This is a genomic window from Hydrogenophaga sp. FW305-3-2-15-A-LB1 (assembly GCF_058787875.1).
Window position 1 is genome coordinate 56,093 of sequence record NZ_JBYTAE010000003.1, and the last position, 54,883, is coordinate 110,975.

A 54,883-nucleotide genomic window follows, 5' to 3' on the forward strand; every position below is an offset into this window, starting at 1 on the left:
CTGCGCCGCCTCAAGACCGACGTGATCGACCTCTACTACCTGCACCGCTGGGACAAGCAGGTGCCGGTGGAGGACAGCGTGGGCGCGATGAGCGACCTGGTGCGCGCGGGCAAGGTGCGCGCGCTGGGCCTGTCCGAGGTGTCGGCCGCCACCCTCCGCAAGGCGCAGGCGGTGCACCCCATCACCGCGGTGCAGACCGAGTACTCGCTGTGGACGCGCAACCCCGAGATCGCGGTGCTCGACACCTGCCGCGAGTTCGGCATCGCCTTCGTGGCCTTCAGCCCGGTGGCGCGCGGCTTCCTGTGCGGCCCCGACCTGGACGTGAGCGCCTTCGACGCCAAGGACATCCGCCGCGCCATGCCGCGCTTCGCGCCCGAGCACTTCGCCGCCAACCTCAAGCTGCTGCCCGCCTACCGCGCGATCGCGAACGACGTGGGCTGCACGCCGGCCCAGCTCGCGCTGGCCTGGCTGCTGCACCAGGGGCCGGACGTGCTGCCCATCCCCGGCACCTCGCGCGAAGACCACCTGCGCGACAACCTGGGCGCGGTGGACGTGGCGCTGGACGCGGCCACGCTGGCCCGGCTGGACGAACTCATCAACCAGCGCACGGTGAGCGGCAGCCGCTACAACGAGCAGTCGAACCGCGAAGTCGACACCGAAACGTATTGAACCTGAGTCGCGCGACGGCGTTTCAGGCGCCGCCGCGAAAGAGCGAGAAGCCCCAGGCCGTGAACTTGAACGGCAGGTGGTAGTGCTGCGAGGTGTCGGCGATGTGGAAGCGGTAGGGCACCGTTTCCAGGAACGCCGGCTCGGGCACGGGGGTGCCCTGGTCGCGGTAGAAGTCGCCCACCGCGAAGCGCACCTCGTAGCCGCCGGCGGTGATGGCTTCGCTCATCAGCACCGGGTGCTGCAGCAGACCGTTGGCGCCCACGCGGCCTTCGGCGAGCACCGTGCCGTGCGGCAGGCCGTCCGGCCCCAGCCGCACCACGGTCACCTGCAGGCCGACGGCGACGCGGCCACTGGCCACGTCCACACAATGAATGGAGAGTCCACCGTTCATGGCGTTCAATTCAACCGTGCGCCGGACGCTTTGACCGCGGGCGCCCATTCGTTCACCTGGTCGGTGACGAATCGGGTGAACTGCGCGGCGCTCATGGGCTCCGACTCCACCCCCAGGTCGCTCAGTCGCCTGGCCACGTCGGGCCGCGCCACGACGTCGGTCACCGCCTTGTTGACCTTGTCGACCACGTCCGCCGGCGTGCCGGCGGGCCCGGAGATGCCGAGGAAGTTCTCTGCCACCAGCTTGGGGTAACCCGCTTCACCCACCGTGGGCACGGTGGGCGACATGGGCGCGCGGGCGCGCGACGTGACCGCGATGCCGACCAGCTTGCCCTCCTTCATGAAAGGCACGTTCTGCGTCAGCGTGTCCACCGCGAATTGCAGGGAGCCGCCGAGCAGGTCGTTGTGCATGGGAGAAGAACCCTTGTACGGCACGTGTTCCATCTTCAGTTGGTACTGCTGCTTGAACATCTCGCCCACGATGTGGCCGATGGAGCCGACGCCACCCGAGCCGTAGTTGACGGGTTTGGCCTGCGCGTTGATCCACTTCACCAGCTCGGGCATGGTCTTGGCGGGCACCGAAGGATGCACCACGAACACATTGGGCACCGAGCCGATGTAGGCGATGTGCGTGAAACCCTTCACCGGGTCGTAGGGCGCCTTGTCCATCATGAAGGGCGAGATGCTCATGGGCGCGGTGTTGGACAGCAGCAGCGTGTAGCCGTCGGGCGCGGCGCGCGCCACCTCGTTGGCGCCGATGGTGCTGCCCGCGCCGGGCTTGTTCTCCACGATCACGGTCTGGCCCAGCTTCTCCTGCAGGCCGGGCTGCAGCAGGCGCGCCACGATGTCCGACGAGCCGCCGGGCGAGAAGGTCACGATGATCCGGATCGGCTTCTGTTGCGGCCAGGCCTGTGCGTGGACCAGCGGCGAGGCCAGCATCGACAAGGCACTGACGGCCAGAAGAAGGCGGCGTGGGGTGTTCATGACGGGGTTCCTGCGAGGGTGTTGACGGACGGGGAGGACGGAGGGGAGGGCTCGGGTGACACGGTCTGCGCCAGCCGTCCGCGCATGACTTCGCAGACCTGTTGCAGGGCGTTTCGGCGCTCGGTGCGCGCGTCGTTCGCCAGGCGCGCTTCACCGGCCTGCAGCACCGTGGCCAGCGAGCCGTGCAGCCGCAGCGCGACGATGAAGGGAAAGCCGAAGCGCTCGCGGTAGCGCCGGTTGAGCGATTCGATGCGCTGCACGGTGGCGGCGTCCAGCGCCAGCAGGCGCAGGCGGCCTTGTTCGCTCTGCGAATCCGCCGTCATGGTGCCGGCCCGCGCCTCCTGGCCGGCGAGTTCCGGATGGCTGCGCAGCAGGGCCAGCTGGCGGGCCTCGTCGGCGCCATGGATCACCCGCGACAAGCTGTCGTACAGCGACGCCCAGTCGGCGAACGGGCGGGCGGCCCAGGCCTCTCGGGCGACCCAGGGCGAATGCTCGACCACCGGCCCCAGGCGCGCGCAGAAAGTGGCTTCGTCCAGGGAGGCCAGGGCATGCCAGGCCAGGGGTGAGAGTGTCGGGGTGTTCATGCGGTCGCAGTTTGCGGCGCCATTGCATTGCTGTCCATCGCATAATTGGGCATGTTGCATTCGAATTTTCAGTACGCATGAGTTCACTGAACCAGCTTCTGCATCCGAAGGCCCTGCGCTACCTGGCGGCTGTCGCGCAGCTCGGTTCGGTGCAGGCGGCCGCGCGCGAGGTGTCCATTTCCGCCTCCGCGATCGACCGCCACATCCTGCTGATGGAAGAAGACCTCGGGCTGCCGCTGTTCGAGCGCCAGCCGCGCGGCATGCGGTTGACGGCCGCGGGCGAACTGCTGCTGGCGCTCTCGCAGCGATGGAAGACCGACCTCAACCGCACGCTGTCCGACATCAAGCACCTGCAGGGCGTGAGCCAGGGCCAGCTGCGCCTGGCCGCGATGGACAGCCACGTCAACGGCTTCCTGCCCGAGTTCGTGGCGGTGGTGGCGCGGGAACACCCGGGCATCGTGCTGGAGGTGGACATCGTCAGCACCGACGACGCCGTGCAGCGCCTGCGCGCGGGCGAGGTCGATCTGGCGGTGGCCTTCAACCTCAAGCCCGGGCGCGACCTGCACATCGTGGCCAGCGCCGAGCTGCCGCTGGGCTGCGTGGTGGCGCCGGGCCATCCGCTGGCCGCGCAGGCCCAGGTGACGTTCAAGGACGTGGCGGCCTGGCCGATGGCCGCGCAAAGCCGGGTGCTGGCGATCCGCCGCTACCTGGAGCGGCGCCACAACTGGCTGCTGGAGGAAGCCCGGCCACCGCTGGTGACGAACTCGCTGCAGCTCGTCAAGAGCCTGGTGCGCAGCGGCAGCCACGTGGCGCTCACCTCCGAGCTCGATGCCGGTCCCGAGATCCTCGCGGGCAGTCTGTGCTTCGTGCCCCTCAAGGACAAGAGTGCCCAGCCGCAGACCGTGGGCGTGGCGATCAGCGCGAGCCGCTCGCTGCCGCGCATCGCGCGCATGGTCGCCGAGCGCCTGGGCGCGCATGTGAACGACTACCTGGCCCAGGTGCGTGCGGCCGGCGTCGATACAAAACGAAAAAAACCGAAACTGCGCTGAGACCCCGAGGCGCACCGCTGCCGGCACCATGGCGGTCATGTTCAACAGTCCCTTTGAAAGGACACCGTCATGAAACCCTGGATCAAGCGCTCGCTCATGGCCTTCACCGGCATCTCCATCGCCATCGGCGGCCTGGCCGCCTGCGGCACGCGCGGTCACCACGAGCGCGCGCCCATGAGCGCCGAGAAGATCGCCGAAGTGCGCGGCAAGGTGGTCAACCGCATCACGAGCAAGCTCGACCTCAACGCCGAACAGCAGCAGAAGCTCAACGTGCTGGCCGACAAGGTGCAGGCCCAGCGCACGGCCCTGATCGGCCAGACCACGAACCCGCGCGGCGAGATGCAGGCGCTGATCGCCGGCGAGAAGTTCGACCGCGCCCGCGCGCTGAACCTGCTCGACGAGAAGACCCGCGTGGTGCAGGTCAGCAGCCCCGAGGTGATCAACGCCCTGGCCGACTTCTACGACAGCCTGAGCCCGACGCAACAGGCCGAGGTGCGCGAGCGCATGGGCAAGCGCCGCGGCTGGTTCTCGCGCGGCTGAGCGGGGTGAACCCCATGTCGCCCGTGCTGCAACCGATCGCCCAGCGCCTGCGCGACCACGGTCCGGCGCTGCTGGCCGGGGTGGACGACCCGCACGACGAGCTGCTGGCCCTGGTGTGGGGCCCGCGCTTCGACCGCGAGCACGCGCTGGGGCTGTGGGCGCGGCTCTCGCGCCGCCAGCCGAACGACGCCGTGCCCGCGCTGCCGGCCATCCTCTCGGTGGCCGACCGTTTCGACGGGCTGGACCGTGGCGCGCAGCAACGGCTTCGCCGCCTCATCGTGCGCCACCGCAGCCTGACGGGCGCAATGTGACAATGCCGCATGCACCGCGTTCTGCTCATTGACGACGACGAACAGCTCGGCCCGCCGCTGGCGACCTACTTCCAGCGCTTCGAGCTGGCGCTGGCGCACGCGCTGCGGCCCAGCGAGGGCTTGGCGCGCCTGCGCGCCGAAGCCTTCGACGCCGCCATCCTCGACGTGATGCTGCCCGAGATGGACGGCTTCGAACTCTGCCGCACCATCCGCAAGGAAAGCGACATTCCCATCGTGATGCTCACCGCGCGCGGCGACGTGATGGACCGCGTGGTCGGCCTCGAACTCGGCGCCGACGCCTACCTGCCCAAGCCCTTCGAGCCGCGCGAGCTGGTGGCGCACATCCAGACCGTGCTGCGGCGCCGCCATGGCGGCAACGGCCCGCCGGCCGCGCCCGCCAGCGCGGTGGAGCCCGGCACCCTGGTGTTCGACGGCCTCACCATCGACCCGACGCGCCGCAGCGTGCTGCGCGAGGGCCAGGCGGTGGAGCTCACCAGCACCGAGTTCGACCTGCTGCACCTGCTCGCGCGCGAGGCCGGGCGCGTGCTCAGCCGCGACGACATCCTCAACCAACTGCGCGGCCACGAGGCCGACCTCTACACGCGCGCGGTCGACATCGTGGTGAGCCGCCTGCGCAAGAAGCTCGAGCCGCTGGACTGCATCAAGACCCTGCGCAACGCGGGCTACTCGCTGGCGCTGCGCCGCATCGCGCCATGACCCAGGCGCTGCCCTGGTACCGCCGGGCTTTCCTGGCCTTGCGCTGCTCCCTCAAGCTGCGCATGGTGATGGTGTTCCTGCTGCTGGCCATGGCCATGTCGTTCACCTTCATCAGCGGGGCGCAGAAGGCTTTTTCGGTCGGCTGGCGCGAGGCCGCGCGCCCGGTGCTCATGGACTATGTGGACCGCCTGACGGCCGATGTGGCCGCTGGCGGCAGCCCCAGCATCGAGCGCGCGCAAGCCCTCACGCAGCGCCTGCCGCTCACCATCGACATCGTCGGCCCGCGGGTCAACTGGCGTTCGCACCCCGACCAGCAGCGCCCGCACTGGCTGCGCGAGCGGGCCCGGGACCGGGGCGCGGACGACGACGCCGGCTGGGGCGACGACAAGGACTGGCAACAGCTGCTGCAACGCACCACGGCCGATGGCCACCGCCTGGAATTCGGCCTGAACGAAGCGGTGTTCGACCGCCGGCCCAAAATCGTGGGCTACACGCTGGTGGCCTTGCTCATCCTCACGCTGCTCGCCTTCCTGTACGTGCGCCGCCTGCTGCGACCGCTCGACGACATCCGGCAGGGCGCCCTGCGCTTCGGCGCGGGCCGGTTCGACCAGCCCATTCCTGTGCGCCACCCCCGGGGGCCCGACGAACTGGGCGAACTGGCCGCGACCATCAACACCATGGGCCAGGACATCCAGCAGATGCTCGACGCCCAGCGCTCCCTGCTGCTGGCTATCAGCCACGAGCTGCGCAGCCCGCTGACCCGCGCGCGGCTCAACACCGAGCTGCTGCCCGAGGGCGCCGACGTCGCCCCGCAGCGCGAGGCCCTGTTGCGCGACCTCAGCGAAATGGCCCGCCTCATCAGCGACCTGCTGGAAAGCGAGAGACTGGCCGGGCGCCACCAGGCGCTGAGCCGCGAGCCCACCGACCCGGCCGCGCTGGTGCGCGAGGTGATCGCCGAACTCGCCCGCACCCAGCCCGCCGCGCGCGGCATCGCGCTGCACGTCACCGGCGAGCCGGCCGAGTTGCCGCTGGACCGCATCCGCGTGCGCCTGCTGCTGCGCAACCTGCTGGACAACGCGCTGCGCCACAGCGCTGGCGCGCCGGTGCCCGTGACGCTGTATGTGCGCCCGCTGGCCACGGGGCCGGGCATCGAGCTGGAAGTGCGCGACCACGGCCCCGGCGTGCCCGAGGACCAGTTGGCTCACCTCGGCCAGCCCTTCTTCCGCCCCGACACCGCGCGCACGCGCAGCGCGGGCGGTGTGGGCCTGGGCCTGTACCTGTGCCGGCTGGTGGCGCAGGCGCATGGCGGCGGCCTGGTGGTGCGCAACGCGCAGCCCGGCCTGTCGGTGGTGGTGAGCCTGCCGCGCGTTGAGGCCACGCCGTGAAGACGTTTCCCGTCCGCCTCGGCCCCGGTCAGGACCTGCGCTCGGCGCTGGAGGCGGCGGTGCGCGAACAGGGCGGCCAGGCCGCGTTCGTGATCGCCGGCATCGGCAGCCTGAGCGATGCGCGCCTGCGCTTCGCGGGCGTGGACCAGGCGCAGACATTGGCCGGTGACAGCGAGATCCTGAGCCTGTCGGGCACGGTGGGGGTGGACGGTGAGGGCCGCAGTCACTCGCACCTGCACATGGCCGTGTCCACCGCCAGCGGTGCCGTGTTTGGCGGCCACGTGGTGCCGGGCTGCCGCGTGCGCACCACGGCCGAGGTGCTGCTGGGCCTGCTGCCCGAATGGCGTTTCTCGCGCGAGGCCGACCCGGCCACCGGCTTTCCGGAACTGGTGGTGCGGCCGCGCGACGCCTGAGGCGTGCGCCACCCAGAAAAAAGGGAGCCAGTGGCTCCCTTTTTTTGTGACCGACCGCTGCTTACAGCGTGTCGATGAAGCTGCGCAGCTTGTCCGAGCGGCTCGGGTGCTTGAGCTTGCGCACCGCCTTGCTTTCGATCTGGCGGATGCGTTCGCGCGTCACGTCGAACTGCTTGCCCACTTCTTCCAGCGTGTGGTCGGTGGACATCTCGATGCCGAAGCGCATGCGCAGCACCTTGGCTTCGCGCGGCGTGAGGCTGTCGAGGATCTCCTTGACCACTTCGCGCAGGCCGGCCTGCATCGCGGCCTCGATGGGCGCGGTGTTGGCCTGGTCTTCGATGAAGTCGCCCAGGTGCGAATCGTCGTCGTCGCCGATGGGGGTTTCCATCGAGATCGGCTCTTTCGCGATCTTCATGATCTTGCGGATCTTGTCCTCGGGCATCTCCATCTTCTCGGCCAGGATGGACGCATCGGGCTCGAAGCCGAACTCCTGCAAGTGCTGGCGGCTGATGCGGTTCATCTTGTTGATGGTCTCGATCATGTGCACCGGGATGCGGATGGTGCGCGCCTGGTCGGCGATCGAGCGGGTGATGGCCTGGCGGATCCACCACGTGGCGTAGGTCGAGAACTTGTAGCCGCGGCGGTATTCGAACTTGTCCACCGCCTTCATCAGGCCGATGTTGCCTTCCTGGATCAGGTCCAGGAACTGCAGGCCGCGGTTGGTGTACTTCTTCGCGATCGAGATCACCAGGCGCAGGTTGGCCTCGATCATTTCCTTCTTCGCGTCGCGCGAGGTGGACTCGCCCTGGTTCATCCGCTTGTGGATGTCTTTCAGGTGCGCCAGCGGCACGACCACGCTGCTCTGGATGTTGATCAGGCCCTGCTGCAGCTCCTGCACGGGCGGGATGTTGCGCTCGATGATCACGCTCCAGGGCTTGCCGGCGGCGGCCTGCTTCTCGACCCACTTGAGGTTGAGCAGGTTGGGCGGGAATTCCTTGATGAAGGTTTCCTGCGGCATGCCGCACTTGTCCACGATGATGCGGCGCAGCTCGCGCTCTTTCTTGCGCACGTCGTCGACCTGGCTGCGCATGGTGCCGCAGAGCTTCTCGATCGCCTTGGCGGTGAAGCGGATGGACATCAGCGTTTCGGTGATGGCCGTCTGCGTCTTGAGGTAGCTCGGCGTGCCGTAGCCTTCCTTGTCGTAGGTCTTGTGCAGCTTCTCGAACAGCGCGCGCATGTTGTCGAAGCGGGTGAGGGCTTCGCGCTTGAGTTCTTCGAGCTTGCGGGTCAGGGCCTTGGAGCCGCCCTTGCCGTCGTCGTCGTCGGCTTCGTCGTAATCGTCGAAGTCTTCTTCGGCCACGTAGTCATCGGCCTCGTCGGCGTCGGCGAAGCCGTCCACCACGGTGGAGATGACGACCTTGCCTTCGCGGATGTCCTCGGCCATCACCAGGATCTCGGCGATGGTGGCCGGGCTCTCGCTGATGGCGGCCATCATGTCGTTGAGGCCACCCTCGATGCGCTTGGCGATCTCGATTTCGCCTTCGCGCGTGAGCAGCTCCACCGTGCCCATTTCGCGCATGTACATGCGGACGGGGTCGGTGGTGCGGCCGAATTCGCTGTCCACCGTGGACAGGGCGGCTTCGGCTTCTTCCTCGGCTTCCTCTTCGGTGGCGGCGGTCGGGCCGGTGTTGTTCAGCAGCAGGGTCTCGGCGTCGGGCGTCTGTTCGTAGACGGCCACGCCCATGTCGTTGAGCAGCGAGACCACCACTTCCAGGGTCTCGGCTTCCACCAGCTTGTCGGGCAGGTGGTCGTTGATTTCGCCGTGCGTGAGGTAGCCGCGCGTCTTGCCCAGCTTGATCAGGGTCTTGAGGCGTTCGCGGCGGTTGCGGGCTTCCTCTTCGGACAGGACGGTTTCGTCCAGGCCGAATTCCTTCATCAGCGCGCGCTCCTTCGCCTTGCTGATCTTCATGCGCAGGGGTTTGACCTTCTCGGTCGTCTGCGCGGCGGTGGTGTCCACCGCCTCGACTTCGGTCTCGTCACCCGTCAGGTCGTCCTCGATGTCGCTGAGGTCGGCATCGTCCAGGTCGGCATCGCCTCCCTTGCCCTTGGCGTCCGCCTTGGGCTTGCGGCCGCGCTTGGCCGCGGGCTTGTCGCCCGCATCGGCCTTGGCCGGGCGACCGGCCTTCTTCTTCGCGGGTTCTTCGAGCAGTTCGGCCTCGGACTTGGCCTTCACGGCGGTCTTCTTGGCGGGCGCGGCCTTGGCGGCGGCTTTGACGGGGGGCTTCTGGGTCACAGCGGGGGCTTTCTTCGGGGGAGAAACCGGGGCGGCCGCGCGCGGGCTGGCCTTCTTGGCGGTTTTGGTGCTGGACGCAACGGACGTACTGGATTTCTTCGCGGGCATGGGGACCTCAAAAAAATGTCGAACTGGAGCCGGCAGAACACACAAAAAACGCCTGAAAGGCCGCGCGACGCGGTCCGTTCCGGTGATTTTGTTGGGCACAACGCCTGCCTTTCGCCGGAAAGGGCTGGCCTGCAAGCTGTGGGGCGAACATTTGGTGTGCAGTCCTTGCGGGGTTCCGTCGGGCCGGGGAGGTCGCCGAGGTGGCCAGGAAGGTGTTCCATCTAGCCCCTTGCTGGGGCCGGGCCGGTGCCGGAGGTGCTGCTGTCGCGCTTGCGGTGCAAAACCTTGGATTATACCGCTGACAAAGTTTTTTTGTCAGGCGGGCGTGTCGCTTTGGAGGGCCTGCAGCTGGGCGTTGACCCGTTTGTAGTCCTCCATGGCGCTGGCATCTCCCGCGGCCACGCGCTCGGCCAGCTGGCGAGCCTGTTCCACCAGCCCGTCGCGGCGCAGGCGGTGCATCACGTCGTTCAGCTCGGACAGCTCGGCGCTCGGGTCGCCGCCCAGGGTCGCCTGCTCGACCTGGACGCAGGCAAAGGTCTCGTGTTCGTGGCCGCGCAGGGCCTCGCGCACCGCAGCCCAGGGCTGGTGCCCGTGTTCGTGCAGCTGGGCTTCCAGCCAGACGAACACCGGGCCGTGGGGCGCGGGCAGGTGGGCCAGCAGGGCGTGGTCGTCGGCCGAGAGCGTGTCCCAGGCCTGCGGGCTGGCCAGCAGCAGACCCACCGCGCGGTCGGCCCGGCTGCCCCCCGCGCGGCGCGTGCCCAGCATGCGGGGCGGGGGCGGCGGGCCTTTGCGCCACTTGCCGAAGCCCTTGCCGCCGCCGCCGTAGGTTTTGCCACCACCGCCGTAGCCGCCACCGCCGCTGCTGTAACCGCCGCCGGCGCCGCTGTCGTAGCCCGGGTCCGAGGTGTAGGCCGCGCTGGCCCCGCCGCCGTCGTAACCGGCGTCGTGCCCCGGCTGCGCGGGCGCCGGGCTGGCGGCCCGGGGCTTGCGCGGGCCGCCGCCGGTCTGCTGCCAGAGCTGCAGCAGGTCCGGGCTGCCGATGCCGATGCCGGCGGCCAGTTCGCCGATGAGCTGGCGCTTGAGCGCGCCATCGGGCAGGGCGCTCCAGAGTGGGCGCGCCTGGCTGGCCATGCGCGCGCGGCCTTCAGCGGTGCTGAGGTCGCAGTCGGCACCGGCGGATTCGACCAGGAAGCGCGACAGCGGCACGGCCTCCTTCACGCACTGCGCGAAAGCCGCCTCGCCGTTGGCGCGGATGAAGCTGTCCGGGTCGTGTTCGGCCGGCAGGAACAGGAACTTGACGCTGCGCGTGTCGGTGGCCAGGGGCAGGGCGGCATCGAGCGCCTTGCGCGCGGCGCGCCGGCCGGCGCCGTCGCCGTCGAAGCTGAAGACCACGGCGTCGGTGAAGCGGAACAGCTTTTGCACGTGGTCGGGCGTGCAGGCCGTGCCCAGCGTGGCCACGGCGTTGGCGAAGCCGAGCTGGGCCAGCGCGACCACGTCCATGTAGCCTTCGGTGACGAGGGCGTAGCCGGCCACGCGGATGGCGGTGCGGCCCTCGAACAGGCCGTAGAGCTCGCGGCCCTTGCTGAACACCGGCGTTTCGGGCGAGTTGAGGTACTTGGGCTCGCCCTTGTCGAGCACGCGCCCGCCAAAGCCGATGCACTCGCCCTTGACGTTGCGGATCGGGAACATGATCCGGTCGCGGAAGCGGTCGTAGCGCTTGGCCTGGCCGTCGGCGCCTTTTTCGTCCTCGTGCTCGATCACCATGCCCGACTCGACCAGCAGGGGCGCCTGGTAGTCGGGGAACACGCTGGCCAGGGCGCGCCAGCCCTCGGGCGCGTAGCCCAGGCCGAAGGTCTTGGCGATCTGGCCCGAGAGGCCGCGGCCCTTGAGGTAGTCGATGGCGCGCGGCGAGACCTTGAGCTGCTTGGCATAGGCCTGCGCGGCCTTCTCGAGCACGTCGGTGAGCGTGGCCTGCTTCTGGCGCTGCTGGGCGGCGCGCTCGCGGTCCTGCGGCGAGGCCTCGTCTTCCGGCACCTGCATGCCGGCCTGCTGGGCGAGGTCTTTCACCGCCTCGATGAAGCTCATGCCGGCGTGTTCCATCAGGAAACCGATGGCGTTGCCGTTGGCCCCGCAGCCGAAGCAGTGGTAGAACTGTTTGCTCGGGCTGACGCTGAACGAGGGCGATTTTTCGCCGTGGAACGGGCACAGGCCCATCAGGTTGGCGCCGCCCTTCTTGAGCTGCACGTAGCGGCCGACCACGTCAACCACGTCCACGCGGTTGAGCAGTTCCTGGATGAAGGTCTGGGGGATGGCCACCGGGGTATTCTGACCGATGCACCCCGGTTGCTCAGTCCCCGGCGACGATGCCCTCGCGGCGGGGATCGGCTCCGCCCAGCCACACCCGCTGGCCGCGCTGCGTGCCCCGCATCAGGGCCTGCAGGCCGCTGGTCATGTCCGCTTCCTCCACCGTGTGGCCGCGCTGGCGCAGGGCCTCCACGGTGGCGGGCGCAAACCGTTTCTGTTCCAGCAGCAAGGGCCCACCGGTGGTGCCGAAGTTGGGCAGGTTGATCGCGTCCTGCGGCGACAGGCCCCATTGCAGCGTGCCGTGCAGGGTCTTGGCGGTGAAGTGGATGATGAGCGCGCCGCCCGGGCTGCCCGCGCTCATCAGCAGCTCGCCGCTGGCCTTGTCGAACACCAGGGTGGGCGACATCGAGGAGCGCGGCCGCTTGCCCGGTTCGACGCGGTTGGCGATGGCTTGGCCCTGGGCGTTGCGGGGCGCGAAGCTGAAGTCGGTGAGCTCGTTGTTGAGCAGGAAACCACCCGGGCGGCTCGGATCGGTGGTGACCATGAGGCGCGAGCCGAAGACGGCCTCGATGGTGGTGGTCATGGCCAGCGCATTGCCGTAGGCGTCCACGATGCTGATGTGGCTGGTGCCGTACTCGGGCTGCTCGGGCATGGGCGCCCAGCCCACCTGCACGCCGCCCGGCACGCCGGCGGGCGCCTGCGGCATGCGGGCGTTCGGGCTGATGAGGCGGGCGCGCTCGTCCAGGTAGCGCGCATCGAGCAAGCTGCTCCAGCGGCCACCAGGGGCGGCGACGAAATCCGGGTCGGCCACGTACTGCGCGCGGTCGGCGAACGCCAGGCGCGAGGCCTCGGTGTAGCTGTGCAGCCAGTCGGCCGAGGGCAGGGCGGTGCCCATCGCGGGTTTCACCAGCGGCTCCTGGGCCTGCGGCGTGCGCGCGAGCAGACCGAGGATCTGGCCGACCGCGATGGCGCCCGAGCTGGGTGGCGGGAAGCCGCAGACGCGCAAGGCGCGCTGCGCGGCCGTGTGGTCGTGGCACAGGGCTTCGCGCTCGCGCGGCTGGTAGCGCTGGAGGTCTTCGAGGCTGAGGCTGCCGGGTCGCACCGGGTGCTGCCGCACCTTGTTGACGATGGCCTGGGCCACCGGGCCTTCGTGCAGGGCGATCGGGCCCTGGGCCGCGATGTTCCTGAGCACCTGCGCGAGTTCGGGGTTGCGCAGCACATGGCCCACCGGGTGCGGCTGGCCGTCGGGCCGGTAGAAGTAGGCGGCCGCGACCGGGTCGTTCTTCAGCGCGGTCTCGGCCAGCAGCAGGGTGTGCAGCCGGGGGCTGACGGCGAAGCCCTGGTCGGCCAGCGCGATGGCGGGTTCGAACAGGCGCGCCCAGGGCAGCTTGCCGTGTTGGCGGTGGGCCTGCGCGAGCATCGCCACCGCGCCGGGGGTGCCCACCGAGCGGCCGCTGGCCACGGCCACCATGAAGGGCAGGGGCTTGCCTTGTTCGTCGAGGAAGAGTTGCTCGTTGGCCCCGGCGGGCGCGGTCTCGCGGCCATCGAAGGCCTGGACGCGGCGCCCGTCGTGGTGCAGCAGGAAGGCGCCGCCGCCGATGCCGCTGGACTGCGGCTCCACCAGCGTGAGCACCATCTGCACGGCGATGGCCGCGTCCACCGCGCTGCCGCCGGCGCGCAGGATGCGGGCGCCGGCCTCGGTGGCCAGCGGGTTGGCCGCGGCCACGGCCTGGCGCGGGAAGGCCCAGCCCGGTTTGACCGTGAGGCCCGAGGCACCCTCGGGCTGCTGGATGGAAGAGGAGGAAGGGGTGGTGGGTGTGCCGCAGGCGCTGAGCAGGCTCAGCGAGGCGATCAGGCAGGCAAGGCGTGTCATGGCAATGGCTCCTTGAAGATCGTTGTCGAGACGGCCACCGTATCCCAGAAACGCGCATGGACCGCGCTGGCGGTCCATGGAGGCGTAAGAAACCGTTTCGGGATTACTTCGGTGCCAGGCGGATCGCGCCATCCAGGCGGATCACCTCGCCGTTGAGCATGTCGTTCTCGAAGATGTGTTTGGCCAGCTTGGCGTAGTCCTCCGGGGTGCCCAGGCGGCTCGGGAAGGGCACGCCGGCGGCAAGCGCGTCCTGCACTTCCTTGGGCATGCCGAAGAGCATGGGTGTGCCGAAGATGCCGGGGGCGATGGTCATGTTGCGGACGCCGTTGCGCGCCAGGTCGCGCGCGATCGGCAGCGTCATGCCGACGATGCCGCCCTTGGACGCCGCGTAGGCCGCCTGGCCGATCTGGCCGTCGTAGGCCGCCACGCTGGCGGTGGAGATCATCACGCCGCGCTCGCCGGTGGCCTCGGGCTCGTTCTTGCACATGGCCTCGGCGGCCAGGCGGATCATGTTGAAGCTGCCCACCAGGTTGACCATGATGGTCTTGGTGTACACGCCCAGGTTGTGCGCGCCGTTCTTGCCCACGGTCTTCTCGGCCGGGGCGATGCCGGCACAGTTCACCAGGCCCATGAGCTTGCCCAGGGACAGGGCCTTGGCCACCACCGCCTGGCCGTCGGCCTCGTTGCTCACGTCGCACTTCACGAACGCGCCGCCAATCTCCTTGGCCACGGCTTCGCCCTTGTCGGCCTGCATGTCGGCGATCACGACTTTGCCGCCGTTGGCCGCCAGCATGCGCGCCGTGCCTTCGCCCAGCCCCGATGCGCCGCCGGTGACGATGAATACCTTGCCTTGAATGTCCATGGGTGTGCTCCTGTGTGATGAGAGGGGATGTGACGTTGACGTAAACGTCAATTCGACCCGGATTATGCGACATGCCCGTGTCACGCCCTTGTCACGCGGGTGCCCTAGTCTGGGCGCTTTGTTCCCATCATGGAGCCCACATGTTTGACAGCCAGGACGAGCTGATGCGCCGCATCCACACCGACCTCATGGACGGTTACGACGAAGAGCTGGAGATGGAGCTCGAGGACCGCGTGCTGGACCAGGCCCTGGACGCCGATGAAGAGGCCAAACACAAGGAAGCGCGCCGCACCTACTTCCGCGAGCTGTTCCGGCTGCAGGCCGAGCTCGTGAAGCTGCAGGACTGGGTGGTGGCCACCGGGCACAAGGTGGTGATCGTGTTCGAGGGCCGCGACGCGGCCGGCAAGGGTGGGGCGATCAAGCGCATCACCCAGCGCCTGAACCCGCGCGTGTGCCGCGTGGCCGCGCTGCCCGCGCCCAACGACCGCGAGCGCACGCAGTGGTACTTCCAGCGCTACGCCGCGCACCTGCCCGCCGCGGGCGAAATGGTGCTGTTCGACCGCAGCTGGTACAACCGCGCGGGCGTGGAGCGCGTCATGGGCTTCTGCAGCGACGAGCAATACGAAGAGTTCTTCCGCTCGGTGCCCGAGTTCGAGAAGATGCTGGTGCGCTCGGGCATCCAGCTCATCAAATACTGGTTCTCGATTTCGGACGAAGAACAGCACCTGCGCTTCCTGGGTCGCATCCACGACCCGCTCAAGCAGTGGAAGCTCAGCCCCATGGACCTGGAGAGCCGCCGCCGCTGGGAGCTCTACACCCAGGCCAAGGAAGTGATGCTGGAACGCACCCACATCCCCGAGTCGCCCTGGTGGGTGGTGCAGGCCGACGACAAGAAAAAGGCCCGCCTCAACTGCATCCACCACCTGCTGCGGCAGATGCCCTACGGCGAAGTGGAGCGCGCCACCATCACGCTGCCCGACCGCGTGCGCCACGAAGGTTACCGGCGCCACCAGGTGCCCGGCGAGATCTACGTTCCTCAGGTGTACTGACCGCCACAAAAAAAGAAAAAGCCCCCATGCATTCACACGGGGGCTTTTTTCTTTAGCCGAAGCGCCTCAAGTCCAGAACATCGCGGATCCGGCTTCGCCGGTCCGCAGATGTTGCCCCCTTGAGGGGGTCGCGCGAAGCGCGGCGGGGGTGTTCTTACTTATAGCCCACGCGGTCCAGCATTTGCTGCACCTTGGTCATGTTCTTCGCCACCACGCCCAGCGGCACGGTCTCGGCCTTGAAGCTGTCGCCGCCCATGGCCTTGATGGCCGGGTTGTCGACTTTCAGGCCCTTGACGGTGGGGAACTCGTTGTTGCCGTTGGCGAAGTAGTCCTGGGCGTAGGGGCTGGACAGGAACTCCATGAAGGTGATCGCGTTGTCGCGGTTCTTGGCGTGCTTGGCCACGCCCGCACCGGCGATGTTCACGTGGGTGCCGCTGGTGGCCTGGTTGGGGAACATGACCTTCACCTTGCTCATCACGGCCTTGTCTTCCGCCTTGTCGGACTTGATCAGGCGCGCCACGTAGTAGGTGTTGGTCAAGGCCACGCCGCATTCGCCCGAGGCCACGCCCTTGATCTGGTCGGTGTCACCGCCCTTGGGCGCACGCGCCATGTTGTCCACCACGCCCTTGAGCCAGGCTTCGCCCTTCTGGTCGCCCAGGTGTTCGACGATGGTGGAGAAGAGCGAGAGGTTGTAGGGGTGCGAGCCCGAGCGCGTGCAGACCAGGCCCTTGAGCTTGGGGTCGGCGAGCTGTTCGTAGGTGGCCACGTCTTCGGCCTTCACGCGGGCCGGGTCGTACACGATCACGCGGGCGCGGGTGGAAAAGCCGGTCCAGGTCACGCCGTCGGCGGTGGCGCTGGCGCGCAGGTTGGCGGGAATGGCGGCGTCGAGCTTGGCCGACTTGATCGGCTGGAACAGGCCCTGGGTGTCGGCCACGGCCAGGCGGGCGGCGTCCACCAGCATGATCACATCGGCGGGGGAGGCCGCGCCCTCGGCGCGCAGGCGGGCGATGATGCCGGCGTCGTCCGCGTCCACGCGGTTGATCTTGATGCCGGTGGTCTTGGTGAAGGTCTCGTACATGGTCTCGTCGGTCTGGTAGTGACGGGCGGAATACAGGTTGAGCACCTTGTCCTGGGCCTGGATCTGGGTGTGGGCGCCCAGCGCGGCGGCCATGGCGATGGCCATCATGGCGAGTTTGGGAAGTCGGGTCATGACGCGGTCCTTGGAGGTGGTTTGAAACGGAGCAGAGGAGGGGGACGCCCCCGTCGATCGGATCGGTGGGCGAGGGGATAATTCCGGCGAGCATGCTAGCACGAACGAGAATGGTTCTTATCAAAAACTTACGCCCCAACCTGCCGCGAACCGCCTGGATTCTGGCCGCCGTCCTGCTGATCGCGGGCTGCGCCAGCGGTCCACCCCGGCTGCCGGAGACCCCCCCGGTTGCCACCGTTCCCACGACCCCTGAAGTACCCACGCGCGCGCCCCGCCTGGGGCTGGCGCTCGGTGGTGGCGCCGCGCGCGGGTTTGCCCATGTGGGCGTCATCCAGGTGCTGGAGAAGAACGGCATCCGCCCCGATCTGGTGGTGGGCACCTCCGCCGGCAGCATGGTGGCCGCGATGTACGCCAGCGGCAAGACCGCCGCCGAGCTGGAGGCCACGGCCCTCAGCATGGAAGAGGCCACCTTGACCGACTGGTCCCTGCCCATCATGGGCCGGGGCATGCTGCGCGGCGAGGCGCTCACGCGCTACGTGCGCCAAGCCGTGGGCGGCAAGCTGCTGGAGAACATGTCCATTCCCCTGGGTGTGCTGGCCACCGACCTGGCGACCGGGCAGGGCGTGCTGTTCCGCCGGGGCGACGCGGCTCAGGCCGTGCGCGCCTCCAGCGCCGTGCCGGGCGTGTTCGCACCGGTGAACATCACCGGGCGCGACTATGTGGACGGCGGCCTGGTGGCGCCGGTGCCGGTGCGCTACGCCCGCGACATGGGCGCCGAGGTGGTGCTGGCGGTGGACATCTCGAGCGCGCCCGAGGGCAATTCGGCGGTCGGCAGCGTGCAGGTGCTGCTGCAGACCTTCGCCATCATGGGGCAAAGCATCAACCGCCACGAACTGGCGGGGGCCGACGTGGTGCTGCGCCCCGCGCTGGTGGGCGTGGGCAGCGCGGACTTCACGGCGCGGCTGCGCGCCATCGAAGCGGGCCGGGCCGCGATGCAGGCGGCCTTGCCGCAGCTGCGCACACAGCTGGCCCGGCGCCTGCCGGCCAACCGGCCATAAAAAAAGCCCTCACCTTGCAGTGAGGGCTTAAGGGGTCCGATGAAATCGAATTTCGAAAAGGACCCGAGGAGACAACCAGAAAAACAGACTTGAGATTCAAGCGCTGCCTTTGAGGGGTAGCGCGCCGTGACTTGATACTAGAGGGGCCTTTTTGACGTGTGTCAAGCGGGCCGATCAACGGCACGATCGCGGTGCTGTGCTGCTTAGCGCTTCTTGGCGGCCGTCTTGGTCGCGTTCACGGCCGAGGCGGTCACGGTGTTGAAGTTGGCTTCGGCCATTTCGGTGGCTTGCTTGACGGCCTTCTGGACCGATTCCATGGCGTTGTTGGCGGCGGAAACGGCGCTCTTCATCACGGCCACGGCGGTTTCGGAACCGGCGGGAGCGTTCTTGGCGGCGTTGTCCACGACAGCCAGGAACTTCTTCTGGGTGTCGCTGGCTTGGGCTTCAGCGGCCTTGCCGAACTCGGCGCCGGTGCCGGCGGCGATGTCGTACAGGTGGCGGCTGTAGGCCACGGTCTTCTCGGCCAGGGGCTGCATCAGGTTGGCTTGCAGGGACAGCAGTTCCTGCGCGTCCTTCACGCTCAGCAGGGCCTGGGCGCTGTTGGCGGATTCGGACAGGGCAGCCTTGGTGGCTTGCACGTTCAGATCGACCAGCTTTTCCACGCCTTCGAAGGCTTTCTGGGTCAGGCCGAAAAGGGTTTCGATGTTGGCTTTCTGGGCGGCAACGATTTGTTCAGCGGTCAACATATTCATACTCCTAAACTTTGTAAAACAAGGGCTTAGTTGAAGGCTGCTGAGAACACCGCGCTGTCGGGACGCTGTTGTTTTCGTTCGCTTTGCTGCACTGCAACATGACTCGAATTATAGGGAGATGCCGCAGACGTGCAAGCCCTTTTTGTTGCGCTGCAGCATTCTAGATGCGGTGTTCTAAAAGTCGGTGGTGGCACTGCGGCATCGTCCTGCGCCCACAATGGCCCGGCCCGACCGAATCCCTCGCCCCGATCTCCCTTCCGTGCACGCCTACTACGCCGACCACTTTGTCCTGCCGCTGCCCAGCGGGCACCGCTTTCCCATGGGGAAGTACGCGCGCCTGCGCGAGCGGCTGGTGGCCGAGCTGCCCGAGGTGCAGATGCTCGAGGCCTTGCCCGCGAGCCGCGGCGAGCTGGCCCTGGTGCACACCCCGGCGTACATCGAGGCCGTGGCCAGCGGCACGCTGAGCCCGGCGGCGCAGCGCGAGATCGGTTTTCCCTGGAGCCCGGCCATGGCCGAACGGGCGCGCCGCTCGGTGGGCGCCACCCTGCAGGCCTGCCGCAGCGCCCTGGGCGGTGCCGGGCTGGCCGCGAACCTGGCCGGCGGCACGCACCACGCCTATGCCGACAAGGGCAGTGGCTTCTGCGTGTTCAACGACTTCGCCGTGGCGGCCCGCCTGATGCAGGCCGAGCACGCGCGGCTGAACCGCGCCCGGGGACCGCTGCGGGTCGCGATCATCGACCTCGACGTGCACCAGGGCAATGGCACGGCGTCCATCTTCGCCAACGACGCGTCGGTGTTCACACTGTCGCTGCACGGCGCGAGGAATTTCCCCTTCCGCAAGGAGCCCAGCGACCTCGACGTCGAGCTGCCCGATGGCTGCGACGACGATACCTACAGGGACGCGCTGGAGCGGGCGCTGGGTGAGCTGGAGCGCCGCTTCGACCCGGGCCTGGTGCTGTACCTGGCGGGAGCGGACCCGCACGAGGGCGACCGGCTCGGGCGCCTCAAGCTCAGCTTCGATGGCCTGGAGGCGCGCGACCGCCGGGTGATGGACTGGGCCTGGCAGAAGCGCCTGCCGCTGGCCATCGCCATGGGCGGTGGCTACGGCCACGACCTGGAGGCCACGGTGCAGGTGCAGGTCAACACCTACCGCACCGCGCTGCAGTACCGGCAGCGCTGGCGCGGCTGGGCGGCGGCGGTTGCCGGATCAACCCACTGGCACAATGCCCCGGCATGAGCACCGCCAGCAGCCCACCTCCGCGTCCGCAAGCCTTGCCCCGCAGCGCCTACCGGGTGTTCCGGCCCATCGGCACACGCTGGAGCGACAACGACATCTATGGCCATGTGAACAACGTGGTGTACTACAGTTGGTTCGACACGGCGGTCAATGCGCACCTGATCGAGCAGGGCGCGCTCGACATCCATGGCGGCGAGGTGATCGGCCTGGTGATCGAGACCCAGTGCAACTACTTCGCGCCGCTGGCGTTTCCCCAGACCGTGTGGGCCGGCCTGCGCGTGGCGCACCTGGGCAGTTCCAGCGTGCGCTACGAAGTGGGCCTGTTCGCCGACGGTGAAGAGACCGCCGCGGCCTGCGGGCACTTCGTCCACGTGTACGTGAACCGCGAAACCCGCCGGCCCGTGCCGCTGCCCGACATCCTCAAGAAGACTTTGGAGACCCTGCGATGAGCCAGAACCCCGCGTCGCCCCTGATCGATGCCGCCAGCGTCGATGCCGCGATCAACAGCCGCATGTCCGCCCGGGCCTTCCTGCCCGACCCGGTGCCGCGCGAGACCATCGAGCACCTGCTGCGGCTGGCCAGCCGCTCGCCTTCGGGCACCAACACCCAGCCCTGGAAGGTGTACGTGCTGCAGGGCGCCAGCCGCGACAGCCTGGTGGAGAAGGTCTGCGCCGCGCACGACGCGCTGCGCGCCGATCCGGCGCTGGCCGCCGAGTACCGCGAGGAGTACGACTACTACCCCGAGAAATGGGTCAGCCCCTACATCGACCGCCGCCGCGAGAACGGCTGGGGCCTGTACGGCCTGCTCGGCATCACCAAAGGCGACAAGGACAAGATGCACGCGCAGCACCAGCGCAACTTCCGCCTGTTCGACGCCCCGGTGGGCCTCATGTTCACGGTGGACCGCATCATGGGCCGGGGCTCGCTGGTGGACTACGGCATGTTCCTGCAGACGCTCATGATCGCCGCGCGCGGCCACGGCCTGCACACCTGCCCGCAGGCCGCCTGGAACGGCTTCGCGAAGATCATCCTGCCGCACATCGGTGCCGGCGATAACGAAATGCTGGTGTGTGGCATGGCCCTGGGCTACGCCGACCCCAGCCACCTGGTCAACGGCTTCCACACACCGCGCGAGCCGGTCGAGAGCTTCACCCACTGGCTGGAATAATCGCCGGTTCCACTTTTCATTCCAAAGGACACAACATGATCACCACCCCCAGCGGCCTGCAGTACGAAGACACCGTGGTCGGCAACGGCGAAGTGGCCCAGGCCGGCCGTCCCGTGCAAGTGCACTACACCGGCTGGCTCTACAACGATGGCGTGCAGGGCTCCAAGTTCGATTCGAGCAAGGACCGCGGCCAGCCGTTCGAATTCCCGCTCGGCGCCGGCCACGTCATCAAGGGCTGGGACGAGGGCGTGCAGGGCATGGCCGTGGGCGGCACGCGCCGCTTGGTCATTCCGGCCGCGCTCGGCTACGGCGCGCGCGGTGCCGGCGGCGTGATCCCGCCCAACGCCACGCTGCTGTTCGAAGTGGACCTGCTGGCCGTCTGACGGCATGCCGGCGCTCTGATGGGCGCCCTACCGCGCCCAGCGAAGGCGCTTCGGAGACAACATGACATCACCCACCCTGCGCCGGTTGTGCCTGGCGGCCACCCTGCTGCCCGGCCTGGCCCGGGCAGCAGATCTCGACGGCAGCCAGCTGTCCGTGTGGTGGGGCGTGCCGTTCGCGGGCGTCCTGCTCTCCATTGCCCTGATGCCCCTGCTGGCACCGGCTTTCTGGCACCACCACTTCGGCAAGGTGTCGGCCGCCTGGGCGCTGGCCTTTCTCGTGCCGTTCGCGATCGTGGCGGGTCCGGGCCTGGCAGGGACCAGCGTCGTGCACGCGCTGCTGGCCGAGTACATCCCGTTCATCGTGCTGCTGACCGCGCTGTTCACGGTGGCCGGCGGCATTTTCGTGCGGGGCAACCTGCATGGCAGCCCGGGCCTGAACACCGGCCTGCTGGCCATCGGCGCGGTGCTCGCCAGCTTCATGGGCACCACCGGCGCGTCGATGCTGCTGATCCGCCCGCTGATCCGCGCCAACGACAACCGCAAGCACCAGGTGCACGTGGTGGTGTTCTTCATCTTCATCGTCTCCAATGCGGGCGGCTCGCTCACGCCGCTGGGCGACCCGCCCCTGTTCCTGGGCTTCCTCAAGGGCATCGATTTCTTCTGGACCATGGCTCACCTGTGGATGGAAACCGTGGCGCTCATCGGCGCGCTGCTGGTGATCTTCTACGCCATCGACTGGTGGTACTACCACCGCCGCGAAGAGCTCCAGCCGCAGGACCCCACGCCCGACACCGCGCGCCTGGGTTTCGACGGCGGCTTCAACTTCGCGCTGCTGGGTGTGGTCGTGGCGCTCGTGCTCATGAGCGGCCTGTGGAAGTCGCCCGTGGTGTTCCACATCGCGGGCACCGATGTCGGCCTGCCGGGCCTGTTGCGCGACATCGGGCTGATCGTGGTCACGCTCATCTCGCTCAAGCTGACACCGTCCAGCGTGCACGAGAGCAACCAGTTCGCCTGGGGGCCGATGCAGGAGGTGGCCAAACTGTTCGCCGCGATCTTCCTCACCATCATCCCGGTGATCGCCATGCTCAAGGCCGGTGTCGACGGCCCGTTCGGCGCGGTGGTCAGGGCCGTGACGAATGCGGACGGCTCGCCCAACCCGGCCATGTACTTCTGGGCCACCGGCGCCCTGAGTTCCTTCCTCGACAACGCACCCACCTACCTGGTGTTCTTCAACACGGCCGGCGGCGATCCGCAGGCGCTGATGACCGCCATGGCGCCCACGCTGGTGGCCATCTCCGCCGGTGCCGTGTTCATGGGCGCCAACACCTACATCGGCAACGCGCCCAACCTGATGGTCAAGGCGATCGCCGAAGACCGCGGCATCCGCATGCCCAGCTTTTTCGGTTACATGCTCTGGTCGGTCGGCATCCTGGTGCCGCTGTTCGCGCTGATGACCTGGATCTGGTTTGTCTGACCCCTTGAAGGAACCTCCCGCCATGACCTCCCGCCCCGCCATCTTCGTTGCCCGCCAAGTCTTCCCCGAGGTGGTGGACAAGCTGCGGCAGCACTTCGATGTGGACACCAATGAGGACGACGCACCGCTGGCGCCGGCCCAGCTGATCGAGCGCCTGCAGGGCAAGGTGGGCGTGATCACCACCGGCAGCGAGCGCGTGGACGCGGCCCTGATCGCGGCCTGCCCGCAACTCAGGATCGTGGCCAACATCGCCGTGGGCTACAACAACTTCGACCTGCCGGCCATCACCGCCGCGGGCGTGCTGGCGAGCAACACGCCCGACGTGCTGACCGAAACCACCGCCGACTTCGGCTTCGCGCTGCTGCTGGCCACGGCCCGCCGCCTCACCGAGAGCGAGCATTTCCTGCGCGCCGGCCAGTGGAACCGCTGGGCGCTGGACATGTTCGCCGGCGCCGAAGTGCATGGCAGCACGCTGGGCATCCTCGGCATGGGCCGCATCGGCCAGGCCATCGCGCGGCGCGGCGCGCACGGCTTCGGCATGAAGGTGATCTACCACAACCGTTCGCGGCTCGACGCGGCGACGGAAGCCGAATGCAAGGCCAGCTACGTGAGCAAGGAGGAGCTGCTCAAGACGGCCGACCACCTCATCCTCGTGCTGCCCTATAGCGCCTCGTCGCACCACGCCATCGGCGCGGCCGAGATCGCGCAGATGAAGCCCACGGCGACGCTGGTCAACATCGCGCGCGGCGGCATCGTGGACGACGCAGCGCTGGCCGTGGCGCTGCGCGAGAAGCGCATCGCCGCCGCCGGGCTGGATGTGTACGAGGGCGAGCCCAAGGTGCACCCCGACCTGCTCACCGTGCCCAACATCGTGCTCACGCCGCACATCGCCAGCGCCACCATCACCACCCGCAAGGCGATGGCCCACCTGGCGGCCGACAACGTCATCGCCTACCTCACGCAGGGCAAGACCCTCACGCCGCTCAACCCGGAAGTGGCGGGCCAGCGTTGAACGACACGATGAGCAACGACCTGCTTCTCTGGCTGCTGCTGATCGGGGTGGCGCTCAACCTCGCGCTCGGCCTGTGGCTGCTGCTGCGCCGTGCGCCGGTGGATGCCCAGGAGCTCGCGCACCGCGAGCGCCTGCTCGACCAGGTGCAGCAGCAAGGGCAGCAGGTGGGCCAGCGCGTGGAGCGGGTGGAAAGCGAACTGCGGCGCGAGATCAGCGAGCAGTCGCGTGGCGGGCGCCAGGAAATGCAGCAGACCCTGGCCACCTTCCAGGAAACGCTGTCGCGCCAGGAGGCCGAGGCCACGCGCACGCAGAACGCCCAGCTCGACGCCTTCGCCCTGCAACTCGTGCAGTTGCGTGGCACGCTGGGCGACACGCTCACGCGCCAGCTGCAGGACATGAGCGAAGGCAACGCGCGGCGCCTGGCCGAGATCCGCACGACGCTGGACGCGCAGCTCGCGCAACTGCAGCAGAACAACGCCGCCAAGCTCGATGAGATGCGCGCCACGGTCGATGAGAAACTGCAGAGCACGCTGCAGGCGCGCCTGGGCGAGAGCTTCAAGCAGGTGGCCGACCGCCTGGAGCAGGTGCACAAGGGCCTGGGCGAAATGCAGACGCTGGCGCAGGGCGTGGGCGACCTCAAGCACCTGCTGACCAACGTGAAGACGCGCGGCATGTTCGGCGAAGCCCAGCTGGCCGCGTTGCTCGAACAGGTGTTCGCGCCCGACCAGTACGCCGTGCAGGTGATGACCAAGCCGGGCAGCCGCTTCACGGTGGACTTCGCGATCAAGATGCCCGGCCGCAGCGAAGATGGCGCGCCTTGCTGGCTGCCCATCGACGCCAAATTCCCCAACGAGGACTACGAGCGCCTGCTCGATGCGCAGCAGCGCGCCGACGTCGAAGGCGCCGACCTGGCCGCGCGTGGGCTGGAGCAGCGCATCCGGCTCGAAGCGAAGTCCATGGCCGACAAGTACCTGCAGCCGCCGCACACGACCGACTTCGCCATTCTGTTCCTGCCCACCGAAGGCCTGTACGCCGAGGTGTTGCGCCGACCGGGGCTGATGGAAGTGCTGCAGCGCGAGCACCGCGTGACCCTGGCCGGGCCCACCACGCTCATGGCCATGCTCAACTCGCTGCAGATGGGCTTTCGCACGTTGGCGCTGGAAAAGCGCTCCAGCGAAGTCTGGCAGGTGCTGGGCGCGGTCAAGACCGAGTTCGGCAAGTTCGGCGACGTGCTCGCGCGCGTGAAGAGCCAGACGCAGACCGTGCTCAACACGCTGGACAGTGCCGAGACGCGCAGCCGCGCCATGGGCCGCGCGCTCAAGGCGGTGGAAGCCCTGCCGCAGGACCAGGCCAGCGCGCTGTTGCCGCTGGACCCCACCGACAACGGAGACGCTTGAACCCCCAGCTCCGATCCGTCCTCTGGCGCCTCATCGCGGCGCAGATCTGCCTGCATGCCTGCATGACAGGGTTTCGCATGGCCGCGCCGCTCATGGCGTTGCGCGAGGGCTACAGCCCGGCCGCGGTGGGCATGCTGCTGGCCCTGTTCGCGCTGGCGCCCGTCTTCATGGCCTTGCCCGCCGGCCGCTACGCCGACCGGCGTGGCCTGCGCAAACCGGTGATGCTTTCGGTGGGCGTGGCCTCGGCCGGTGCGGCGCTGGCGGTGGCCTTTCCGGTGTTCCCGGTGCTGTGCCTGACCGCGCTGACCTGCGGCGCGGCCACGGGCATGGCCATGATCGCGCTGCAGCGCCACGTGGGCCGCCTCGCGCACGGGCCGACCGAGCTCAAGCAGGTGTTCAGCTGGATGGCCATCGGCCCCTCGATCTCCAATTTCCTCGGGCCCTTCGCCGCGGGCGTGATGATCGACAGCTTCGGTTTTCGCGCCGCCTTCCTGCTGCTCGCGTTGCTGCCCTCGCTGGCCTGGTATGGCGTGCGGCACACCGTCGAGCACGAGCCGGTGGCGCCCGAGCTGCGCCAGGCCAGCGGCTCGTCGTGGAACCTGTTGAAGGACAAGGGCTTTCGCCAGCTGATGATGATCAACTGGATGCTGTCGTCCTGCTGGGACGTGCACACCTTTCTGGTGCCGGTGCTGGGCCACGAGCGCGGCCTGAGCGCGACCGTGATCGGCACCATCCTCGGCGCCTTCGCCCTGGCCGCCACCGCGATCCGCCTGCTCCTGCCCTGGCTGGCCTCGCACCTGCGCGAGTCGGTGGTGATCGGCACGGCCATGCTGGCCACCGCGCTGCTGTTCGCGGCCTATCCCATGGTGCACGCGGCCTGGGCCATGGGCACGCTATCGGTGCTGCTGGGTTTCGCGCTCGGGTCGGTGCAACCCATGATCATGAGTTCGCTGCACCAGATGACGCCGCACCACCGCCACGGCGAGGCGCTGGGCCTGCGCGCCATGGCCATCAATGGGTCCAGCGTGGTGATGCCGCTGATGTTCGGCTCGGCCGGCGCCCTGATCGGGGTGGGCGCGGTATTCTGGCTCGTGGGCGCGGTGGTCGGCCTGGGTTCGCCGCTGGCCTGGCGCCTGCCGGCGCCTTCGGCCGAGGCGCCTCAGCGCATGCCTTAGGCGGGTGCGAGCTTGCGCGGAGCGGCCGCGCGTTGCGGGGCCCGCGCGGCGGGTTGGGTGAAGCCCAGCCCGGCGAGGTACACGTCCATCGTGTCGCGCCCGCTCTTCACGAGATCGAAAGCCTCGGGGTCGAGCAGCCAGTTCTGGATCAACCCGTCGATGATCACGTGCAGGCCGAGCGCGGCGGTGCCCAGCGGGATGTGCAGCTGGATGCCTTCGCGCTGCACCGCCTGCTGCAGGATCTCTTCGGTCATGGCCATGCATTCGTTGCGCACCTGCAGATGGCGGTCGCGCACCGCCTGCATCTCGGCCACGTACTCCACCTTGTGCGTGGCGACCTCGAACACCCGGCGGGTCTGTTCGTCGTTGGCGGTCTGCTGGAGCGCGTTCATGATCGAGTCGCGCAGGGAGAGCAGGGGGTTGGCGGTGGTGTCCGCCGTGCGCGCGGTGCAGGCCAGCGTGCCCTCCAGGGGCATGGTCACGCGCTCCATCATGGCGTTGAACAGGTCGGCCTTGTCCTTGAAGTGCCAGTAGATCGCGCCGCGCGTGGTGCCGGCGGCGGTGGCAATGTCGTTGAGCGAGGTGCGGGAGACGCCTCGCTCCTGAAACAAATGCTCGGCAGCATCCAGCAGGCTGTGGCGGGTGGCCAGCGCATCGGCTTTGGTGCGTCGAACCATGGTGTGTGTGTCTCCAGAATGGAAGCCCGTGGGGATGGTTAGGACTATACATACATTCTTGTATGTATGTATACTTCGCCGTTTTGCGACAGCACAACCCGTCAGGGTATTCCCTGCCGTTGCGCGCCATCCCTCTTTCATACCCAAGGACTCCCATGCCCGCCTTGAGCCTTATCAAGTCAGTGCCCGTTTCGCGCACCCGGTTCGCCCCCTTGCCCCCGGCCCCGTTGTGGCGTGGCTTGTCCGTCCTCGCGTTGGCCGCGGTGCTGGCCGCCTGCGGCGAATCCGCTCCCCCGCAGGCTGCCGCCCCGGGTGGTGGCATGCCGGCCCCCGAAGTGGGCGTGGTCACGGTCGCCCCCGGCGACGTGGGCCTGACGACCGAACTGCCAGGCCGCCTGGAAGCGTCGCGCGTGGCGCAGGTGCGGGCCCGCGCGGCCGGCATCCTGCAGGAGCGCCTGTTCCGCGAGGGCAGCGACGTGAAGGCAGGCCAGCCCCTGTTCCGCATCGATCCCGCGCCGTACTCGGCCGCCCTGCAAAGCGCCCAGGCCAGCCTGGCGCGCTCGCAGGCCAACCTCACGCAGGCCACGGCGCTGGCCGAGCGCTACGCTCCGCTGGTGAAGGAAAACGCCATCAGCCAGCAGGAATACGCCTCGGCCGTCGCGTCCCAGAAGCAGGCCGAGGCCGACGTCGCGGCCGGCAAGGCGGCCGTGCAGACCGCCAACATCAACCTGGGCTATGCCCGTGTGACGGCGCCCATTTCGGGCCGCATCGGCCGCGCGCTGGTGACCGAAGGTGCGCTGGTCGGGCAGGGCGAGGCCACGCAGCTGGCGGTGATCCAGCAGATCAACCCCATGTACGTGAACTTCACGCAGTCCGCCGCCGAGGTCTTCAAACTGCGCAAGGCCATGGACAACGGCCAGCTCAAGGGCGCGGGCTCGCAAGCCGCTGCCGTGCAGGTGGTACTGGAAGACGGCACCGTGTACGAACAACCCGGCCGCCTGCTGTTCGCCGACCTGACGGTGGACAGCGCCACCGGCCAGGTGACGCTGCGCGCCGAAGTGCCCAACCCCAAGGGCACGCTGCTGCCGGGCCTGTACGTGCGCGTGCGCCTGGAGCAGGCCAAGGCCGGCAATGCGATCACGCTGCCGCAACAGGCGGTGACGCGCTCGGCTCAAGGCGACACCGTCTCGGTGGTTGGCGCCGACGGCAAGATCGCTCCTCGCCAGGTCAAGGTGGGCGGGCAGCAGAACGGCCAGTGGGTCATCCTCGACGGCGTGAAGGCCGGCGAGCAGATCATGGTCGACGGCTTCCAGAAGCTCCAGATGATGCCGCCTGGCACGCCCGTGAAGGCCGTGCCCTGGCAGGCGCCCGGCAGTGCACCGGCCGCCCCGGCGGCCCCGGCGCCCGAGGCCGCGAAGTAAGGAGCGCCCGACATGGCGAAATTCTTCATTGACCGACCCATCTTCGCGTGGGTGATCGCGCTCTTCATCATGGTGATCGGCGGCGTGTCGATCACGCAGCTGCCGATCGCGCAGTACCCGCCGGTGGCCCCGCCGGCCATCGTCATCAACACCGCCTACCCCGGTGCCTCGGCCGCCACGCTGGAAGACAGCGTGCTGTCGGTGATCGAGCGCGAGATGAACGGCGCGCCCGGCCTGATCTACATGGAATCGGTCGCGCAGGCCGATGGCAGCGGCAGCATCACGCTGAGCTTCGAGACCGGCACCGACCCGGAACTGGCGCAGGTGGACGTGCAGAACCGCTTGTCCCGGGCCACGCCGCGCCTGCCGGCGGCGGTGACGCAGCAGGGTGTGCGGGTGGACAAGTCCAACAGCAACTTCCTGCTGTTCGCCATGCTCTCGAGCGACGATCCGGCGCTGGACCCCGTGGCGCTGGGCGACTATGCCGCGCGCAGCGTGGTGCCCGAGCTGCAGCGCCTGCCCGGTGTGGGCCAGGCCCAGCTGTTCGGTTCCGAGCGCGCCATGCGCATCTGGATCGACCCGGCCAAGCTGCTCGGCTTCAATCTGAGCGCGTCCGACGTCAACAACGCCATCCGCGCGCAGAACGCGCAGGTCTCGGCTGGTGAGATCGGTGCGCTGCCCAACGTGGCCGGCCAGAGCATCGCGGCCACCGTGGTGGTCAACGGCCAGCTTGGCAGCGTCGAGCAGTTCGGCAACATCGTGCTGCGCGCCAGCGCCGACGGCGCCACCGTGCGCCTCAAGGACGTGGCCCGCATCGAACTCGGCGGCCAGGCCTACGCCACGTCGGCGCGCCTGAGCGGCAAGCCCGCGGTCGGTGTCGGTGTGCAGCTCTCGCCCAGCGGCAACGCCCTGGCCACGGCCGAGGCGGTGCGCACCAAGATGCACGAACTCGAGCGCTTCTTCCCCACCGGCATGAAATGGTCGATCCCCTACGACAGCTCGCGCTTCGTGAAGATCTCCATCACGCAGGTGGCCCAGACCCTGGGCGAAGCCATGCTGCTGGTGTTCCTGGTGATGTTCCTGTTCCTGCAGAACATCCGCTACACCATCATCCCGACCATCGTCGTGCCGGTGGCCCTGCTGGGCACGTTCGGCGCCTTGCTGGCCATGGGCTTCTCCATCAACGTGCTGACCATGTTCGGCATGGTGCTGGTGATCGGCATCGTGGTGGACGACGCCATCGTGGTGGTGGAGAACGTCGAGCGCATCATGAGCGAGGAGGGGCTGCCGCCCCTGCAGGCAACCCGCAAGGCGATGTCGCAGATCTCCGGCGCCATCGTCGGTGTGACCGTGGTGCTGATCTCGGTGTTCGTGCCGCTGGCGTTCTTCGCTGGCTCGGTGGGCAACATCTACCGCCAGTTCTCGGCGGTGATGGGCGTGTCGATCGCGTTCTCGGCCTTCCTGGCCCTGTCGCTCACGCCCGCGCTGTGCGCGACCCTGCTCAAGCCGGTCGAGGCCGGCCACCACCACGAGAAGACGGGCTTCTTCGGCTGGTTCAACCGCGGCTTCTCTCGCACCGCCAAACGCTACGAACGTGGCGTGGCCGCGCTGCTGCCGCGCGCCGGTCGCACGCTGATCATCTACGTGGCCATCATCGCCGCCGCCGCCGTGGTCTACATGCGCCTGCCGACGTCGTTCCTGCCCAATGAAGACCAGGGCACGCTGCTGGTGAACGTGCAGCTGCCGCCGGGCGCCACGCAGGAGCGCACGCTGGATGTGATGAAGCAGGTGGAAGGTTTCATCCTGCAGCAGCCCGAGGTGGAAAGCATGGTCGGCGTGCTGGGCTTCAGCTTCTCCGGTCAGGGGCAGAACGCGGCGCTGGCCTTCGTGACGCTCAAGGACTGGGCCGAGCGCACCGCGCCCGGCAGTTCGGCCGAGGCGGTGGCCGGGCGGGCCTTCGGCGCGCTCTCGAGCATCCGCGACGCGTTCATCTACCCGCTGAGCCCGCCACCCATTCCCGAACTGGGGGCCTCGTCCGGCTTCAGCTTCCGTCTGCAGGACCGGGGCGGTCTGGGCCGCGACGCGCTGATGAGCGCGCGCAACCAGCTGCTGGGCATGGCCTCGCAGAGCAAGGTGATCACCCAGGTGCGCCCGGACGGCCTGGAAGACGCGCCGCAGCTGCAGATCGACATCGACCGCGACAAGGCCAACGCCCTGGGCGTGGGCTTCGACGTGATCAATGCCGCCATCGGCACCTCGCTCGGTTCGAGCTACGTCAACGACTTCCCCAACGCCGGCCGCCTGCAGCGCGTGGTGGTGCAGGCCGACGCGCCCGCCCGCATGCAACCGGAAGACCTGCTGCGCCTGAACGTGGTGAACAACAAGGGCCAGGCGGTGCCGCTGTCGGCCTTCGCCACCACGAAATGGATCACCGGCCCGATGCAGACGGTGCGCTACAACGGCTACCCATCCGTGCGCATCAGCGGCAGCGCCGCCCCCGGCATGAGCACGGGTGCGGCCATCGCCGAGATGGAGAAGCTCGCGGCCCAGTTGCCGCAAGGCATCGGCTACGAGTGGACCGGCCAGACGCGCGAGGAAAAGCTCGCCGGCTCGCAGGCGGTCATCCTGTACGCCTTCGCCATCCTGGCCGTGTTCCTCTGCCTGGCCGCGCTGTACGAGAGCTGGACCATTCCGCTGTCGGTGATTCTGGTGGTGCCGCTGGGCGTGCTCGGGGTGCTGCTGGCGACGTTGATGCGCGACTACTCGAACGACGTGTACTTTCAGGTGGGGCTGATCACCATCATCGGCCTCTCGGCGAAGAACGCGATTCTGATCATCGAGTTCGCCAAGGACCTGCAGGCGCAGGGCAAGAGCGTGATCGCGGCGGCGCTGGAAGCGGCCCACATCCGGTTCCGCCCCATCATCATGACCTCGATGGCCTTCACGCTCGGTGTGCTGCCGCTGGCGATCGCCTCGGGCGCCGGCTCGGCCAGCCAGCGCGCCATCGGCACCGGCGTGATCGGCGGCATGATCACCGGCACCGTGCTGGCGGTGATCTTCGTGCCGATCTTCTTTGTGGTGGTTCGCACCCTGTTCAAGGGCAGCGAACGCCAGCACCAGCGGGATGCCGAACAAGCGGCCGCCCACCATGGCCCAGGAGTGCAAATCGATGTTTAAGAATGCCCACCCCCGCGCCGCCTTCGGCGGCACCCCCTTCAGGGGGCGCACCGTGCGGCCTGGCGAAGCCAGTTCCGCCGATGCCCTGGATGTTTCGCCTCGGCGCTTGTCGCGCCTCGGCTTGACGCTGCTGGCCGTTGCCGCGATGTCGGCTTGTTCGTTCATTCCGAAGTACGAGCGGCCTGAGGCGCCGGTGGCCTCGCAGTTTCCTGGCCCGCAGCCCGCGGCGGCGACCGATGCCAAGTCGGGCGCTGACGTCGCCTGGCGCGAGTTCATCGGTGACGCCAAGCTGCGCGAGCTGATCGCGCTGGCGCTGAAGAACAACCGCGACCTGCGCGTGGCCACGCTCAACATCGAGCAGGTGCGCGCGCAGTACCAGATCCGCCGCGCCGACCAGTTCCCGACCATCGGCCTGGCCGCCACCGGCAACCGCCAGCCCGACGGCAATGGTGGCATCACCAGCGTCTACAGCGTGGGCCTGGCCCTGAGCAGCTGGGAGATCGATTTCTTCGGCCGCCTTGGTGCGTTGAAGGAAGCGGCCCTGGCCCAGTACCTCGCGAGCCAGGAAGCGCGCCACGCCGCGCAGACCAGCCTGGTGGCGGCTGTCGCCAGCACCTGGCTGAGCCTGCAGGCCAACGACGAGCTGCTGGTGCTGACCGAGCGCACCGTGGCCACGCGCGAGGACTCGTTGCGCCTGAGCAAGCTGCGCTTCGACAACGGCGCCACCTCCGCGCTGGACCTGCGCCAGGCCGAGTCGCTGACCGCCGCGGCCCAGTCCGCGCTGGCGCAGCAGCGCCGCCTGCGCGCGCTGGACATCAACGCCCTCACGCTGCTGGTCGGCCAGGCGCCGCCGGCCGAGCTGCTGCCCGTGCCGCCGACCGTGCCCGCGCAGAGCGCCAATGCCAACGAGGTGGTCGTGCCGACCGCGCCCGTGCCTGCCGCGTCCATGCTGCGCGACGTGCCGGCCGGCCTGCCGTCGGACCTGCTCACGCGCCGCCCGGACATCCGCCAGGCCGAGCAGCAGCTGATCGCCGCCAACGCCAACATCGGTGCCGCGCGCGCCGCGTTCTTCCCGCGCATCTCGCTCACCGCGACGGCGGGCACGGCCAGCAGCAGCCTCTCGGGCCTGTTCAAGGACGGCTCCTGGGGCTTCACGATGGCGCCGCAGGCCTTGCTGCCGATCTTCGATGCGGGGCGCAACCGCGCCAATCTGGACTCGTCCAACGCCGGGCGCGACATCGCGGTGGCCCAGTACGAAAAGGCGATCCAGACCGCGTTCCGCGAAGTGGCCGATGCGCTGGCCGGCAGTGCGACGCTGGGCGACCAGCTCAGCGCGCAGCAGGTGCAGGCCACGGCCGAAGCCGAACGTTTCCGCCTGGCCGAGCTGCGCTACCGCAATGGCGTGGCGAGCTTCCTGGACGTGCTGGACGCACAGCGCTCGCTGTTCGCCACCCAGCAGGCGCTGGCGCAGACGCGCCTGGCACAACAGCAGAACCAGGTGAGCCTGTACAAGGCCCTGGGCGGAGGCTGGGGGCCGGAGTAACCCCCTGCGCCGCTGACGCGGCTTCCCCCTGAAAGGGGACAACGCCTGAGGCCCGGCGAAGCCGGTTCCTCGGCGTTTCTGGCAGACGCGCCTCGCGCGCCGTGAGTCAGGCTTTCAAGTCGTAGAAGCGCAGGATGTGCTCCCACGCCGTCTGCGGATCGTCCACGTACTTGAACAGGTTCAGGTCCTCGGGCGAGATCGTGCCTTCCTCGACCAGCACGTCGAGGTTGATCAGCCGCTTCCAGTAGTCCGATCCGAACAGCAGGATCGGCACCGGCTTGGACTTCTTGCATTGCACCAGCGTGATCACCTCGAACAGCTCGTCGAGCGTGCCGAAGCCGCCAGGGAAGGCCAGCAGGGCCTTGGCGCGCATCATGAAGTGCATCTTGCGCAGCGCGAAGTAATGGAACTTGAAGCTCAGCTCGGGTGAGACATACGGGTTGGCGGCCTGTTCGTGCGGCAGCGCGATGTTCAGGCCCACGGTGGGCGCGCCTTCATCGTGCGCGCCGCGGTTGGCCGCTTCCATGATGCCGGGGCCACCACCGGTGCAGATGAAGAGCTGCTCGGCCTTCGCGCATCTCGAGCTGTAGCGGGCCACGATGCGCGCGAACTCGCGCGCCTTGTCGTAGTAGTGCGCGTTGCGCACCATGGCCTGGGCGCGCGCGATCTCGCGCGCGTCGCCGCTGCGCTCGGCGCGCACCAGTTGCTCCTGCGCCTCGCTGGCTTCGCGAAAGCGCGCGCTGCCATACACGACGATGGTGTTCTCGATGCCCGCTTCGCGCTGGGCGAGGTCGGGCTTGAGCATCTCGAGTTGCAGGCGGATGCCGCGCGTCTCGCGCCGCAGCAGGAATTCGGGGTCGGCGAACGCCAGGCGGTAGGCGTCGGCCTGCAGGGGCAGTCCTTCGTTGGCGTGGGTCTGGAGTTCGGCCCAGGCATCGGCCAGGCGGCGTTCATTGAGGTCTTGGGGGGCTGCCATGGTGGGATTCCTTCGTTTGTCGTGTGATTCGGATGATGCCGCTCACAGGGCGAGCGCCAGGGCCAGCGGCACGAAGACCACGGCCAGCGCGTTGCCCAGCATGATCATGGCACCGACCTTGTCGGGCTCCTGGTGGTAACGGTCGGCCAGCATGAACTGCATCACGGCGGGAGGCAAGGCGGCGAACAGCAGCAGCTGGCCACGCGCCGCACCTTCCAGGTCGAGCGCCCAGGCCAGCGGCAGGGCGATGGCCAGGCCGATGAGCGGGCGGGCCAGCGCGCCGAGCAGGCCGATCGCCAGGCCCTCGCGGGTCAGCGCGGTCAGGCGCACGCCCAGGGAGAACAGCATCATGGGCAGCAGCGCGTCGCCCAGCAGCTTCAGGCCGGAGAGCACCACGTCGGGCGGGCGCACATCGGTCAGGGCGCTCGCGAAGCCGAGCGCCGTGCCGATCATCAGCGGGCTGGTGAGCAGGTCGCGCGTGCGCGCCATGCGGCTGGTGATGCGCGCGCCGAGCGAGAAGTGCAGCAGGTTGCTGACCGAGAACAGCGCCACGGCCGCGCCGAAGTGGGCCGGGCCGAAGGCCAGCAGCGCCAGGGGCAGGCCCATGTTGCCGCAGTTGTTGAACATCACCACCGGCACCAGGGTGCGCGGCTGCGCGCCCGAGGCCCGAGACAGGGCCCAGGCCAGCAGGCCGCCGCCCAGGATGATCACCGCGCCCCCCACCAGCAGGACCAGGTGCTCGGCGATGACGAAGTCGCGCGACGCGAGCGCCGAGTACACCAGCATGGGCGCGAGCACGTCGAGCGCGATGCGGTTGAAGGTGCCCATGTCGGGCGCCTGCCGGCGCGCGTAAGCGAAGCCGATCGCCACGATCAGGAACACCGGGATGATGACGTCGGCGATGCGGGCGATCAGGTCCATGCGGAGGGAGGGGGCAGCGTGCGGAGGCCGGAAAGTGAAAAGGCTCCCGCAGGAGCCTCTTCGAGGGTGGGTCGTGGGCGTGTAACGCTCAGACGCGCTTGCGGTATTCGCCGGTGCGCGTGTCGATTTCGATGCGGTCGCCCTGGGCCACGAACAGCGGCACGGAGATTTCGAAACCGGTGGCGATCTTGGCCGGCTTGAGCACCTTGCCCGAGGTGTCGCCCTTGACGGCCGGCTCGGTCCAGGTGATTTCGCGCTCGACGCTGGTGGGCAGTTCGACCGAGATGGCCTTGCCGTCGTAGAACACCACTTCGACGGTCATGCCGTCTTCGAGGTAGTTCAGGGCGTCGCCCATGTTCTCGGCTTCCACTTCGTACTGGTTGTACTCGGCGTCCATGCAGACGTACATCGGGTCGGCGAAGTAGGAGTAGGTGCACTCCTTCTTGTCCAGGATGATCTGGTCCATCTTGTCGTCGGCCTTGCAGACGACTTCGGTGGCCATGTTGTTCAACAGGGCCTTGAGCTTCAGACGCACGGTGGCGGCGCCACGGCCGCCGCGGCTGTATTCCGTCTTGAGGACGATCATCGGGTCCTTGCCGTGCATGATGACGTTGCCGGCGCGGAGTTCTTGAGCGATTTTCATAGGGATTCCAACGGTTGGGCGCGGAATGGTGCGTGGGATCGAATCCGGCCCGGTTTTCCGCAAAGCCTCGAATTTTATCGCTTTTCCAGTGCGAAACGGACCAGCTGGCTGCACAGGTCGGCCTGGGCCAGCAGGCGTTCGCGCGCCGCCCGGGCGCAGCCGTGCCAGTCGGCCAGGGTGCCGGCATCCGGCCAGACGGCCGCCTGCGGGCCGATGCCGTTCCACGCCAGGTGGAAGGCGCGCAGCGAGGGCGGTGCCTGCAGCCAGTCCAGAAACGCCTCCAGCTTGGCGTGGTGCGCGCCGTCGTGCTGGGGGTAGATGTGCCAGACACAGGGGCGGCCGGCCCAGAGGGCGCGGGCCAGCGAATCCTCGCCACGCACGAAGTTGAGGTCGCAAGCCCAGAGCAGGTGGTCGAAATCGCGCTGGCTCAGCAGGGGCAGGGCGTGCAGCCGGCAGCCCGGGCCGGGCGGGGGTGTTTGCTGCACGGCCTGCCAGGCCCGCCCTGGGGTGACCAGCCAGTCGCTGGGCGCCGCGTCCTGCCCCGCCTGCCGCAGCACGTCGGGCAGGGCGGCGGGTTCGTAACAGAACAGGCTGATCCGGCGGGCCGCGGGGCGCACCGGCAGCCGCAGATCGGCCAGCCACGCCTCGGCGTCGAACGCGGCCTGGCGCGCCAGCAGATCGGGTTCGCGCAGCAGGCCGCCCGTGCGCGCGGTGAAGCCCGGATAGAAGAACCATTTGCCGAGCCCGCGCGCCGGCCCGCTCATGACCGGCGAGGGCAGGCGGTGCGAACGCTCCACATAGGACTCGGCGCTGAGGTATTCCAGGTTGATCCACACCGGCGCGCGCGCGCCACCGGCCACGCGGGCGGCCAGGGCCTCGATGCACTCGGCCGGCGGTTCGCAGCCGAAGGCCTCGATCCACACGTCGGCCGGCGGCTGCGGGTCGGCCTGGCCGGCGGGCAGCGGCGAGGTCCAGGTCCGCAGCTCGATGTTCGGCACGCTGCCTTGCTGCGCGCCGGGCGCCATCCAGGTCAGGGCCTGCGGGTCGTCCAGCCACAGGCGCACCTGTTCGCCCCGGCGGGCCAGCTCGGCCGAGAGCCGCCAGCAGACGCCCACGTCGCCGAAGTTGTCGATCACCCTGCAGAAAATGTCCCAGCGCATGGGCGCCATTGTCGGGGCTTGGCGGCGCCCGCTGGCCGGGCTACAGTTTGCGGGCGCTGCAGGCCGGGCCCGCTGGGTCGCTGAAGGCGCGGAGACCCGCACCATGGCCTTGCGACGCTTCACCCCCTGGCTGGCCGCACTGCCCCTGGTGCTCCTGTCTCCCCTGCTGGCCGCGCAGGACCTCATCGCCGACATGAGCGCCGGCCCTCCCACCGGCCGCTATGCCTTCGCCAGCAGCACCCCGCGCAGCCTGCCGGACCTGCTCAAGGGGCCGGGGCAGGGCGAGCCGGCGCAGCCGGTGGGGCACTGGTTCCTGCCCGCCGGCACGGAACGCGGGCCCGCCGTGATCCTGATCCACGGCTCGGGCGGCCTCTACGACGCCATGCTCGACTTCTGGCCCAGGCAGTTCAACGCCGCGGGCATCGCCGTGCTGGCGGTGGATTCCTTCGGGCCTCGGGGCGTCAAGAGCACGGCGGAGGACCAGTCGCAAGTGCCCTTCGCCGCCGACACCGCCGACGCCTTCGCCGCGCTCAAACTCGTGGCCAGCCACCCGCGCGTGGACCCGGCGCGCATCGCCATCATGGGGTTCTCACGCGGGGGCATCACCACCTGGCGCACGGCGGTCGAGCGCATCGCGGCGGCGCAGAAGCTGCCCGACAACCTGCGTTTCGCCGCCCACGTGCCGATGTATTCGGGCGGCTGCGTGGGCGCGTTCCGCCTGATGGTCAAGCCCGGCGTGTTCACCACCAAGGCGCCCATGCTGTGGGTGCACGGCGATGCGGACGACTACACGACCATCGGCGCCTGCCGCGACTACGCGGATCGCATCGGCAAGGCCGGCACGCCGGTGGAGTTCGTCACCCTCGAAGGCGCGATGCACAAGTTCGACCAGGACGACACGCGCCGCCTCAACGTGCGCGGCGCGCAGCGCACGCTGGAAACCTGCCCGCTGGAGCTCGACATCGACACGCTGGCCACCTACGACCGCAACACCGGCCAGCGCGTGAGCGGCGAGGCCTTGCAGGCGCTCACGCGGCAGTCGTGCAGCGCCATTGGCGCCCACGTGCAGGGCGACCGCGCCGCGCGCGACAAGGCCGCGCAGGCCATCCTGGCCTTCTTCCGCAAGACGCTCGGCTCGCGCTGAGGCCCGCACGCCGGCGGGGCTGGCGGGGACGGGCCACAATACGCGCCCATGTCCGACACGCATTCCGAACAACTGCTCAGCGAGGTGGCCGCACTGCCGGGCCTGCCCGGCGTGTACCGCTACTTCGACGCCCAGGGGCAGCTGCTCTACGTGGGCAAGGCGCGCAACCTCAAGAAGCGCGTGTCGAGCTATTTCCAGAAGAACCACGACGGCACGCGCATCGGCCACATGGTCGGCAAGATCGTGCGCATGGAGACCACCGTGGTGCGCTCCGAGGCCGAGGCGCTGCTGCTGGAAAACAACCTCATCAAGACGTTGAACCCCAAGTTCAACATCCTGTTCCGCGACGACAAGAGCTACCCCTACCTCAAGATCACCGGCACGCGCGAGGTGTTCAAGCCCTCGGCCCGCCTGCCCTCGCCCTCGCTCGCGTTTCCGCGCATGGCGTACTACCGGGGCGTGGTCGACCGCCGCCACAGCTACTACGGCCCATACCCCAGCGCCTGGGCGGTGAAGGAATCCATCACCCTGCTGCAGAAGGTGTTCCGCCTGCGCACCTGCGAGGACACGGTGTTCGCCAACCGCACGCGGCCCTGCCTGCTGTACCAGATCAAGCGCTGCAGCGGCCCCTGCGTGGACCTGATCGACCACGAGGCCTATGCGCAGGACGTGCGCGACGCCGAGCGCTTCCTGCGCGGCGAGACCCAGGCCGTGCTCGACACGCTGGAGCAGCGCATGCTCGCGCACGCCGAGAAGCTGGAGTTCGAACAGGCCGCCGAGATCCGCAACCAGATGAGCGCGCTCTCGCGCGTGCTGCACCAGCAGGCCATGGACACCGTGTCGGACAAGGACGTGGACGTGCTCGCGGTGAAGGTGCACGGCGGGCGGGCCTGCGTGAACCTCGCGATGATCCGCGGCGGCCGCCACCTGGGCGACCGGCCGTACTTCCCTGCCCACGTGGACGACGCCACCGCCATCGACAACGCGCTGGCCGAGGAGGGCGGTGAAGCCCCCAAGCCGGCGGACCCCGCCGAACGCGTGGCCGTGCAGGTGCTGGAGGCCTTCATCGCCCAGCACTACCTGGGCGTGGCCATGCCGCACACGCTGGTGACCAGCCACGCGGTGGGCAAGCCGCTGCTGGACGCGCTGACCGAGCAGATCGGCGCCAAGGTGAACGCGGTGCACCACCCGCGCGAGCACCGCCGCATCTGGCTGGAGATGGCGCAGAAGAACGCCGACATCGCGCTCGCGCGCCTGCTGGCCGAAGAAGGCAGCCAGCAGGCCCGCACGCGCGCGCTGGCCGATGCGCTGAACCTGCCCGACGACCAGCTCGACACGCTGCGCATCGAATGCTTCGACATCTCGCACACCGCGGGTGAATCCACCCAGGCGTCCTGCGTGGTGTTCGAAGGCCACAAGATGCAGAACAGCCAGTACCGCCGCTACAAGATCGAGGGCATCACCCCGGGCGACGACTACGCCGCCATGCGCCAGGTGCTGCTGCGCCGCTACGGCCGCATCGCCGAGGCCCTGCGGGCGGAAGAGGGCGCGCCCGCCCTCCCGCCCACCGAGGTCGCGGTGGCCGCCGACGCGCCGGACGAGGCGCTGGCCACCGAGCCCACGGTCGAGTCCGTGGCCGGCCCGCGCATGCCCGACCTGGTGCTGGTCGACGGCGGCAAGGGCCAGGTCAGCATGGCGCGCGAGGTCTTCGAGCAGCTCGGCCTGGACCTGTCGCTCATCGTCGGCGTGGAAAAGGGCGAGGGCCGCAAGGTCGGCCTGGAGGAACTGGTGTTCGCCGACGGCCGCGAGAAGGTCTACCTCGGCCACGACTCCGCCGCGCTCATGCTGGTGGCGCAGATCCGCGACGAGGCCCACCGCTTCGCCATCACCGGCATGCGCGCGCAGCGCGCCAAGGTGCGCACCGGCGGCAGCAGGCTGGAGGACATTCCCGGCGTCGGCCCCAAGAAGCGCGCGCGCCTGCTGCAGCGCTTCGGCGGGGTGCGCGGCGTGGCCTCGGCCAGCGTGGAAGACCTGAGCACGGTGGAAGGCATCTCCCCCGAGCTGGCGGACGCGATCTACCGCGCCTTGCACTGAAGAGCCCGCCTGCTGCGGTTTCCGGGTTGCCAACGCATAATCGGCCCATGTTCTTCAACCTCCCCACCCTGCTCACCTGGGCCCGCATCGTCGCCATCCCGCTGATCGTGGGGGTGTTCTATCTGGAGAACCTCAGCCCGGCCCAGCAGAACCTGATCGCCACGGTGCTGTTCATCGTGTTCGCGCTGACCGACTGGGCCGACGGTTACCTGGCCCGCAAACTCAACCAGACCTCGGCCTTCGGCGCCTTCCTCGACCCGGTGGCCGACAAGTTCCTGGTGTGCGCCAGCCTGCTGGTGCTGGTGCACCTGGACCGCGCCGACGTGTTCGTGGCCCTCATCATCATCGGCCGCGAGATCGCCATTTCGTCGCTGCGCGAGTGGATGGCCATCATCGGCGCGACCAAGAGCGTGGCCGTGCACATGATCGGCAAGGTCAAGACCACCGTGCAGATGGTGGCGATTCCCTTCCTGCTGTTCCACGGCACGCTGTTCGGCATGATCGACACGCAGCTGTGGGGCACCTGGCTGATCTGGATATCCGCCGTGCTGACCATCTGGTCCATGGTGTATTACCTGCAGAAGGCCATCCCCGAGATCCGCGCCAAGTCGCGCTGAGGCGCTGCCATGAATTCTCCGGCGCAAGACAACGCATGGCTGCGCGCCATGCCCTGGGTGTTCGTGCTGATCTGGAGCACGGGCTTCATCGTGGCGCGCTACGGCATGCCGCACGCGCCGCCGATGAAGTTCCTCGCCGTGCGCTACGCGCTGTCCATCGCGTGTTTCCTGCCCTGGATCTTCCTGGCCGGTGTGAAGTGGCCGAGCAACCGCACCCAGTGGTTTCACCTCGCGGTCACCGGCGTGCTCATGCACGCGGGTTACCTCGGCGGCGTGTGGGCGGCGGTGAAGGCCGGCATGGGCTCGGGCCTGTCCTCGCTCATCGTCGGCCTGCAGCCGGTGCTCACCGCCATCTGGCTCTCGGGCACCGGCTCCAAGGTGTCCAAACGCCAGTGGCTGGGCCTGGTGCTGGGCTTCGCCGGCCTGGTGCTGGTGGTCTCGCGCAAGTTCGGCTCGGGCGGGCCGGGCGATCAGGCCAACTGGCTCAACCTCTCTTTTGCCGTGATGGCCCTGATCGCCATCACCGTGGGCACGCTGTACCAGAAGCGCTTCGTGGCCGCCTGCGACGTGCGCACCGCCAACGCGGTGCAACTGCTCGCGGCGCTGCTGGTGACCCTGCCGCTCACGCTGCTGGAAGCCGAGCTGATGGACTGGAACGGCGAACTCATCGGCGCCATGGCCTGGTCGGTGCTGGGCCTCACGCTGGGCGGCAGTTCGCTGCTCTACCTGCTGATCCAGCGCGGCGCGGCCGCCTCGGTCACCAGCCTGATGTACCTGGTGCCACCGTGCACCGCGCTCATCGCCTGGCTGCTGTTCGCCGAACCCATCACGGCCGTCACCCTGGCCGGCACCGCGCTCACCGCTTTTGGCGTGGCGCTGGTGGTGCGCTCTTCGTCGCGCTGACGCGTTTTTTCCAGGGCTCCTTGCGGAAGCTCTCCACCAGAAAGTCCACCAGCAGGCGGATGCGGCGCGGCGTCTGCGGCCGGTACGGCGCCAGCCAGTGGATGTCGGCGTCGGGCATGGCGTAACTGGGCAGCACGCGCACCAGCTCACCGCTGGCGATCTGCGGCGCGATGTCCCACAGGCTGCGCAACATGAGGCCGTGGCCCGCCAGGCACCAGTCGCGCACCAGCTCACCCGAGTTGCTCGACAGCGGGCCGCTCACCGGCACGTGCTGCACCTGCGCGTCCGACGCGCGCTGCAGGCGCCAGTGGTCGAAGCGCTGGCCCGGTCCGCCGCCGTTCTCGCGCACCACCAGGCAGGCGTGTTGTTGCAGTTCTTGCAGGCTGCGAGGCGCACCGTGGCGCTCGAGGTAGGCGGGCGAGGCCACCAGCACGCGCTGGTTGGCCGCCAGGCGGCGCGACACCCACTCGGCCGCGCGCTCGGTGGGGGCGTTCCACAGCCAGATGGCGCCGTCGAAGCCTTCCACCGCGAGATCGGGCAACTGCTCGGTCAGCTGCAACTGCACCTGAATGCCGGCGTGGCGCGCCTGGAACTCGGCCAGCGCGGGCCCGAGCCAGAGCCGGCCGAAGCCGAAGGTGGCCGCGAGCCGGATCGGGCCGGCGGGCTCGGCCTGGCGCTCGCGCAACTCGGCCTCCACCTCGTCGAAGGCGCGCAGCAGCTGCACCGCGCGCTCGCACAGCGTGTCGCCCTCGGCCGTGGGGCTCACGCGCCGCGTGGTGCGCTGGAACAGCCGCAGGCCCAGGCGGGCTTCGAGCGCGGCCAGGCGCTTGGTGACCACCGAGGGCGCCACGCGCAGCGCGCGCGCGGCCATCACCAGGCTGCCATGCTGGCGGACGGCGAGCACGAGTTCCAGATCGGGGCGGTCCAATTGTTTCCTTTTGGGAATGAATCAATTGCCGGATTATTGCCGCAATGCGGGCTATGCTGGCGCCCATGTTGAACGGATTCCTCCCCCACACCGTGCACCGCGATGGCGTCGCCCTGCACACCCGCATCGGCGGGGAAGGGCCGCCCTTGCTGCTGTTGCACGGCCACCCGCAGAGCATGGCCATGTGGCACCGCGTGGCGCCCACCCTGGCCCGGCACTTCACCTTGGTGCTGATGGACCTGCGCGGCTACGGCGATTCCGCGCGGCCCGCCGCCGACGCGGGGCACCTCGCCCACAGCAAGCGCGAGATGGCGTTCGACGCCATCGCCGCCATGGCGCATCACGGCTTCGAGCGTTTCGATGTGCTGGCGCACGATCGGGGCGCGCGCGTGGCGCACCGCCTGGCCGCCGACCACCCCGAGGCGGTGAAATGCCTGCTGCTGCTGGACATCGCGCCCACCCTGGCCATGTACGAGCAGACCGGTGAAGCCTTCGCGCGCGCCTACTGGCACTGGTTCTTCCTGATCCAGCCGCCGCCGCTGCCCGAGGCTCTCATCAGCGCCGACCCGGCGCGCTATGTGCGCAGCGTCATGGGCAGCCGCCACGCGGGTCTGGCGCCGTTCAACCCGGCCGCGCTGGCCGAGTACGAGCGCTGCGCCGCGCTGCCCGGCACCGCCGAATCGGTCTGCGAAGACTACCGCGCCAGCGCCACCATCGACCTCGATCACGACCGCGCCGATGTGGCGGCCCACCGCCGGCTCCCGCAGCCGCTGCGCGTGCTGTGGGGTGAACACGGCACGGTGGCACGCTGTTTCGATGTGCTCGCGCTGTGGCGCGAGCGCGCGGCCAAGGTCTCGGGCCACGCCCTGCCGTGTGGCCACTACATCGCGGAAGAGGCGCCCGAGCGCCTCATCGCCGAAGCCCTGTCCTTTTTTCAATCCCCTTCCGAGGAGCAACCATGAGCAAACACCGCATCGCCGTCATCGCCGGGGACGGCATCGGCACCGAAGTCATGCCCGAAGGCATTCGCGTGCTGGAGGCCGCGGCCTCGAAGTTCGGCATCGACCTGCAGTTCGACCACTTCGATTTTTCCAGCTGCGACTATTACGAGCGCCACGGCAAGATGCTGCCCGACAACTGGAAGGACCAGATCGGCGACCACGACGCGATCTACTTTGGTGCGGTGGGCTGGCCCGACAAGGTGCCCGACCACGTGTCGCTCTGGGGCTCGCTGCTGATGTTCCGCCGCGAGTTCGACCAGTACGTCAACATCCGTCCGGCAAGACTCATGCCCGGCGTCACCGCGCCCGTGGTGCGCCGCGACGGCAGCCCGCGCGCGCCCGGCGAGATCGACATGGTGATCGTGCGCGAGAACACCGAAGGTGAATATTCCAGCATCGGTGGGCGCATGTTCCCCGGCACCGAGCGCGAGATCGTGGTACAGGAAACCGTGATGTCGCGCATCGGCGTGGACCGTGTGCTGCGCCACGCCTTCGAGGTCGCGCGCTCGCGCCCCAAGAAGCACCTGACCAGCGCCACCAAGTCCAACGGCATCGCCATCACCATGCCCTACTGGGACGAGCGCGTGGTCGAGATGGCCAAGGAATACCCGGACGTGAAGGTCGACAAGTTCCACATCGACATCCTCACCGCGCACTTCGTGCAACGCCCGGACTTCTTCGACGTGGTGGTCGGCAGCAACCTGTTCGGTGACATCCTCAGCGACCTCGGGCCGGCCTGCACCGGCACCATCGGCATCGCGCCCAGCGCCAACCTCAACCCCACGCGCCAGCATCCCTCGCTGTTCGAGCCGGTGCACGGCTCGGCGCCGGACATCGCGGGCAAGGGGATCGCGAACCCGATTGGTCAGATTTGGTGCGGTGCAATGATGCTCGACTTCCTGGGCCATCGTGGTGCACACGACGCGATCATGCAGGCCATCGAGGCCGTGCTGCAGCCCGGCAGCGGTGCCCCGCGCACCGCCGACCTGGGGGGCCAGGCCGGCACGCGCGACGTGGGCCAGGCCATTGCCGGGGTGCTCGCGGCCTCGTGAAGGAAGGGTGGAGTTGCGACAGATTGTTGCGCGCGACATCCGGTGGATGAAAGCGTCTAGAATCTCGCCTCTTGCGCCGACAGGCACCGGGCCCAGGCTCCTCAGTATTGACAGGGGTTGTGCCCAGTGGGTCTAATCACCCAGCGTTTGCCACGGTGTTGGCATCGTCCTGCGGTCTAGAGCGATTGGGGTTTTTTGCCCGCGGCCCGCGCCGTCTTCGGAAAAAACCTGTCCTTACGGAACATTCATTTCACCTTCAAGAGGGGCTATTTGTGAACAAAACAGAACTCGTCGAACACATTGCCAAGCACGCCGACATCTCCAAGGCGGCTGCAACGCGTGCACTGGACTCCACCATCACCGCGATCCGCACCACGCTCAAGAAGGGTGGCACTGTGTCGCTCGTCGGTTTTGGCTCTTTCGCCGTGACCAAACGCCCCGCTCGCAAGGGCCGCAACCCCCGCACCGGCGCTGAGATTAAAATCAAGGCCGCCAAAGTGCCGAAGTTCCGCCCGGGCAAGGCACTCAAGGATGCGCTGAACTGAAGCGCTCACCGGATTTCCGGTGGGGTGCTTAGCTCAGTCGGTAGAGCGGCGCCCTTACAAGGCGTAGGTCGGCGGTTCGACCCCGTCAGCACCCACCACCATCGAAAAGGCGAACCAGGGTTCGCCTTTTTTGTTGTCGGAAACGGCAGCACCACGTAGCAGGATTCAAGGCATGTTCGATTCCATCCGCAATCACAAGAAGTACCTCATGGGCTTCCTGATGATCCTGATCATTCCCTCGTTCGTGCTGTTCGGCATCGAAGGCTACACACGCTTCAACGAGAGCGGCGCACCAGTGGCTGTCGTCGATGGAAAAGACATCACCAAGGCCGAGTGGGACCAGGCGCACCAGCAGGAGTCTCAGCGCCTGCGCGAAGCGATGCCCTCGCTCGACTCGCGCCTGCTCGACAGCGATGGCGCGCGCTACGCGACGCTGGAGCGCCTGGTGCGCCAGCGCCTGCTGGCCGCCGCCGCGACCAAGCTCAACCTGTACACCAGCGACGCGCGCCTGGCGCGCGACCTGCAGCAGAACGAAGCCATCGCCGCGCTGCGCAAGCCCGATGGCGCGCTCGACGTGGAGGCCTACCGCCAGCTCGTCGCCCGCCAAGGCTTGACGCCCGAGATGTTCGAAGCGCGCGTGCGCGCCGACCTCTCGCAGCGCCAGGTGTCGCAAGGCATCCTCGGTTCGAGCTTCGCGCCCACCGCGCTGGCCAACGTCTCGCTCAACGCCTTCTTCGAACGCCGTGAAGTGCGCGTGGCGCGCTTCGCCGCCAGCGACTTCGCTTCGCAGGTCAAGCCGACCGATGCCGACATCGAAGCCTTCTACAGCGCGAACCAGGCATCGTTCCAGGCGCCCGAGCAGGCCGAGATCGAATACCTCGTGCTCGACGCGGCGGCGCTGCAGAACAGCGTGACCTTCAACGAAGCCGACGTGAAGACTTATTACGAACAGAACGCCTCGCGCCTCTCCGGCGCCGAGGAGCGCCGCGCGCGCCACATCCTGCTGACCGTGCCGGCCGGCGCGCCCGCCGCCGACAAGGACGCCGTGCGCAAGCGCGCCGAAGAACTGCTCGCGCAGGTGCGCGCCAAGCCCGCGAGCTTCGCCGACGTGGCCAAGGCCCAGTCGCAAGACCCGGGCTCGGCCGCCAAGGGCGGTGACCTCGACTACTTCGGCCGTGGTGCCATGGTCAAGCCTTTCGAGGACGCAGTGTTCTCGCTGGCCAAGGGCGCGATCTCCGATGTGGTGGAAACCGACTTCGGTTTCCACATCATCCAGCTCACCGACATCAAGGCGCCGCCGGTGCGCAGCTTCGAATCCATGCGCCCCGAGATCGAAGCCGAGTTGAAAAAGCAACAGGCCCAGAAGCAGTACGCCGAAGCCGCCGACACCTTCAGCAACCTCGTCTACGAACAGGCCGATTCCCTGCAACCCGCGGCCGATCGCCTGAAGCTGCAGGTCCGCAAGGCCACGGTGCAACGCCAGCCGCAACCCGGTGCCACCGGCGCGCTGGCCAGCGAGCGCCTGCTCGGCGCGCTGTTCGACACCGAGTCCATCGACAAGAAACGCAACACCGAAGCGATCGACACGGGTTCGGGCCAACTGGTCTCGGCGCGCGTCGTGAAGCACTCGCCCGCCCACACCCAGCCCCTGGCGGAGGTGCGCGAGCAGGTGCGTGGGCGCCTGGTCGCTCAGCGCACGGCCGAACTGGCGCGCGCCGAAGGCGAGAAGCAGCTGCAGGCCTGGAAGGCGGGCGGCGACGCCAAAGGTCTGGGCAATGCCGTCGTGGTGTCCCGCGAGAATCCGCAAGGCCTTGCGCAGCAAGTGCTGACCGCCGCCCTGAGCGCGGACCCGAAGACATTGCCCGCCTGGACGGGCGTGAACCTGGCCGACCAGGGCTACGCCATCGTGAAGGTGGAGAAGGTGCTGCCGCGCGACGTGCGCGAGGCGCAAGCCCTGGCCCAGGAAGTGCAGCAATACAACCAGTGGTGGGCCTCGGCCGAAAACGAAGCCTACGTCGAAGGCCTCAAGGAACGCTTCAAGGCCCGCATCCTGGTGCCCGAGCCGGCCACCACGCCGGCACCGGCCCGATGAGAGGGCTTCGGTTCGGGCTATAATGCTTAGCTTGCGGTGGCTGTAGCTCAGTTGGTAGAGTCCAGGATTGTGATTCCTGTTGTCGTGGGTTCGAGTCCCATCAGCCACCCCAGATGATTTCCCCAAAAAGCCCGGCTCCTGCCGGGCTTTTTTGTTGGTGGGTTGGATCGCGCCCTCCACGCTGCGCCATCGCAATCTGACCAAGCGCTTACCCGAGTCGCAGGTCTGAGGTCGGGATTTGTACCCATCCTCAGAGATGGGCAGGCATGCAAAGATGGATGGAGACATTCACTCACCCTGTAACAGGAGGGGCGATGATCAAGGTCATGAGCAAGGGTCACCGGAGCGTGCCCGTTATCTGCTGCGACGTTTGCGGGAGCTGGATCGACGACGCCGACGCGGGTGCTGTGGTCTTTCGCAAGATGACCGGTGACGATGACACCTCCGAGGTGCTGCACGCCCACAAGGGGCGCTGCCACGTGGTCGCGGAGGAGCGGTTCGGAGGACAGGTCAAGACCGGGTGGCATGAGCTGCGCCAGCACCTCCAACTCCTCACATTCAACACGGGCGTGCCGCCTGCCGCGCTTCAAAAGATGGATGGCGACAGAGAGTTGTAGCGCCGCGCGGCTGCGGTGGCCCGATCAGGGCATTGCAATGGGGCAGGGGAATTTCACGGCTTGTCCTTCTTCATCAGGCCCAGATCGCGCAGCACCGCGAGGCGGCACACGCTGGCCATGGAGCGTTGCTCCCTGTCGGCCTTTTCTTTGACGCGTTCGAGTTCGTCTGGGAGCAAGCGCAGTGCGATGGGGCGCTCGCTGATCGCGCCGTTGGGTGCTCGTTTGCGTCGTGCGGGCAAGGCGGGTTTGACCATGTTTCACCAGAGCGTGACCGCGTCACTCAGTTAGCATTGAGTAACGGGAAAATACACAAATGACTTAACAGAAGAGCTGAAATTCGCTTATTTTAACAGATGAATGAGAATATTCGCTTACTTCTGGGCGCTCGCTTGCGTGAAGAGCGCGAGCGCCTCGGGCTCTCGCAGCTCGTGTTCGGTGCGTTGGGAGACATTTCGCTTCGCACAGAACAAGACTGGGAACGCGGCGTGTCGGCTGTGAAGTCCGACTTCCTGAACGTCGTGGCCCAACACGGCGTGGACGTTCTTTACGTCGTCACCGGTGAACGACTCTACGCGAAGCTGACCCTCGACCCCATCCAGAGCGCCGTGCTGGGCAGCCTGGCGCAGTGCTCCCCGCAGCGGCAGATGGAAGCGGTCCAGCACATGGCGCTGCTGGCCGCGGGCATGTCGCCCCAGACACCCGCAGGCAGGGGATCCCCTTTGCCTTCGGTGAACAAGCCTGCCGTGAAAAAGCCCGTCCGCGGCGTGGGCGTGGCGAAGGCGCGCAAGGGCAAGTAGCGCACGAGGCGGCCGCCGCCCGCCTCACTCCTTGTAGGAAGGGTCGGTTCGGTCGAGCAGGCGCAGCAAGGCTTGCCAATCACGTCCCTGGATGTAGGACGGTGAGCCATCGAATTGCGCGATGGCGTGTCGGCACACGTCTTCAGCGGGGTAGATGAGTTTCTGGGTGCCCGAGGTGGCGGCGATCTGAATCTGGCAGGCGCGCTCCAGGTAGAACATCAGCTCGAACGCCTCCGGCACGGTGCGCCCCATGGTGAGCAGCCCGTGGTTGCGCAGGATCAGGACGTTCCTGTCGCCCACGTCGGCAATCAATCGCTGTTGCTCGTCGTTGTTCAGGGCGATGCCTTCGAAGTCGTGATAACAGAGCTGCCCGTACACGCGCATGGCGTGTTGCGAGATGGGCAGCAGGCCATCCTGCTGTGCCGCCACCGCCACGCCGGCTGCGGTGTGCGTGTGCAGGACGCAACCCACATCCGGGCGCGCGCTGTGGATGGCGCCGTGAATGACGAAGGCGGCCGGGTTCACGTCCAGCTGCACGTCCTCGGCCAGGTTGCCGTGCACATCCACCTTGACCAGGTTGGAGGCGGACACCTCTTCGTAGAGCAGGCCGAAGGGGTTGATGAGGTAGTGCTCGTGCGACCCTGGAACCCGCGCGGAGATGTGGTTGTAGATCCAGTCGGTCATGCGGAAATGGGCGATGAGCCGGTAGCAGGCGGCCAGCTCCACCCGGGCCCCCCATTCCTCGGGCGACACCTGTTCGCGCAGTTGTTTCCGTTCCTTCAGCAAGACGGCGAGTTCGTCGTTGTTCAGCATTTCAATCTTTCATCGTGGCAGCGAGCGGTGCGCAGGAGCGCCGCACTTCGCAGGCCCTGGTGTCACTCGGCGGAGATGCCCTTTTGCTGAATCAGCTTGGGCCAGTAGTCCGCGTCCTGTTTCCATTGCAGCGCCATGGCGGCGGTGTCGGTGGGCGTCGGAATCAAGCCGAGCTCCAGCAGGCGGCTGTTGACCGACGGGTGGGCCACCGCCTTCTGCAGTTCCGCGCTGAGTCTGGCGATCACGTCCTTGGGCGTGGCGGCGGGAACGACGATGCCTTGCCAGGGCAGCATTTCAATGTCGGCATAGCCCAGTTCGATGAGCGACGGCACGTTGGGCAGCGAGGCGAGGCGGGCCTTGCCGAAGGTGGCGAGGGGCTTGATCTTGCCGGCCTTGATCATGGGCATGGCCGCGACGGTGTCCACCACGATCAGCGGGATCTGGCCGCCCAGCAGGTCCTGAAGGGCGGGCGCGGCGCCACGGTAGGGGGTGTGGACCACGTCGAGCTTGTTGCGGTCCTTGAGCATTTCCATGGCGAGGTGGTGAGGCCCGCCCACGCCGGGCGATCCGTAGCTGAGCTTGCCGGGGTTGCGCTTGATCTCTTCGATGAGCTGGCGCGCATCGGTGAGGTTGGAGGTGGCGTTGACGGCCAGCAACAACGGGAAGCGCCCCAGCAAGGCCACGGGAGCAAAGTCCTTGGACGGTTGGTAGCTGAGCTTTTTGAACAAGGCCGTGTTGTAGACCAGGGTGCCACCATCGACGCTCATCATGGTGTAGCCATCGCCTGCGGCCTTCGCGGTGGCATCGGCGGCAATGACCGTGGCGCCACCCGGGCGGTTTTCGATCAGCACCGGCTGCTCCATCTGGATCGCCAGTTGCGCGCCGACCGTGCGGGCCAAGGCATCGGTTCCGCCGCCCGCCGCATAGCCCACCACCCATTTGATGGGCTTGGTGGGGTAGGGGTCCGCGGCCAGGGCGGTGATCGCCAGCGACGCGACGAGGGCCGCGCCGAGTTGTCTGAAGAGGGGCATGTGTGTCTCCTGGTGGGGCAACGTTGTGGTGTGGCGCAGTCTAGGGACGCCCCATCGCGCCGGACATGCCATGTGGGCCCTGAGGCATACCGAATCGGAATGCTCAAGAACCGGAGCAGACTAAGATCCGATCCCCTTCCTCCAAGGCCGCGGCCATGCCCTCCATGCTGTTGAATCTGCGCGAGCTTCATGCGTTTCAGGCGGTGATCGATGCGGGCTCCCTGAGCAAGGCGGCGGAGAGCCTGCACATCACGCAGCCGGCGCTCAGCCGGATCATTCGGCGGCTGGAGGCACAACTGGGCGTGGCCTTGTTCGAGCGGCACCAGTACGGCGTGGCGCTGACGGACTTCGGCCGGCGGCTGGAGCCTCATGCGAGGCTGATGCTGTCCGAGTCTTCCCGGGCCGTGCAGGAAGTCGATGCCCTGCGCGATCAGCCCGGGGGCGTCGTGCGTTTTGGCGCGGTGGTCAGCGCGCTCGCGAGCTTCGTGCCGGGCGTGGTGGAACGCTTGCTGGCCCGGATGCCGGGTCTGCAGGTGGTCTTGGTCGAAGGGCTCTCGGAAGACCTGCTGCAGCAGCTCGCCCGTGGCGAGATCGACCTGGCCTTGGCGTTTGCCGTGTCCACCTCCGATGACATCACCACCGTTTCCCAGAGCGAATGGCAGGAGGGTTGCCACGTGGTCACGGGAGCCACCCACCGTTTGTGCGGGCGCCAGGACCTGCGCTTGCAGGATTTGCTGGGTGAGGCCTGGGCCCTGGCCCCACGGGGAACGCAGCCGCGTGACGAGTTGAAGCAGATGTACCTGGACCACCACCTGCCGCCGCCGCAGGCCACCGTGGAGTCCCGGTCCATGGCGGCGTTGCGCCAGTTGGTGGCCGGGGGCTCGTTCCTGGGCTGGATGCCTCGGCAGCTCGTGACCTCGTTGTCCGGGCCGGGAGAGGGTGCGATCCGCATCCTGCCTCTGCAGGACGTTCGCTCCGTGCGCCGATTTGCGCTCTATCGGCGTCGCGAGGGCACGCTGTCGCCGGCCACGCTGGCGCTTCGCGACGAATTGCTGGCCTACATCCGCACGCTGTAGGCGCCGGCGCACGCCGTTAAGCCAAAATGGCCGGCGAACGGCAAAGCCTGAACCTCAACCACCGGCGTTGAGCCCCATGGTCGCCGAGGGAGAACACAGTGGCCATCCGCGTCAACGCGCCGTATCAGGCGGTCTACATCCATGAGCCGCTGGGGCATGAGGTCCCGGCACTCAACACGCCATGGTCGGTCGCCGGTCTGTTCCGGTTCGAAGCCGACGTCAACCTCAATACCCTGATCGTCGCCTTGTACGGCACCACGAACGCGGCTTCGTGGGTCGGGCTTTACATGAATTCCGACGGCATCACTTGCCAGCTCGAGGGCTACAACGGCGGGTCGCCCACGGTCAGCTCCAGCTACACGCTGGAGGTGGGCCGGGAATACCGCCTGGCCATCGACTACAACGGCGCGGGCACCGTGCGCATGTTGCTCGATGGCGCGGTGGTGCTCTCCATGGCGTTCGTGCCCAATGCGGGCACGGCCGGCGAGCGCTCGCTGCAATGGGGCGGCTATGGCGAGCTGGCGGGCTACACCGACTGCACGATCGCGCGCTGGCGCATGTGGACGGCCGTGCTGACCGAGGCGGAGCACCGCCGCGAGTACCGCTCGACGGTGCCGTTTCGCACGCGCAACCTGATTCACAACTGGCCGATGGATGCTGGCAGCGGGCGGTTCGACGACACGATGCCCGGCGAGCCTCCCCTGGCGGACAATCCCGCCGACCCGTGCGGCGATGGCAGCGATTTCACCTACCTGCCCAGCATTCTCGGTGTGCCTCAGGTCGTGGACCTGGGCACCTCGGCCACGCCCGGCGCGCGCACCGTCAACGTGCCGCAGTGGGCGGAATTCGTGGCCGTGCACATCGTGGGCAGCGATGACACGGCTGTGCCTTATACCGATCTGGCCTCCATCGCTTCGGACTTCGCGGCAGCCTTCAGCCAAACGGGCAACGGCGCCATCGCCACGGCGGCGGGTGGCTGGGTGTGCACGGCACCGGTGGCGAACTGGGCCGCCGGCCGCAGCGTCACCATCGCCTTCACGCAGGCGAATTCGCTGGCTGGCGCACACGCCTTCGTCTGCTTCATCCAGGACACCACGGGTGTCACCGCGCGTGGCTATGGCCAGGCGACGGGCGATGGCACCACGCCGGGCGTGGCCAGCGCGTCCGGCGTGTCGGGCGGCCTGGCCCTCGCGCTGGACACCCGGCTGAACGCGTCGTCCGGTGCCTTTCCCGGCAACCAGTCGGGCTGGGATTCGGTGCTCACCGGAGAGTCCTCCGGGACCTTCGGCTACTGGGCGAGCTCCCGCCTTCGGTCCAAGCCCATCACGGTCACGGGCACCGAGACGGCCACGACGCAGAACACGTACGCCGGGCCGATCACCCTGGCGACCTGGGCCCCGGCGAGCCTCGCCACGGTTGCGCCAACGGTCGCTTTCCCGGTGGCTGCGGACGTGACCGCCAGCGGCAACAACACCGCGAGCAGCAGCTGGGCGGTCAGCCATCCGGCTGCCGCGGCTGGCGACCTGCTGACCTTCCATCTGGCCTGGGACGACAGCACGGACACCACGTCGGTGAGCGCGCCCACCGGCCCGAACGGTGAAATGGCCACGTCCATCGCGGGCCCGATCGCATCGAGTGGCACGGAGGTGCGGGCGCAGGCCTGGCGGTACATCGCCACGGGCGCCTGGAGTGCCGGCACGCGCACGTTCACGCCGAGTGCCAGCGAGCAGTGGACCGCCGCCGTTCTCAAGGTGCGCGCGGGCGAGTTCGACGCATCGACACCGGTCGGCGCCACCGCCACGCGCGCGAGCGCGGGGGGCGCTGAAACCACGGTGCTGTCGCCCGCCTTCAGCGCGGGCTCGACCGATGGGGGCGGGCGCTTGGTGTGCTGGGGCGCCGTGGACGATGACCCGGTGATCGCGAACGCCAGCGCCTGGTCCACGTTGAACAGCTTGGATCGCGGCGCGGTATCCGGCACGCTCGCGGCGCGCAACCTGGAGGCCACCGACAGCGAGGCCTTCACGGCGGGCGGTTGGCGCATTGCCGGCGACAGCTGGGCCACCCTGGCCTATGTGATTCGCAAGCCCTAGGGCTCGGGGGCCGGGCGCGCGACGATTCACGGGTCGCGCATGGCGTCCTTGATGCTGCGGGCCGCCTGGGCCACCAAGGGCCCGACGCGTTTTTCCAGCAGGGTCTTGCTCAATTGCTGCGAAGGGCCCGCGCAGGAGAGCACGAAGATTTCCGAGCCCGTCACGATGGGCACCGCCGCCGCGCTCAACACGCCGCCGCGCACGCGGCGGGACACGACGAACCCCAGCCGCCTGTACTCCGCATGGACGCGCTCCACGTCCGCGCGGTAGCTGGTCCAGTCCACCGAGGCCATGCGCTGGAGGTTTTTCAGGATGGCGGTGCGTTCGTTGGCCGCGGCGGCCACCAGGTAGGCCAGCCCGAGGGAGGTGGTCTCCATCGCCAGCAGGTCGCCCACGGCCTTGTTGATGGTGATGGTGCTGACGGGCGGGCGGACCACCTCCAGCAGCAGCATGTGGGCGTGTTCGCGCGTGGCCAGCAGCACGGTGACGTCCAGCGTCTGGGCCAGTTGCCGCATGAGCGGGGCGGCGATGCGTTGGATGCCATGCTTTTGCATGGTGATGGAGCCGAAGTTCAGCGTGCGGCCGCCCACCCGGTATTTGCGGACCTGGTCGTCGAACCGCAGGTAGCCCAGCTTCTCCAGGGTGCCGGTGAAGCGCGACACGGTCGCTTTGGGCATGCCGGTGATCTCCACCAGTTCCTGGTTGCCCAGCACGTCCGACTGCTCGAAGGCGGACAGGATGGACAAGCCCTTGGCCAGCGAGGCGACGAACCCCCGGTCGTTCGGGTGGGGAATGGAGGACATGCGCGGTCGGTGTGCGTAGGGGGGCCAGGCGGAGGTCGCCAGCCATGGTATCGAAACACTCGCCATCGGCCACGGAACCCTCTTCAGTTCCGGCATGCGGAACTGAAGCGCATATCGGTCGCCCGAATGCGGGCCGCTTCTTAGAGTTGCACCGCATGAACACCTACCGATTTCCTGACTACGAAGTGGCCGGCGATGCCGACACCACGGTTTTCCTGCTCCACGGCGCGTACGGCAGCCGAGCCTACTTCCGCCCGCTCATCGACACCCTGGTCCGGGCCGGCTACCGGGTGGTGGCCTGGGACGCGCCGGGCTACGGCCTGAGCCCCTTGCCGCAAGGCGGCTTGTCGATCGAAGGCCTGGCC

At 68.3% G+C, this 54,883-nt stretch carries 52 protein-coding genes and 2 tRNA genes (2 of these 54 cut by a window edge); 35 read left to right on the forward strand and 19 right to left on the reverse strand.

What is annotated here, in order from left to right:
* Positions 1-669 carry the 3' portion of an aldo/keto reductase gene (locus tag AC3WPZ_RS01370; RefSeq protein WP_444686892.1) on the forward strand. 330 nt of this gene lie to the left of the window's left edge, so only the last 669 of its 999 coding nucleotides appear in the window; its start codon lies beyond the left edge, outside the window; the stop codon is at positions 667-669.
* A gap of 22 nt (positions 670-691) precedes the next feature.
* On the opposite strand, the gene AC3WPZ_RS01375 is transcribed toward AC3WPZ_RS01370, so the two are convergent.
* From AC3WPZ_RS01375 to uraD, 3 genes are read right to left on the reverse strand one after another with little or no spacing between them, the layout of a single operon-like run.
* Complete coding sequence (locus tag AC3WPZ_RS01375) at positions 692-1,060, reverse strand: hydroxyisourate hydrolase (protein WP_492437841.1); 369 nt, start codon at positions 1,058-1,060, stop codon at positions 692-694.
* A gap of 5 nt (positions 1,061-1,065) precedes the next feature.
* Complete coding sequence (locus AC3WPZ_RS01380; protein ID WP_382320597.1) at positions 1,066-2,043, reverse strand: Bug family tripartite tricarboxylate transporter substrate binding protein; 978 nt, start codon at positions 2,041-2,043, stop codon at positions 1,066-1,068.
* Positions 2,040-2,627 (reverse strand): 2-oxo-4-hydroxy-4-carboxy-5-ureidoimidazoline decarboxylase, encoded by a 588-nt coding sequence (uraD, locus tag AC3WPZ_RS01385; protein WP_382320595.1) that lies wholly within the window; start codon positions 2,625-2,627, stop codon positions 2,040-2,042. The genes AC3WPZ_RS01380 and uraD overlap by 4 nt, the downstream gene beginning before the upstream one ends.
* A gap of 77 nt (positions 2,628-2,704) precedes the next feature.
* Here uraD and AC3WPZ_RS01390 point away from each other — a divergent pair, with 77 nt between their 5' ends.
* From AC3WPZ_RS01390 to AC3WPZ_RS01415, 6 genes are all read left to right on the forward strand, one after another.
* Entirely contained in the window at positions 2,705-3,676 is a 972-nt protein-coding gene (locus AC3WPZ_RS01390; RefSeq protein ID WP_382156769.1) for a LysR family transcriptional regulator, read from the forward strand.
* 69 nt (positions 3,677-3,745) lie between these two features.
* The gene (locus AC3WPZ_RS01395; protein ID WP_382320594.1) at positions 3,746-4,216 is read left to right on the forward strand and encodes a Spy/CpxP family protein refolding chaperone; all 471 of its coding nucleotides are present in this window, start codon (positions 3,746-3,748) and stop codon (positions 4,214-4,216) included.
* 14 nt (positions 4,217-4,230) lie between these two features.
* Positions 4,231-4,527: a hypothetical protein gene (locus tag AC3WPZ_RS01400; RefSeq protein ID WP_291118856.1), complete on the forward strand. Its 297-nt coding sequence runs from the start codon at positions 4,231-4,233 to the stop codon at positions 4,525-4,527.
* Positions 4,528-4,536: 9 nt separating this feature from the next.
* Entirely contained in the window at positions 4,537-5,244 is a 708-nt protein-coding gene (locus AC3WPZ_RS01405) for a response regulator transcription factor (RefSeq protein ID WP_382156773.1), read from the forward strand.
* On the forward strand, positions 5,241-6,629 hold the full coding sequence (locus AC3WPZ_RS01410) for a sensor histidine kinase (protein WP_444686891.1): 1,389 nt from the start codon (positions 5,241-5,243) through the stop codon (positions 6,627-6,629). The genes AC3WPZ_RS01405 and AC3WPZ_RS01410 overlap by 4 nt, the downstream gene beginning before the upstream one ends.
* On the forward strand, positions 6,626-7,042 hold the full coding sequence (locus AC3WPZ_RS01415; RefSeq protein WP_444686890.1) for a PPC domain-containing DNA-binding protein: 417 nt from the start codon (positions 6,626-6,628) through the stop codon (positions 7,040-7,042). Before AC3WPZ_RS01410 ends, AC3WPZ_RS01415 begins: the two co-directional genes overlap by 4 nt.
* Positions 7,043-7,103: 61 nt before the next feature.
* On the opposite strand, the gene rpoD is transcribed toward AC3WPZ_RS01415, so the two are convergent.
* The 4 genes from rpoD to AC3WPZ_RS01435 form a co-directional block, all read right to left on the reverse strand.
* Entirely contained in the window at positions 7,104-9,443 is a 2,340-nt protein-coding gene (gene rpoD / locus AC3WPZ_RS01420; RefSeq protein WP_382156779.1) for an RNA polymerase sigma factor RpoD, read from the reverse strand.
* A gap of 315 nt (positions 9,444-9,758) precedes the next feature.
* Positions 9,759-11,759, reverse strand: a complete 2,001-nt coding sequence (dnaG, locus tag AC3WPZ_RS01425) for a DNA primase (protein ID WP_382156781.1) — start codon at positions 11,757-11,759, stop codon at positions 9,759-9,761.
* 31 nt (positions 11,760-11,790) lie between these two features.
* The gene (locus AC3WPZ_RS01430) at positions 11,791-13,620 is read right to left on the reverse strand and encodes a gamma-glutamyltransferase family protein (RefSeq protein ID WP_382326395.1); all 1,830 of its coding nucleotides are present in this window, start codon (positions 13,618-13,620) and stop codon (positions 11,791-11,793) included.
* Positions 13,621-13,723: 103 nt separating this feature from the next.
* Positions 13,724-14,482: a 3-hydroxyacyl-CoA dehydrogenase gene (locus AC3WPZ_RS01435; RefSeq protein ID WP_382156785.1), complete on the reverse strand. Its 759-nt coding sequence runs from the start codon at positions 14,480-14,482 to the stop codon at positions 13,724-13,726.
* Positions 14,483-14,622: 140 nt separating this feature from the next.
* Between AC3WPZ_RS01435 and ppk2 the strand changes: the two genes are divergently transcribed.
* Positions 14,623-15,531, forward strand: a complete 909-nt coding sequence (gene ppk2 / locus AC3WPZ_RS01440) for a polyphosphate kinase 2 (RefSeq protein WP_382156787.1) — start codon at positions 14,623-14,625, stop codon at positions 15,529-15,531.
* A gap of 154 nt (positions 15,532-15,685) precedes the next feature.
* Here the strand turns inward: ppk2 and AC3WPZ_RS01445 are convergent, their stop codons facing one another.
* The gene (locus AC3WPZ_RS01445; protein ID WP_444686889.1) at positions 15,686-16,741 is read right to left on the reverse strand and encodes an extracellular solute-binding protein; all 1,056 of its coding nucleotides are present in this window, start codon (positions 16,739-16,741) and stop codon (positions 15,686-15,688) included.
* A 110-nt stretch (positions 16,742-16,851) separates the two neighbouring features.
* Between AC3WPZ_RS01445 and AC3WPZ_RS01450 the strand changes: the two genes are divergently transcribed.
* Positions 16,852-17,799, forward strand: a complete 948-nt coding sequence (locus tag AC3WPZ_RS01450) for a patatin-like phospholipase family protein (RefSeq protein ID WP_444686888.1) — start codon at positions 16,852-16,854, stop codon at positions 17,797-17,799.
* Positions 17,800-18,002: 203 nt separating this feature from the next.
* On the opposite strand, the gene AC3WPZ_RS01455 is transcribed toward AC3WPZ_RS01450, so the two are convergent.
* Positions 18,003-18,545, reverse strand: a complete 543-nt coding sequence (locus AC3WPZ_RS01455) for a phasin family protein (protein ID WP_204733310.1) — start codon at positions 18,543-18,545, stop codon at positions 18,003-18,005.
* Between the two features lie 265 nt (positions 18,546-18,810).
* Here AC3WPZ_RS01455 and AC3WPZ_RS01460 point away from each other — a divergent pair, with 265 nt between their 5' ends.
* The 8 genes from AC3WPZ_RS01460 (at position 18,811) to AC3WPZ_RS01495 (ending at position 26,397) form a co-directional block, all read left to right on the forward strand.
* Entirely contained in the window at positions 18,811-19,788 is a 978-nt protein-coding gene (locus AC3WPZ_RS01460; protein WP_382320569.1) for a histone deacetylase family protein, read from the forward strand.
* Positions 19,785-20,237, forward strand: a complete 453-nt coding sequence (locus AC3WPZ_RS01465; RefSeq protein WP_291116178.1) for an acyl-CoA thioesterase — start codon at positions 19,785-19,787, stop codon at positions 20,235-20,237. The genes AC3WPZ_RS01460 and AC3WPZ_RS01465 overlap by 4 nt, the downstream gene beginning before the upstream one ends.
* Positions 20,234-20,956 carry a nitroreductase gene (locus tag AC3WPZ_RS01470; protein ID WP_444686887.1) on the forward strand — a complete coding sequence of 241 codons (723 nt, stop codon included), beginning with the start codon at positions 20,234-20,236 and terminating at the stop codon, positions 20,954-20,956. Before AC3WPZ_RS01465 ends, AC3WPZ_RS01470 begins: the two co-directional genes overlap by 4 nt.
* Before the next feature lie 35 nt (positions 20,957-20,991).
* Complete coding sequence (locus AC3WPZ_RS01475; protein WP_066271574.1) at positions 20,992-21,339, forward strand: FKBP-type peptidyl-prolyl cis-trans isomerase; 348 nt, start codon at positions 20,992-20,994, stop codon at positions 21,337-21,339.
* 61 nt (positions 21,340-21,400) lie between these two features.
* Positions 21,401-22,813: a sodium:proton antiporter gene (locus AC3WPZ_RS01480; protein WP_444686886.1), complete on the forward strand. Its 1,413-nt coding sequence runs from the start codon at positions 21,401-21,403 to the stop codon at positions 22,811-22,813.
* A 22-nt stretch (positions 22,814-22,835) separates the two neighbouring features.
* Positions 22,836-23,825 (forward strand): 2-hydroxyacid dehydrogenase, encoded by a 990-nt coding sequence (locus AC3WPZ_RS01485; protein WP_382156802.1) that lies wholly within the window; start codon positions 22,836-22,838, stop codon positions 23,823-23,825.
* Between the two features lie 8 nt (positions 23,826-23,833).
* Complete coding sequence (locus AC3WPZ_RS01490) at positions 23,834-25,222, forward strand: DNA recombination protein RmuC (protein WP_382156804.1); 1,389 nt, start codon at positions 23,834-23,836, stop codon at positions 25,220-25,222.
* A 62-nt stretch (positions 25,223-25,284) separates the two neighbouring features.
* On the forward strand, positions 25,285-26,397 hold the full coding sequence (locus AC3WPZ_RS01495) for an MFS transporter (protein WP_444687491.1): 1,113 nt from the start codon (positions 25,285-25,287) through the stop codon (positions 26,395-26,397).
* On the opposite strand, the gene AC3WPZ_RS01500 is transcribed toward AC3WPZ_RS01495, so the two are convergent.
* Complete coding sequence (locus tag AC3WPZ_RS01500) at positions 26,394-27,074, reverse strand: TetR family transcriptional regulator (RefSeq protein ID WP_382156806.1); 681 nt, start codon at positions 27,072-27,074, stop codon at positions 26,394-26,396. The two genes, AC3WPZ_RS01495 and AC3WPZ_RS01500, sit on opposite strands and share 4 nt — an antisense overlap.
* A 182-nt stretch (positions 27,075-27,256) precedes the next feature.
* On the opposite strand from AC3WPZ_RS01500, the gene AC3WPZ_RS01505 reads away from it, so the two are divergent.
* From AC3WPZ_RS01505 to AC3WPZ_RS01515, 3 genes are all read left to right on the forward strand, one after another.
* The gene (locus AC3WPZ_RS01505) at positions 27,257-28,495 is read left to right on the forward strand and encodes an efflux RND transporter periplasmic adaptor subunit (protein WP_444687490.1); all 1,239 of its coding nucleotides are present in this window, start codon (positions 27,257-27,259) and stop codon (positions 28,493-28,495) included.
* Positions 28,496-28,507: 12 nt separating this feature from the next.
* Positions 28,508-31,672: an efflux RND transporter permease subunit gene (locus AC3WPZ_RS01510; protein ID WP_444686885.1), complete on the forward strand. Its 3,165-nt coding sequence runs from the start codon at positions 28,508-28,510 to the stop codon at positions 31,670-31,672.
* Between the two features lie 145 nt (positions 31,673-31,817).
* Positions 31,818-33,215, forward strand: coding sequence for an efflux transporter outer membrane subunit (locus AC3WPZ_RS01515; RefSeq protein WP_444687489.1), 1,398 nt, complete (start codon positions 31,818-31,820; stop codon positions 33,213-33,215).
* Positions 33,216-33,321: 106 nt separating this feature from the next.
* Here AC3WPZ_RS01515 and AC3WPZ_RS01520 read toward each other — a convergent pair whose 3' ends face one another.
* The 4 genes from AC3WPZ_RS01520 to earP form a co-directional block, all read right to left on the reverse strand.
* Positions 33,322-34,191, reverse strand: coding sequence for an LOG family protein (locus AC3WPZ_RS01520; protein ID WP_382320554.1), 870 nt, complete (start codon positions 34,189-34,191; stop codon positions 33,322-33,324).
* A gap of 42 nt (positions 34,192-34,233) precedes the next feature.
* Entirely contained in the window at positions 34,234-35,112 is an 879-nt protein-coding gene (locus tag AC3WPZ_RS01525; RefSeq protein ID WP_382156813.1) for an AEC family transporter, read from the reverse strand.
* An 88-nt stretch (positions 35,113-35,200) separates the two neighbouring features.
* A complete protein-coding gene (efp, locus tag AC3WPZ_RS01530) occupies positions 35,201-35,755 on the reverse strand; it encodes an elongation factor P (protein ID WP_291116210.1) in 555 nt (184 codons plus the stop codon).
* A 74-nt stretch (positions 35,756-35,829) separates the two neighbouring features.
* The gene (gene earP / locus AC3WPZ_RS01535; RefSeq protein ID WP_444686884.1) at positions 35,830-36,915 is read right to left on the reverse strand and encodes an elongation factor P maturation arginine rhamnosyltransferase EarP; all 1,086 of its coding nucleotides are present in this window, start codon (positions 36,913-36,915) and stop codon (positions 35,830-35,832) included.
* A 103-nt stretch (positions 36,916-37,018) separates the two neighbouring features.
* Here earP and AC3WPZ_RS01540 point away from each other — a divergent pair, with 103 nt between their 5' ends.
* The 4 genes from AC3WPZ_RS01540 to AC3WPZ_RS01555 are packed head-to-tail and all read left to right on the forward strand — an operon-like array spanning position 37,019 to position 41,673.
* A complete protein-coding gene (locus AC3WPZ_RS01540; protein WP_382320546.1) occupies positions 37,019-38,059 on the forward strand; it encodes a dienelactone hydrolase family protein in 1,041 nt (346 codons plus the stop codon).
* A gap of 48 nt (positions 38,060-38,107) precedes the next feature.
* The gene (gene uvrC / locus AC3WPZ_RS01545; RefSeq protein ID WP_444686883.1) at positions 38,108-40,153 is read left to right on the forward strand and encodes an excinuclease ABC subunit UvrC; all 2,046 of its coding nucleotides are present in this window, start codon (positions 38,108-38,110) and stop codon (positions 40,151-40,153) included.
* A 47-nt stretch (positions 40,154-40,200) separates the two neighbouring features.
* The gene (pgsA, locus tag AC3WPZ_RS01550) at positions 40,201-40,770 is read left to right on the forward strand and encodes a CDP-diacylglycerol--glycerol-3-phosphate 3-phosphatidyltransferase (RefSeq protein ID WP_444686882.1); all 570 of its coding nucleotides are present in this window, start codon (positions 40,201-40,203) and stop codon (positions 40,768-40,770) included.
* A 9-nt stretch (positions 40,771-40,779) separates the two neighbouring features.
* Positions 40,780-41,673: a DMT family transporter gene (locus AC3WPZ_RS01555; RefSeq protein WP_444686881.1), complete on the forward strand. Its 894-nt coding sequence runs from the start codon at positions 40,780-40,782 to the stop codon at positions 41,671-41,673.
* On the opposite strand, the gene AC3WPZ_RS01560 is transcribed toward AC3WPZ_RS01555, so the two are convergent.
* Positions 41,627-42,601 carry a LysR family transcriptional regulator gene (locus AC3WPZ_RS01560; RefSeq protein ID WP_444686880.1) on the reverse strand — a complete coding sequence of 325 codons (975 nt, stop codon included), beginning with the start codon at positions 42,599-42,601 and terminating at the stop codon, positions 41,627-41,629. The genes AC3WPZ_RS01555 and AC3WPZ_RS01560 overlap by 47 nt on opposite strands.
* A gap of 65 nt (positions 42,602-42,666) precedes the next feature.
* On the opposite strand from AC3WPZ_RS01560, the gene AC3WPZ_RS01565 reads away from it, so the two are divergent.
* The 7 genes from AC3WPZ_RS01565 to AC3WPZ_RS01595 all read left to right on the forward strand — a co-directional run bounded on the left by AC3WPZ_RS01565 (position 42,667) and on the right by AC3WPZ_RS01595 (position 47,908).
* Positions 42,667-43,563, forward strand: coding sequence for an alpha/beta fold hydrolase (locus AC3WPZ_RS01565; RefSeq protein WP_444686879.1), 897 nt, complete (start codon positions 42,667-42,669; stop codon positions 43,561-43,563).
* Entirely contained in the window at positions 43,560-44,654 is a 1,095-nt protein-coding gene (locus tag AC3WPZ_RS01570) for a tartrate dehydrogenase (protein WP_444686878.1), read from the forward strand. Before AC3WPZ_RS01565 ends, AC3WPZ_RS01570 begins: the two co-directional genes overlap by 4 nt.
* Positions 44,655-44,926: 272 nt before the next feature.
* Positions 44,927-45,199, forward strand: a complete 273-nt coding sequence (locus AC3WPZ_RS01575) for an HU family DNA-binding protein (protein WP_066158910.1) — start codon at positions 44,927-44,929, stop codon at positions 45,197-45,199.
* A gap of 22 nt (positions 45,200-45,221) precedes the next feature.
* Positions 45,222-45,297: transfer RNA gene (locus AC3WPZ_RS01580), tRNA-Val, on the forward strand.
* A gap of 74 nt (positions 45,298-45,371) precedes the next feature.
* Positions 45,372-47,291, forward strand: coding sequence for a SurA N-terminal domain-containing protein (locus AC3WPZ_RS01585; protein ID WP_444686877.1), 1,920 nt, complete (start codon positions 45,372-45,374; stop codon positions 47,289-47,291).
* Positions 47,292-47,327: 36 nt separating this feature from the next.
* A tRNA-His gene (locus AC3WPZ_RS01590) sits at positions 47,328-47,403 on the forward strand.
* A gap of 202 nt (positions 47,404-47,605) precedes the next feature.
* Entirely contained in the window at positions 47,606-47,908 is a 303-nt protein-coding gene (locus AC3WPZ_RS01595) for a hypothetical protein (RefSeq protein ID WP_382320536.1), read from the forward strand.
* A 53-nt stretch (positions 47,909-47,961) separates the two neighbouring features.
* Here the strand turns inward: AC3WPZ_RS01595 and AC3WPZ_RS01600 are convergent, their stop codons facing one another.
* On the reverse strand, positions 47,962-48,162 hold the full coding sequence (locus tag AC3WPZ_RS01600) for a hypothetical protein (protein ID WP_444686876.1): 201 nt from the start codon (positions 48,160-48,162) through the stop codon (positions 47,962-47,964).
* A gap of 99 nt (positions 48,163-48,261) precedes the next feature.
* Here AC3WPZ_RS01600 and AC3WPZ_RS01605 point away from each other — a divergent pair, with 99 nt between their 5' ends.
* Positions 48,262-48,705 (forward strand): helix-turn-helix domain-containing protein, encoded by a 444-nt coding sequence (locus AC3WPZ_RS01605; protein WP_444686875.1) that lies wholly within the window; start codon positions 48,262-48,264, stop codon positions 48,703-48,705.
* A 24-nt stretch (positions 48,706-48,729) separates the two neighbouring features.
* Here the strand turns inward: AC3WPZ_RS01605 and AC3WPZ_RS01610 are convergent, their stop codons facing one another.
* Positions 48,730-49,518: a class II aldolase/adducin family protein gene (locus AC3WPZ_RS01610; protein WP_444686874.1), complete on the reverse strand. Its 789-nt coding sequence runs from the start codon at positions 49,516-49,518 to the stop codon at positions 48,730-48,732.
* A 62-nt stretch (positions 49,519-49,580) separates the two neighbouring features.
* The gene (locus AC3WPZ_RS01615) at positions 49,581-50,549 is read right to left on the reverse strand and encodes a Bug family tripartite tricarboxylate transporter substrate binding protein (protein ID WP_444686873.1); all 969 of its coding nucleotides are present in this window, start codon (positions 50,547-50,549) and stop codon (positions 49,581-49,583) included.
* Between the two features lie 155 nt (positions 50,550-50,704).
* Here AC3WPZ_RS01615 and AC3WPZ_RS01620 point away from each other — a divergent pair, with 155 nt between their 5' ends.
* Positions 50,705-51,625, forward strand: coding sequence for a LysR family transcriptional regulator (locus AC3WPZ_RS01620; protein WP_492437851.1), 921 nt, complete (start codon positions 50,705-50,707; stop codon positions 51,623-51,625).
* Positions 51,626-51,723: 98 nt separating this feature from the next.
* Positions 51,724-53,715: a LamG-like jellyroll fold domain-containing protein gene (locus tag AC3WPZ_RS01625; RefSeq protein ID WP_444686871.1), complete on the forward strand. Its 1,992-nt coding sequence runs from the start codon at positions 51,724-51,726 to the stop codon at positions 53,713-53,715.
* 26 nt (positions 53,716-53,741) lie between these two features.
* Here AC3WPZ_RS01625 and AC3WPZ_RS01630 read toward each other — a convergent pair whose 3' ends face one another.
* Positions 53,742-54,518 carry an IclR family transcriptional regulator gene (locus AC3WPZ_RS01630; RefSeq protein WP_382326409.1) on the reverse strand — a complete coding sequence of 259 codons (777 nt, stop codon included), beginning with the start codon at positions 54,516-54,518 and terminating at the stop codon, positions 53,742-53,744.
* Between the two features lie 155 nt (positions 54,519-54,673).
* Here AC3WPZ_RS01630 and AC3WPZ_RS01635 point away from each other — a divergent pair, with 155 nt between their 5' ends.
* Positions 54,674-54,883 carry the beginning of an alpha/beta fold hydrolase gene (locus AC3WPZ_RS01635; protein ID WP_444686870.1) on the forward strand. The gene runs 591 nt beyond the window's last position, so the window shows 210 of its 801 coding nt (coding positions 1-210); it begins with the start codon at positions 54,674-54,676; its stop codon lies beyond the right edge, outside the window.

Coding starts and splice junctions, on each gene's coding strand:
- AC3WPZ_RS01375 (WP_492437841.1), bottom strand. CDS start 1,060: ATGAACGGTGGACTCTCCATTCATTGTGTGGACGTGGCCAGTGGCCGC.
- AC3WPZ_RS01600 (WP_444686876.1), bottom strand. CDS start 48,162: ATGGTCAAACCCGCCTTGCCCGCACGACGCAAACGAGCACCCAACGGC.
- AC3WPZ_RS01510 (WP_444686885.1), top strand. CDS start 28,508: ATGGCGAAATTCTTCATTGACCGACCCATCTTCGCGTGGGTGATCGCG.
- AC3WPZ_RS01620 (WP_492437851.1), top strand. CDS start 50,705: ATGCCCTCCATGCTGTTGAATCTGCGCGAGCTTCATGCGTTTCAGGCG.
- AC3WPZ_RS01465 (WP_291116178.1), top strand. CDS start 19,785: ATGAGCACCGCCAGCAGCCCACCTCCGCGTCCGCAAGCCTTGCCCCGC.
- AC3WPZ_RS01455 (WP_204733310.1), bottom strand. CDS start 18,545: ATGTTGACCGCTGAACAAATCGTTGCCGCCCAGAAAGCCAACATCGAA.
- AC3WPZ_RS01395 (WP_382320594.1), top strand. CDS start 3,746: ATGAAACCCTGGATCAAGCGCTCGCTCATGGCCTTCACCGGCATCTCC.
- AC3WPZ_RS01485 (WP_382156802.1), top strand. CDS start 22,836: ATGACCTCCCGCCCCGCCATCTTCGTTGCCCGCCAAGTCTTCCCCGAG.
- pgsA (WP_444686882.1), top strand. CDS start 40,201: ATGTTCTTCAACCTCCCCACCCTGCTCACCTGGGCCCGCATCGTCGCC.
- AC3WPZ_RS01525 (WP_382156813.1), bottom strand. CDS start 35,112: ATGGACCTGATCGCCCGCATCGCCGACGTCATCATCCCGGTGTTCCTG.
- AC3WPZ_RS01500 (WP_382156806.1), bottom strand. CDS start 27,074: ATGGTTCGACGCACCAAAGCCGATGCGCTGGCCACCCGCCACAGCCTG.
- AC3WPZ_RS01480 (WP_444686886.1), top strand. CDS start 21,401: ATGACATCACCCACCCTGCGCCGGTTGTGCCTGGCGGCCACCCTGCTG.
- AC3WPZ_RS01570 (WP_444686878.1), top strand. CDS start 43,560: ATGAGCAAACACCGCATCGCCGTCATCGCCGGGGACGGCATCGGCACC.
- uvrC (WP_444686883.1), top strand. CDS start 38,108: ATGTCCGACACGCATTCCGAACAACTGCTCAGCGAGGTGGCCGCACTG.
- AC3WPZ_RS01470 (WP_444686887.1), top strand. CDS start 20,234: ATGAGCCAGAACCCCGCGTCGCCCCTGATCGATGCCGCCAGCGTCGAT.
- AC3WPZ_RS01445 (WP_444686889.1), bottom strand. CDS start 16,741: ATGACCCGACTTCCCAAACTCGCCATGATGGCCATCGCCATGGCCGCC.
- AC3WPZ_RS01595 (WP_382320536.1), top strand. CDS start 47,606: ATGATCAAGGTCATGAGCAAGGGTCACCGGAGCGTGCCCGTTATCTGC.
- efp (WP_291116210.1), bottom strand. CDS start 35,755: ATGAAAATCGCTCAAGAACTCCGCGCCGGCAACGTCATCATGCACGGC.
- rpoD (WP_382156779.1), bottom strand. CDS start 9,443: ATGCCCGCGAAGAAATCCAGTACGTCCGTTGCGTCCAGCACCAAAACC.
- AC3WPZ_RS01430 (WP_382326395.1), bottom strand. CDS start 13,620: ATGACACGCCTTGCCTGCCTGATCGCCTCGCTGAGCCTGCTCAGCGCC.
- AC3WPZ_RS01400 (WP_291118856.1), top strand. CDS start 4,231: ATGTCGCCCGTGCTGCAACCGATCGCCCAGCGCCTGCGCGACCACGGT.
- AC3WPZ_RS01520 (WP_382320554.1), bottom strand. CDS start 34,191: ATGGCAGCCCCCCAAGACCTCAATGAACGCCGCCTGGCCGATGCCTGG.
- AC3WPZ_RS01495 (WP_444687491.1), top strand. CDS start 25,285: ATGACAGGGTTTCGCATGGCCGCGCCGCTCATGGCGTTGCGCGAGGGC.
- AC3WPZ_RS01405 (WP_382156773.1), top strand. CDS start 4,537: ATGCACCGCGTTCTGCTCATTGACGACGACGAACAGCTCGGCCCGCCG.
- earP (WP_444686884.1), bottom strand. CDS start 36,915: ATGCGCTGGGACATTTTCTGCAGGGTGATCGACAACTTCGGCGACGTG.
- AC3WPZ_RS01610 (WP_444686874.1), bottom strand. CDS start 49,518: ATGCTGAACAACGACGAACTCGCCGTCTTGCTGAAGGAACGGAAACAA.
- AC3WPZ_RS01490 (WP_382156804.1), top strand. CDS start 23,834: ATGAGCAACGACCTGCTTCTCTGGCTGCTGCTGATCGGGGTGGCGCTC.
- AC3WPZ_RS01565 (WP_444686879.1), top strand. CDS start 42,667: ATGTTGAACGGATTCCTCCCCCACACCGTGCACCGCGATGGCGTCGCC.
- AC3WPZ_RS01630 (WP_382326409.1), bottom strand. CDS start 54,518: ATGTCCTCCATTCCCCACCCGAACGACCGGGGGTTCGTCGCCTCGCTG.
- AC3WPZ_RS01380 (WP_382320597.1), bottom strand. CDS start 2,043: ATGAACACCCCACGCCGCCTTCTTCTGGCCGTCAGTGCCTTGTCGATG.
- AC3WPZ_RS01540 (WP_382320546.1), top strand. CDS start 37,019: ATGGCCTTGCGACGCTTCACCCCCTGGCTGGCCGCACTGCCCCTGGTG.
- uraD (WP_382320595.1), bottom strand. CDS start 2,627: ATGAACACCCCGACACTCTCACCCCTGGCCTGGCATGCCCTGGCCTCC.
- AC3WPZ_RS01475 (WP_066271574.1), top strand. CDS start 20,992: ATGATCACCACCCCCAGCGGCCTGCAGTACGAAGACACCGTGGTCGGC.
- AC3WPZ_RS01585 (WP_444686877.1), top strand. CDS start 45,372: ATGTTCGATTCCATCCGCAATCACAAGAAGTACCTCATGGGCTTCCTG.
- AC3WPZ_RS01515 (WP_444687489.1), top strand. CDS start 31,818: ATGTCGGCTTGTTCGTTCATTCCGAAGTACGAGCGGCCTGAGGCGCCG.
- AC3WPZ_RS01615 (WP_444686873.1), bottom strand. CDS start 50,549: ATGCCCCTCTTCAGACAACTCGGCGCGGCCCTCGTCGCGTCGCTGGCG.
- AC3WPZ_RS01450 (WP_444686888.1), top strand. CDS start 16,852: ATGGTTCTTATCAAAAACTTACGCCCCAACCTGCCGCGAACCGCCTGG.
- AC3WPZ_RS01555 (WP_444686881.1), top strand. CDS start 40,780: ATGAATTCTCCGGCGCAAGACAACGCATGGCTGCGCGCCATGCCCTGG.
- AC3WPZ_RS01410 (WP_444686891.1), top strand. CDS start 5,241: ATGACCCAGGCGCTGCCCTGGTACCGCCGGGCTTTCCTGGCCTTGCGC.
- AC3WPZ_RS01390 (WP_382156769.1), top strand. CDS start 2,705: ATGAGTTCACTGAACCAGCTTCTGCATCCGAAGGCCCTGCGCTACCTG.
- AC3WPZ_RS01605 (WP_444686875.1), top strand. CDS start 48,262: ATGAATGAGAATATTCGCTTACTTCTGGGCGCTCGCTTGCGTGAAGAG.
- AC3WPZ_RS01435 (WP_382156785.1), bottom strand. CDS start 14,482: ATGGACATTCAAGGCAAGGTATTCATCGTCACCGGCGGCGCATCGGGG.
- ppk2 (WP_382156787.1), top strand. CDS start 14,623: ATGTTTGACAGCCAGGACGAGCTGATGCGCCGCATCCACACCGACCTC.